Below are 57,671 nucleotides of genomic sequence, written 5' to 3'. Positions count from 1 at the left end.
TTCGAACACGTCGAACAGTCTGATGCTCTCGAGAAGGTCACCCGCACCTGCGCGCAGCGCAGCTTCGACATCGGCCGACGGGACCGATCGCTCGACGACCACGGCGACATCCTGAAGAACCGCAGGGAACGGCGACACGATCGGAGCCGGAAGAGACTCGACGATCGGGAGAGCATCGAGATTCAACTCGACAGCACACGTGCGCGCCGGCAGGTCCGCTCGTTCGAGCACCGCCGGATGCAACTCACCCGCATGCCCCACCACAACGCCGTCGACCAGTAGTTCAGCACAGCGACCGGGATGCCACGGAAGGTGCTGCGCCGCACGGAACTCCAACTGCACACCGGCGGCCGCCGCGACCGTCCGAGCCGCCGCGAACGCGTCGGACGCATCGGCTGCGCGCCCCGGTCCCCACGGACCCGAAGGATCGCGCTGGCCGGTCAGCACAGCACCGACGAACACAGGCTGGTCCGGAAGCGACCCGCGCAAGTGAGCGATCTCCTCGTCGCTCGGACGCGCGTGCACCGCTAGCGCATCGACCGGAACCGTGTGATCACCGGGGCGAACGACCTGAGCGATGCCGAACAACGCCAGATCCCGCTGCCCACGGTTGACGTTGCGCGCCAATATCTCCAACAAGCCGGGCAACACCGTCGTCGCGAGCTCGGGACGGTCCGCTTCCAGCGGGTTCAGAACCGAGGTGGTCCGGCGACGAACATCGTCGGCGGGCAGTCCCCACGTGTCGAACACCCCGGTCGGCAGGAAGACCGTCGGCAGCACCTCGACGAAGCCGGCGAACGCGAGCGACTTGCCGACAGCGCGTTTGCGCTTCTGAGTGGCCGTCAGACCGCGCCCGGCCGGAGCCGTCGGGAGCACCGACGGGATCTGCTCCAGCCCCTCCAGACGCAGGACCTCCTCGACGAGATCGGCAGGTTGCTGCAGGTCCGGACGCCACGTCGGCGGAGTCACGACCAGCTCGCCGTGGCCCGACGCGCTGACACCGACCTCGACATCGCACCCGATCTGGGTCAGACGTCGAGCGGCCGTGCCGTTCGGGTACGCGACCCCGGCGACACGATCAGGTAGATCGAGATCCATACGAACGGCGTCGAACGTGTGCGGCTCCCCGATATCGGTCAACACCGACTCGACGCGACCTCCGGCGATCTCGACGAGCAACTGCGCCGCACGATCCAACGCAGCCACGGGCAGCGCCGAGTCGACAGTGCGCTCGAAGCGCTTGCTCGCTTCACTGGACAGTTTGTGCCTGCGACCTGTACGGAACACCGCGAGAGGATCGAACGTCGCTGCCTCGAGAATCACGTCGACAGTGTTGTCGTCGACCTCTGTGGACGCACCACCCATGACACCTGCAAGAGAAATCGCACCTGAATCGTCGGCGATCACGACGTCCTCGGCGTCGAGAGTGCGCTTCACGTCGTCGAGCGTGGTCAGCTTCTCCCCTGCCTCGGCCCGCCGGACGACGATTCCGCCGCTCAGCTTGTTCGCGTCGAACGCATGCAGCGGCTGACCCAACTCGTGCAGCACGTAGTTGGTGACGTCCACCGCAGCCGAGATCGGCCTGATGCCCGCCAGCAGCAGCCTGCGCTGCAACCACCACGGAGTCGTCGCGCTCGGATCGATGCCGCTGACCTTGCGCAGCGCGAATCGGGTCGCCCCGGAATCGGCCTCGACCGTAGTGGGCCACGTATCGGCCTCGTTGTTCTGTACCGGCCCAGCTGCTGGATCCGCGAACTCCAGATCGAAGCTGCTCGCGAGCTCCCGAGCCAGCCCTCGGACGGAGAATGCGTATCCGCGGTCGGGTGTCACGTTCAACTCGATCACCGCGTCGTCGAGCCCCAGCACGGCCTTGGCGTCGTCACCGGGAGCTGCGGTGCCTTCCGGCAACACCAGGATTCCCGACGAGTCACGCCCCAACCCGAGTTCCGCCGTCGAACAGATCATGCCGTTGGACGTCTTGCCGTACGTCTTACGGGCCGCGATCGCGAATCCTCCGGGCAGCACACTTCCCGGCAGGGCTGCGACGATAAGGTCGCCTTCGGCGAAGTTCCGTGCACCGCAGACGATTTCCTGCAGTTCCTCGGCGCCGACGTCGACATGACAGAACCGAATCGGCTTCTTGAACTCCGTCAACTCCTCGATCGACGAGACACGACCGACCACGAGTGGACCGGTGACGTTGTCCAGCGATTCCAACTCCTCGACCTCGAAGCCGACGCGAACGAAGCCTTCGTCGAGTTCTTCGGGGGTCACCTTCCACTGCGGCGCGGTGCGCTGCAGAACCTCGGTCAGCCAGGATTGTGGAACTCGCACGTCTGCTCAGCTCTTTCTACGGATCGAAACTCGGTAAGGGCAGTTCTCGAGATCAGGCGTCGACGCCGAAGGGGATGGTGAAACGAATGTCACCCTCGACGATGTCCCGCATGTCGGGAATGTCGTTGCGGAACTGCAGCGTTCGCTCCAGACCCATACCGAAGGCGAAGCCCGAGTACACCTCCGGGTCGATACCGCTGGCCCGCAGCACCTTCGGGTTGACCATTCCGCAGCCGCCCCACTCGACCCAGCCCGGCCCGCCCTTCTTCTTCGGGAACCAGACATCGACCTCGGCGGACGGCTCGGTGAACGGAAAGTAGTTGGGCCGCATACGAGTACGAGTCTCCTCGCCGAACAGCGCCCGAGCGAAAGCATCGAGCGTGCCGCGTAGGTTCGCCATCGTCAGACCCTTGTCGATTGCGAGGCCCTCGACCTGATGGAACACCGGGGTATGCGTTGTGTCCAGTTCGTCGGTGCGGAACGTCCGCCCAGGGCAGACGACGTAGATGGGCACCTCACGCGACAACATCGACCGCACCTGCACCGGCGACGTATGCGTACGAAGAACCTGGCGCGACCCCTCCGGTGCGATGTGGAACGTGTCCTGCATCGTTCGAGCAGGATGGTCCGGCAAGAAGTTCAAGGCGTCGAAATTGAAATGCTCGGTCTCGACCTCCGGGCCTTCCTCGACCTCCCACCCCATCGCAACGAACACGTCGGCAACTTGATCGGCAATGATCGTGATCGGGTGCCGAGCACCGACCGGACGACGCGTCGACGGCAGGGTCACGTCGATGGTCTCGGCGACGAGGATCGCGGCATCGCGCTCGGCGAGCAGAACCTCGCGGCGAGCATCGAAAGCCTTCTGTACGCGATCGCGCGCGACCTTCACTCGCTTACCGGCATCGGCCTTCCGATCACCCGGGATCGATCCCAGAGCACGCTGCGCCAACGCGAGCGGCGCCCGGTTGCCGATGTGCTCGATCTTCACCTGCGTCAACTCGTCCAGATCACGAGCAGCGGCAAAAGCCTTCTCGGCCCCGTCGGCGGCGGCATCGAGCGCAGCCGGCTCGAGCACGCTCGGATCTACCGGCTGGGCGTTGTCGGCTTCTTTCTTCGCCACGAGTGCTGCAACTCCTTGATGGTGTGGATTGATGTCCCTGAAGGACGATTCTAGGCGAGCGACAAAGTCATTTATGCCAGGACCTGCGCTGAGCTCGCGCGCTGGCGTAGAGGCAGATCGCCGCCGCCGTCGCCAGATTCAGGCTTTCGGCTCGGCCGTGAATCGGAATTCTGACGCGATGGTCCGCAGCCGCTGCAACCGCGGGTGCCAACCCGTGCGCTTCGTTGCCGAACAACCACGCCGTCGGTCGGCTCAGGAGCTCGTCCGCATCGTCGAGGTCCACATCACCGTCGGCTGCCGTCGCGAGAATCGTGACGCCGGCCGCACGCAGCGCATCGAGCCCGACGTTCACCGACCGCTCGCGAGCGATCGGGAGATGGAACACACTGCCCGCCGACGCACGAACGCACTTGCCGTTGTGCGGATCGACGGCATCTCCGAGCAGAATCACCGAGTCCGCACCCACTGCGTCGGCGACCCGTATGACAGTTCCGGCGTTGCCCGGTTCGGACACCTCCACAGGAACAGCCACCAGCTGCGGGGTTCCGGCGAGAGCCACCCGGACATCCACATCGACGGTGCGGCACACCGCAACCACCCCAGGCGGAGTCACCGTGTCCGACAGGCTCTTGGCGGCGCGTTCGGTGATCGCGTGGACCGGAACGCCCGTCGTACGCGCGAGGTCGAGCACGACACCGTTGCGGTCCGCCGAGTCCTCGCGAAAGAACACCTCGCGCGCGACGCCGGCGTGCAACGCCTCCGCGACGGAGTTGGTGCCCTCGGCGAGGAAAAGACCCGTCTTCTTTCGCTCGGAGGCGCGAAGGAGCTTCACAGCCGAAACGACCCGTGGCGTTCGCTCGGTGAGCGTGTCCACGGGTCGTTTCGGATCGAGATCGTCGTGCGTCAACCTACTCAGGCTGCTTCTCCGGCAGGAGCGTTGACGTCGGCAGGCAGTGCAGCCTTGGCGATCTCCACCAAGGAAGCGAATGCAGCAGCGTCCGAGACTGCGAGCTCGGCGAGGATCTTGCGATCGACCTCGACGCCTGCGGCCTTCAGACCCTGAACGAAGCGGTTGTACGTGATGTCGTTGGCGCGAGCTGCGGCGTTGATACGCGTGATCCACAGCTTGCGGAAGTCACCCTTGCGAGCCTTGCGGTCGCGGTATGCGTAGGTGAGCGAGTGGAGCTGCTGCTCCTTGGCCTTGGTGTACAGACGTGAGCGCTGTCCGCGGTAGCCCTTGGACGCTTCGAGAATCGAACGGCGCTTCTTCTGGGCGTTGACCGCCCTTTTTACGCGTGCCACTGGTAAATCCTGTCGATCTGGGGGCTAGTCACACAACCCCGAATGGTATGGGATGACGCCGGCGAAGTGCGCCGACTACGAAGTCCAGATCAGATGCCGAGCAGGCGCTTGATCCGCGGCTCGTCAGCCTTCGTGACGACTGCAACGCCGTCGAGACGGCGGGTCACCTTGGTGGCCTTGTGCTCCAGCAGGTGGCGACGGCCGGCCTTCTGACGCAGGATCTTGCCGCTGCCGGACACCTTGAATCGCTTCTTGGCGCCACTGTGGGTCTTCTGCTTGGGCATGGAGTCCTCAGTTCTGTGTTGCTCTTCGGTCTTGCTCGGCACGATCCGTGCCGGTGATCACCGGCACGGATCGTCTTACTGGTCGTGCTTGGTTCAGGAGCTCGGCGGCGTCGCCGCAGCCGGAGCATCTCCCGCTGCAGGCTCGGCAGGTGCGGGCTCGGCGGCCGGAGCCGGAGCTGCCGCACGCTGAGCCGGCGGAGCTGCCGCGCTCTCCTGCGCCTTGACGCGAGTCTTGGCACCCTTGTGAGGGGCAAGGACCATCGTCATGTTGCGTCCGTCCTGCTTCGCGGACGTTTCCACGAAGCCGAGATCAGCTACATCCGCTCCCAAACGCTGGAGCAGGCGGAAGCCGAGCTCGGGACGCGACTGCTCGCGTCCGCGGAACATGATGGTGACCTTGACCTTCGAGCCGGCTTCGAGGAAGCGAACGACGTTTCGCTTCTTGGTCTCGTAGTCGTGTGCGTCGATCTTCGGGCGGAGCTTCTGCTCCTTGATCACCGTCAGAGTCTGGTTCTTGCGCGATTCACGCGCCTTCTGTGCTGCCTCGTACTTGAACTTCCCGTAGTCCATGATCTTGCAGACCGGCGGACGAGCGTCGGGAGCCACTTCTACGAGATCGAGATCGGCTTCGAGAGCCAAGCGGAGTGCATCTTCAACACGCACGATGCCAACCTGTTCACCGCCCGGTCCGACTAGACGAACCTCGCGAACACGGATGTTGTCGTTAATGCGAGTCTCAGTGCTGATGGGGCCTCCTAGGTAGTGCGATGTGGGGTCGAGCCGACCGCCTGGCACAGCCCGCCTGCCCGCTTGTCCTACGACGACGGCGCCGCCGGGACGTCCATGCCTTGCGGCACTGACCCGTACAACACAAAAACCCTGCTCAGCATTTCCGCTGAAGCAGGGCCCGAAGTCGACCGGCCGGACGAACACCGCACGCGATGCACATCCCCTCTCGCGAGGAAGCTCGGCACTGCGCCTCTACGGCGCCTGTCCGAGTGACCGGACCGGAATCAACCTGAGCTGAAAGCCGGTGGGAGTCGGGCTCCACTTGCTGCCTTCGAGTAACAATCCCCAGCTGGAGAACGCGTCGAAGACGGTCGTTGAAGAACTGTACCAGCCGACCAGGCTGTTCGCCGAATCGGCGCTGGCGGACGCTGCTCACCATCGCCGTGACATCCTCGTAGACATGAGCAACCCCGAACATGCCGACGAGCCGGACGTCCGCGAACTCGCCGACGTCCCCGCCGTCGAGGTGATCAGCCGCGCCGCCGTGATGCTGATGAGCTCCGCAGCCGAAAAACTCGGACTGTCCGAAGCCGACCCCTCCTCGAGCCCCCACCTCGACCTCGACGAAGCCCGACGAGTCATCACCGCCCTCGCAGGACTCGTCACCTCCTCGGTCGAATACCTCGGACCCCACGCAGGCCCCATCCGCGAAGGACTCCAGGCACTGCAGAAAGCCTTCCGCGAAAACTCCGCCTACCCCGACGAGCCCGGCAAGGGTCCCGGCGAGAAATACACGGGGCCGGTGTACTGATCACCCGCTCCCTGTCGGACCGAACGTGCCGTCTGGTCACTTGAAGGGACTGAACGTGCCGTCTGGTCACTTGGAGGGACCGAATGTGCCGTTCGGTCACTTGAAGTGACTGAACGGCACATTCGCTCCGGAAAGAGCGGGAAGAACCGGAGCGAATGTGACGTTCGGTGCAGAGACGGTCGGGGAGGTCAGACGGCTGCGGCTTTGCGGGGACGCCGCTTCTTGACCGGTGCCTTCTTGGTTTCCTTCACAGGCTCGCGGGTGAGAGCCTCCTGCAGGAACTTGCCGGTGTAGCTCTCCGGCACTGCAGCGACCTCCTCGGGGTTGCCCTGGGCCACGACGGTGCCTCCGCCGGAACCGCCTTCCGGACCCATGTCGATGATCCAGTCCGACACCTTGATGACGTCGAGATTGTGCTCGATGACGATGACGGTGTTGCCTTTGTCCACCAGTCCGTTGACGACGCCGAGCAGTTTGCGGATGTCCTCGAAATGCAGGCCGGTCGTCGGTTCGTCGAGAATGTAGACGGTCCGACCGGTGGAGCGTTTCTGCAGCTCGGACGCCAGCTTCACTCGCTGCGCTTCACCACCGGACAGCGTGGTCGCCGGCTGACCGAGCCGGACGTAACCGAGGCCGACCTCGACCAAGGTCTTGAGGTAACGGTGGATGGACGTGATGGGCTCGAAGAACTCGGCTGCCTCTTCGATCGGCATGTCCAGTACTTCGGAGATGGTCTTTCCCTTGTAGTGCACTTCGAGTGTCTCGCGGTTGTAGCGAGCTCCGTTGCACACCTCGCACGGGACGTACACGTCGGGAAGGAAGTTCATTTCGATCTTCAGCGTCCCGTCGCCCGAGCATGCCTCGCACCGACCGCCCTTGACGTTGAACGAGAATCTGCCTGGTTGGTACCCGCGCACCTTCGCCTCGGTAGTGGCCGCGAACAACGTTCGGATCTTGTCGAACACACCGGTGTACGTGGCCGCATTGGAGCGGGGCGTGCGCCCGATGGGCGACTGGTCGACTCGCACCAGCTTGTCCAGCTGGTCGAGTCCGTTGATTCGCGTGTGCCGTCCGGGGACCTGTCGAGCACCGTTGAGCTTGTTCGCCATGACCGTCGCGAGAATGTCGTTCACGAGCGTCGACTTTCCCGATCCCGATACGCCGGTGACCGAGGTGAGCACACCGAGCGGGAAACTGACGTCGATGCCCTTGAGGTTGTGCTCGCGAGCACCGACGACGGTGACCTGACGCTTCTTGTCCACCACACGCCGGAGGTCGGGCAGCGGGATCTCGAGGCGACCCGCGAGGTAGGCACCCGTCAGGGACTCCTCGTTCTTCAGCAGGTCCTGGTAGGACCCGCTGTGTACGACGCGTCCGCCGTGCTCGCCCGCCTGCGGTCCGATGTCGACGACCCAGTCGGACGTACGGATGGTGTCCTCGTCGTGCTCGACGACGATCAGGGTGTTCCCGAGATCTCGTAGTCGTGTGAGGGTGTCGATGAGTCGACGGTTGTCCCGTTGGTGCAGGCCGATGGACGGCTCGTCGAGGACGTACAGGACGCCGACGAGACCGGATCCGATCTGCGTGGCGAGCCTGATGCGTTGAGCCTCTCCGCCGGAGAGGGAACCGGCTGCGCGGGACAGCGAGAGGTATTCGAGGCCGACGTCGAGCAGGAACCCGAGCCTGGCCTGGACCTCCCGAAGGACCTGACCTGCAATGGCCTCTTCCTTGGCCCCGAGGGTGAGGCTGTTCAGGAAGTCGGCGGTGTCGGAAATGGACAGACGGCAGACGTCGGCGATGGACTTCGCCCCGAATCCCCCGGCCTCGATGGTGACCGAGAGGATTTCCGGCCGAAGACGATCGCCACCGCACGCCGGGCACGGGACGTCACGCATGTACCCGTCGTAGCGTTCCTTCATCTGCTCGGATTCTGTCTGTTCCAGCCGGCGATGCAGGAAGGGCATGACGCCCTCGAACTCCGCGTAGTAAGAACGGGTACGCCCGTACCGGTTCTTGTACTTGACGTGCACTTGGTGCTCGCTGCCCTCCAGGACAGCGCGCTTCACCTTCGCGGGCAGCTTGTTCCAGGGCGCGTCCAGGTCGAAGCCCATTGCGTCCGACAACCCGGACAGCAGCCGACCGAAGTACTCCGATGTCTGGCCCATCGACCACGGCGCAATGGCACCGTCGGCCAAGGACAGATCCGGGTCCGGTACCACCAGATCCGGGTCGACCTCCTTGCGCACACCGAGCCCGAGGCACTCCGAACACGCGCCGTAGGGCGAGTTGAACGAGAACGACCGGGGCTCGAGATCGTCGATCGACAGCGGATGCGCGTTGGGGCAGGCCAACTTCTCGGAGAAGCGACGCTCGCGATCGGGCGAGTTCTCGTCGATGTCGACGAAATCCAGGACGACGATCCCGTCGGCGAGGCGTAGCGCCGTCTCGACCGAGTCCGTCAACCGCTGCTTCGAACTGGCTTTCACCGTGAGGCGGTCGACCACGACCTCGATGTCGTGCTTTTCCTGCTTCTTGAGCTTGGGGGGATCGGTCAACTGGTGCACCACGCCGTCGACGCGGACTCGCGAGTAGCCCTGGGTGTTCAGCGACTCGAACAGGTCGACGAATTCGCCCTTGCGGGTACGGACAACCGGAGCGAGCACCTGGAACTTGATGCCCTCCTCCATCGCGAGCACCTGGTCCACGATTTGCTGAGGTGTCTGCTTGGCGATCTTCTCCCCACACACCGGGCAGTGAGCCGTGCCGGCGCGCGCGAAGAGCAGACGTAGATAGTCGTACACCTCGGTGATGGTGCCGACGGTCGAGCGCGGGTTGCGGTTGGTCGACTTCTGATCGATGGACACCGCGGGCGACAGACCCTCGATGAAATCGACGTCCGGCTTGTCCATCTGACCGAGGAACTGACGGGCATAGGCAGACAGCGATTCGACGTAGCGTCGCTGACCTTCCGCGAAAATGGTGTCGAACGCCAGCGACGACTTACCCGAACCCGAGAGCCCGGTGAAGACCACGAGACTGTTGCGCGGCAGGTCGATATCGACCCCCCGCAGGTTGTGTTCCCGCGCACCTCGAACGACCAGGCGATCCGCCACAATTTTCCCTTCTTTTCGGAAGTCTTCGAACATCGGACGCCGATACCGACGACTCTCGGGTACCACCGACCGAACCGATCCAACCGATGCTGTTGTGATGCACACGTGAAGATCCAGTTCACGCACGAGCAATGCTAGGCCGACCCACCGACACGTTTGCTCGGCGCCGCAGCACTCGGTGGCTACGCAAGGCCCAGGACTTACACAGGGTCGAACAGGCAACGTGCTCGCGCCGACGGTAGCCTCCTCGCAATGGACGAGCACCTCATGGTCATCGACGACCAGTACACCGGCGCGGTTTCCCCGGGATCGACGCCTCAGCGACGGCAGATCTCCGGCGGCACGATCACGAAGATGTCGGTCGGCCCGATGGACAACAACTCCTACCTCGTCGTTTGTTCCACCAGCGGCGAGTCGCTTCTCATCGACGCCGCCAACGAGGCCGAGCGCCTGTCACAGCTCATCGACGAGAACGCGCCGACCCTGAGCTTGATCGTCACGACTCACCAGCATGCGGATCACTGGCAGGCGCTCGAGGACATCGCAGGCGGAACGGCGTCGCCCACGGCTGCACACACCTTGGATGCGGAACCGCTGCCGGTCACCCCGGACCGCCTGTTGGCCGACGGCGACACCATCGAGGTGGGCAGCCTCACACTGAAAGCGATTCACCTGCGTGGTCACACACCCGGGTCCATCGCGCTCGCTCTCACGGACGGCAAGTCCGGTGTCACGCATCTCTTCACCGGCGACTCGTTGTTCCCCGGCGGTGTCGGAAAGACCTCCACACCCGAGGATTTCACGCAGTTGCTCGACGACGTCTCGTCGAAACTGTTCGACGAGTACGGGGACGACACCGTCGTCTATCCAGGGCACGGCAAGGACACCACGCTCGGCGCCGAGCGTGGATCGCTGGACGAGTGGCGCTCGCGCGGCTGGTGATCTTCTCGGCGCGCTTGAGATGCCCGAACCCCGGGTATGGATACGGTGGAGCGGCGCAGGCACCTGTCCTCGGAGGGGTGTCCGCGTCGAACATCGACGTTCATCGACCCATCCAGGAGGCTGTCAATGCTGGTCCGCCGTATCGCTCGTCCGCTGATGTCGACCATCTTCATCGCCGGAGGGATCGACGCGCTGCGTAACCCCGCCGGGAAGGCGAAGGTTGCGGCACCCCTGATCGAGCAGGGGCAGGACACACTTCCTGACAGCGTCACATCGAACGTGCCGAGCGATCCCGAGACCCTCGTCCGCATCAACGGCGCGATTCAGGTCGGCGGTGGAATCCTCCTGGCGACGGGCAAGGCCCCGCGGATCGCGTCGCTCGCTCTGGCAGGCAGCCTCGTGCCCACCACTGTCGCGGGCCACGCCTTTTGGAACGAGACCGATCCCGCCGCGAAGGCCGCACAGCGCACCCAGTTCTTCAAGAACGTCAGCTTGCTCGGTGGTCTTCTGATCGCCGCCGTCGACACCGAGGGCAAGCCGTCCCTCGCATGGCGTGGACGTAGGGCTGCACGCAAGGCGCAGGAATCCGTCGTCTCGGCATTGCCGGGGACTCACGACACCGCCGACCACCTCGGTGCCGCCACCGGCCGCATCCGCGAGATCGCGTCGGTGGCTGCGAGCCGTAGCGCGGACCTCGCCGAGGCAGCACAGCCGGTCGTCTCGAAGTGGGCCGACGTCGCTGCCGAGAAGAGTTCCGATCTCGCCGAGGCAGCACAGCCCGTCGTGTCGCACTGGGCCGACGTCGCGGCGGACAAGGGATCCGACTTCGCCGACGCCGCCCAGCCGGTCATCTCACGATGGGCGCACAAGGCCGCAGATCGGGGCCACGACCTCGCCGAGGTCGCGCAGAAGCGCGGCTCGAAGCTCGCCGAGGAAGCAGCCGATCGTGGACAGGATCTTGCGAAGGTCGCGCAGAAGCGCGGTTCCAAGTGGGCCGAGACGGCCGCCGATCGCAGCGAGGAACTGACCGAACTCGCTCAGAAGCGAGGCTCGAAACTCGCGAAGAAGGCACAGAAGCGTGGTTCGCAGCTGGCCGAGGAAGCAGCGGACCGCGGCGCAGAACTGGCCGAGCTCGCCCAGAAGCGCGGCTCGAAGTGGGCCGAGACCGCCGCCGATCGCGGTGCAGACCTCGTTGATGCTGCCCAGGACCGAAGCGGAAAATGGGCCGACGTGGCGTCGGCGCGTGCGGCGGAGTTCGCCGACGTCGCTCAGGAACGCGGAAGCAAACTGGCGGAGCTGGCTGCGGACCGCACGGAGACCCTGAGCAACCGCGCACGCAAGCGCGCGGAGAAGCAGAGCCGTGAGTTCGACAAGGCAACCGAGAAGGCTCGCGCGAAGCTGGACAAGAAGGTCGAGAAGGCGCGCAAGGAGCTCGACAAGCGCGTGCAGAAGTACTCCAAGTAGGTCGAACCGACCCGAGAGCCCCATCCGCGAGCAGCAGTTCTGCGGTGGGGCTCTCGTTCGTCGTAGACTACTTGGGCGATTTTCGCGCATCTATTCGCCGAACTCCCGAGGAGAACCTTTGCCGGACGACGGCCTTTCGGTCACCAGCGATCAGCACGTGACCGACCAGGATCGCGAGCAGTCCTACGTCACAATGCTCTACGACCAACTCGACGCCCTACGGAAGTACGCGCAGAATCGGCTCAGCACCGTCTTGCTCGAAACCGGGGGCACACCGCAGGCGCGAAGTGAACGGGAATCGTTCACGCATCTCTACACCGACGACATCGCGAAGTACGACGCCGCCGAGAACGGCCTGTGCTTCGGACGGATCGACCTGTCCACCGACGGTGACGACTCGCCGGTCCGCTACGTCGGCCGTGTCGGGATTCTCGACGAGGCCAACGACTACGAAACCCTGCTGCTCGACTGGCGTGCGCCCATGGCCCGCCCGTTCTACCTCGCCACGCCTGCTGCGCCGGAGAACGTGCTTCGTCGGCGCCACATCCGTACGAGGAGTCGTCGGGTCACGTCTTTGGCCGACGAGTACCTCGATCTCGCCGCCGCGCAGGAAGTCGGCCTGAGTTCCGATTCCACCGGTGTCGCCGGCGAGAGCGCGTTGTTGTCGGCTCTGGACGCGGCCCGCACGGGGCAGATGAACGACATCGTCGAGACGATTCAGAGCGAACAGGACGCCATCATTCGCTCCGAGCACCGCAGTGTGCTGGTGGTGCAGGGAGGGCCCGGTACCGGTAAGACCGCCGTGGCACTTCACCGTGCCGCGTACTTGCTCTACACCTATCGTCAGCAGCTCGCCAAGAGCGGTGTGCTGATCATCGGGCCGAACGCCACATTCTTGGACTACATCGGCCAAGTACTCCCCTCGCTCGGCGAGACCGGAGTGCTGCTCTCCACCATCGGCAACCTCTACCCGGGGGTGCGGGCGACGCTCGAGGACTCCACACTCGCTGCACAGGTCAAGGGATCGACGTCGATGGTCGCGGTGCTCACCAAGGCGGTACGCGATCGCCAAGAGGTGCCGTCGGAACCGAAGCGACTGCGTTTCGACACCTACGACATCACCCTCGACCGCAAGATCGTCACCCGTGCTCGGGGCCGGGCCAGATCGTCGCGGCGGCCCCACAACCTGGCGCGGCCGCTGTTCGTGGCGTCCGTCGTGGACGGGCTCGCACAACAACTGGCGGCGAAGTTGGGTGAGAACGTGGTCGACGGTGGCAGCCTTCTCAGCCGGGACGACATCGCCGACATGCGGGACGAGATGAAGGAAGACGCCGACGTCATGGCGGCGATCGACGAGCTGTGGCCGGATCTCACTCCCCAGCAAGTACTCCGAGACCTGTTCGCTTCCCCGGACCGGATCGCGTCGGCTGCGCCGGACCTCACCCCCGCGGAGCGTGACGCATTGGTCCGACGCGGACGCGGATTCTCGTCCGCCGACGCACCGTTGCTGGACGAACTCGCCGAATTGCTCGGCATCGACGACAACGCGGAACGCGAACAAGCAAATCGTCAGTGGCGCAACCAAATCGCCGACGCGCAGGGAGCACTGGACATCCTCACGGGGTCCGCACCGCAGGATCTCGAAGACGAGCTCGACCCCGAAATTCTGATGGCATACGACCTGATCGACGCGAGTCAGCTCGCCAGCCGACAGGACTCCGGGGCACGTCTCACCACGGCCGAACGCGCCGCCGGTGACCGCACCTGGACGTACGGGCACGTCATCGTCGACGAGGCTCAGGAACTGTCCGACATGGCGTGGCGAATGGTCATGCGGCGCATACCGAATCGGTGGATGACCCTCGTCGGAGACGTAGCTCAGACCGGCGACCCCGCCGGTACCACGTCGTGGGCTCGAGTACTGGAACCGTATGTCGCACAGCGGTGGAAGAAGACGGAGCTGACGGTCAACTACCGAACGCCGTCGGAAATCATGACCGTCGCCCGTGACGTTCTCGCGGTCATCGACCCGGTTCAGTCGGTGCCACGATCGGTACGAGATTCCGGCAATGTGCCGTGGGCGCAGGAAGTCGCCGAGACCTCGTTGCCGCGCACCGTCGAACAGCGTCTTGCCGAGCACCCACGCCCAGGCATCAGCGTCGTGCTGGCACCCCACGACAGAGTCGACACGTTCGCGCATCTGAGATCGGACACCGTGACGGTGTCGACGGTCAAGGACGCGAAGGGACTGGAATTCGACTCGGTTCTCATCGTCGAGCCCTCGGACATCGTCGACGAATCCCCCATGGGCATGAGTGATCTCTACGTCGCTCTGACGCGCGCGACGCAGCGTCTGGGTGTCGTGCACAGCCGTCCGCTGCCCGTCGAACTCCGCTCGCTCGCACCGTTCGAGGCCCTCGTCCACTGACCCACGCAGTGCCTGACCGCACGACTGTGGCCCGGCGGACAGTCCGCCGGGCCACAGTGATCTCGTCTACCTGACGGTGTGAACGATGAGGACGTCGCTGGTGGACTTCCTCGCTGCGTCGGACGGGACGGAACCCAGCAACCGACCGGTCAGCGAATTGAGTCCGCGGTTTCCGACGACGAGCAGATCCCCCTTCACATCGTCGACCAGCTGAAGCAAGGACTCGACGGGGGCGCCGACGATCGCACGCTCGTCGATGTTCTTCGCGCCTGCCTTGACCGCATGCTCACGCGCGGTCCGGAGGATTTCGTGCGTCGGAGCGGAACCGGTGATCTGGTACGCATCCTCGCGCAACGCATCGGCTGCCTTGCCTGTGTCCTTGGGATCGGCCGGATAGTAAGCGCAGGCGATCACCAGCGTCGCGTCCGCGTCGCCGGCGATCGACGCAGCCTTCTCCACTGCGCGCAATGACGACTCGGACCCATCGGTTCCGACGACGACGGTGCGATAGGCACTCATTCATTCCTCCAGTTGTAGGTGTTCTGTCACACATTCGACGATGCTTCTACGGGTGCGGTCGTGGTCGATCACAAGCCGATCTGCCCGTCCCCGTACCCGTTTCGATGACCCTATCTGCATCCGCCGGATGTGAGGCGGAGTTCGCCGACAACACGACTCTCGAGCCTCACATACATTGGTTCACATGCACATCCCCCGGCCGCTTCGGTCGCCCGGAACCGCCGCGTTCGCCGTACTTCTCGTTGCGATCGTTCTGGCTGTCTCGATCTTCTTCGTATTCCGCTCCCCTGCCTCCCAGGATGCGGCGTCCCCCCTCGACACGAGGATCACCGTACCGGAGGCCCCGGGCAGTGCCGAGACGATCGATCTGGATGCCCGCCTGTACGTGCCCGAGGTGACGCCCGCGCCTGCCGTGCTGCTGGCCCACGGATTCGGCGGCGACAAACTGTCGGTCGACGGCCAAGCTCGCTCGCTTGCCGCTGACGGTTTTCTCGTGCTCACCTACAGTGCACGCGGCTTCGGTGACAGCGGAGGAGCAATTTCCCTCAACGACCCGGACGGTGAAGTCGCGGACGGCCGCGCATTGATCGACTGGCTCGCCGAGCGGCCCGAAACTCTCCTCGATGGCCCCGGCGATCCACGTGTCGGTGTCGCGGGAGGTTCGTACGGTGGCGCGCTCGCCCTGAGTGTCGCCGGAACCGATCCACGCATCGACGCGGTCGCCGCAGCCATCACGTGGAACGACCTCGGCCAGGCCCTGTTCCCCAACTACGGCGTCACCAGCGACGAAGCACGCGCCTCACTGGCCGCGATCGACTCACCCGCCGGATCCGTGTACGGAGGACCCGGTGTCCTCAAACGAGGATGGGCGGGCGTGTTCTTCGGCGCCGGAAGCACGCCGCCGCCGGACACCAGCGGCGGCGCCGACGCGACCTCGACGGGCTGCGGCCGTTTCGCGCCCGAATTCTGTGCCGCGTACGCGCAGTCTGCGGTGACCGGAGAGCCGACACCCGAACTACTCGCTCTCCTCAGCGCGCACTCACCCGCAGCCGTCGCGTCGAACATCACAGCCCCGACGCTTCTCGTGCAGGGTCTGCAGGACACGCTGTTCGGACTCGACCAGGCCGACACGACCGCCCGCCAGATCTCGGAGGCCGGCGGTGACGTGGAGGTCCGGTGGTTCGGCGGTGGGCACGACGGGGGCGGAACCAACGGCGGCTCCGACAACGCGATGAAGGACTTCCTCGACGCGAAGCTCCGCGGCACGGACGCCGCCGAGAGCAGCGAACAACCGTTCAACTATGCCGTACAAGGATCCGCCGTCGAACAGGAACGAGCGCGGAACCGCCGGATGACCGCCCCGGACTACCCAGGCCTCGCGGGCGACCCGAAGCCGTCGTCGGCACAATTCGTCGATGTCGATCTGTCCCCGAAATCCGCGGCCACCGCGGACGGCGCGGACGGCGCGCAAGAGGATCCTTCGGCGCAGGCCCCTCCTCCGGCCGAGCAGACCATCGTGAGGCCACCGGGCGCATCCCCGTCGGCGATCTCGTCCGTCCCCGGTCTCGGTTCGGCTCTGTCCGCCCTGACCGCTACTCCGGCGGGTGCTGCGCTGTCGGCCGACATTCCCGGTCAGTCGGCCACGTTCGAGGGCACGCCACTCGCCGAACCACTCAACATCACAGGCTCGTCGCGTGTGAATCTCCGCATCGGTGCATTCGCTCAGCCCCAGGAAGCAGTTGTCTTCGTCAAGCTCTACGACGTCGCGCCCGACGGTCGCCGCACGCTTCCCGGTGGCGGCGTCGCTGCCGTGAGACTGCCGAGTACCGCCACGGAAGGGTCGATCCCCGTCACCGTCACGCTGCCGGGCATCAGCTATGCAGTTCCACAGGGCCACCACATCGAGATCTCCGTGTCGACGACCGATCAGGCCTACGCGGTCCCGCTCGAGCCGGCCCAATTCGTCGTGTCCCTCGACGACCCGACCCTGTCGGTCCCGTCCGTCGAAGGCACGTCGACGAGCAGCAGTTCCGTGCCGACGGCTCCGCTCGTCGGTATCGGTGTGATCGCACTCGCGGTGGCCGCGCTGATCGGCGTCAACGTCGTTCGGGGACGCCGCAGGATCGTCGCCGAGGTCGACGAGTCACTCGTCGAGACACCTCTTGTCATCACCGGACTCGAGAAGACCTACTCCAACGGGTTCAAAGCCGTGAACGGCGTGGGCTTCGAGGTGAAGAAGGGCCAGGTGCTGGGTCTCCTCGGTCCGAACGGGGCAGGCAAGACGACGACACTGCGCATGCTCATGGGTCTCATTACTCCGACCGCGGGTGAAATCCGGGTGTTCGGACACAAGGTGTCACCAGGATCGCCGGTGTTGTCCCGCCTCGGATCCTTCGTCGAAGGATCCGGCTTCCTCCCACACCTCAGCGGCAAGGAGAACCTGCGGCTGTACTGGCAGGCGACCGGTAGACCGCCCGAGGACGCCCACCTGGAGGAGGCGTTGGAGATCGCCGATCTCGGCGCCGCCATCGAACGCAAGGTGAAGTCCTACAGCCAAGGCATGCGGCAACGTCTGGCCATCGCGCAAGCGATGCTGGGACTACCGGACCTGATGGTCCTCGACGAACCCACCAACGGTCTCGATCCGCCCCAGATCCGCACGATGCGTGACGTCCTGATCAACTACGCGAAGACAGGACGTACCGTGCTGGTTTCGAGCCACCTGCTGGCCGAGGTCGAACAGACATGCACCCACGTCGTGGTCATGAACCGCGGCTCGGTCATCAGCTCCGGCACCGTCCGCGAACTGACCGAAGCCAAAGGCCAGACCGAAGTGCGCGTCGACGACGCAGAGCGCGCCGCGCGCGTTCTCGAACGGCTCGACCTGCACCCAGCCGTCGTCGACGACACGACACTCCGAGTCGACCTCGGCGCGCTCGACCCTGCACGGGTCACCCGGGCGCTGTTCGACGACGGGCTGCAGCTTCGCGGCCTCTCGCAGTCGACGCGACTCGAAGACGTGTTCCTCGACCTCGTCCACAACGACGCCCTGCCCGCGGCGTCGACGAAGGAGACCCCATGAGCGCGGCGTCGACCAAGGAGACCCCATGAGCGCGCATTCGGATGGACGAGTGGACGGCTACGCGGCTGGAAAGACGCTCCCGTTCCGGACCGAACTGCGACGCCAGTTCGGGCGACGTCGGACACAGCTCTCGATCGGATTTCTCGCCCTGCTCCCGGTGATCCTGGCGATCGCGTTCGCGGTGGGCAGCAACTCGGCGGACTCCGATGCAGGCGGCCTCATCGAGCTCGGCACGCGCGGAGGCGTCAACTTCACCGTGTTCGCACTGTTCATGTCCGTCGGATTTCTGCTCATCGTCGTCGTCGCGCTGTTCTTCGGCGATTCGGTGGCCAGCGAGGCGTCCTGGTCGTCACTCCGATATCTGCTGGCGATCCCGGTTCCGCGCACACGCCTGCTGATGCAGAAAGCGTTGGTGTCCGCAACGCTGTCCATCGCGGCGATCGTCACGCTGGTAGTGGTGTCCCTAGCCCTCGGCACGGTGCTGTACGGCGCCGAACCACTGGTGACACCGTTCGGCGACGGCTTGTCCTACACCGAGGCTCTGGGCCGCTTGGCGATTGCCGTGCTCTACATCTGCATCAACCTGTTGTGGGTCGCGGGCCTGGCGATGTTGCTCTCGGTCCTGACCGATGCACCGCTCGGAGCCGTCGGCGGCGCGGTGATGACCTCCATCCTGATGCAGATCCTCGACCAGATCACCGCCCTCGGCTCGCTGCGCAATTACCTGCCGGGTCATTACGCGAACACGTGGATCGACGCATTGTCGCCCACGATCGAATGGAACGACATGGTCGTCGGATCCTTCTCGGCCCTTGCCTACGCGGCGGTCTTCGGAGTTGCGGCCTGGCAGCGATTCTCGACGAAGGACATCACCAGCTGACCGACACCTGGCCTACTTCTTGTTGAACACACCGTTCGGGAACACGCCCTGATCGATGACCGTGTCCCGCCACGGTGTCGCGAGCTCTACGAGGCGCGCTGCGCCCTCCTCACCGAGAGCAGCCCAGGGCGCGAGGGCCAAGTCGTTGGTGATGTCCTCCACCAGCTCGCGGAGGTCGTTGCCGTGTTCGGTGAGCGCACCGTCCGCGTCTACGATCTCACGGTCCCGAAGAGAGTCCAGGCCGTCGTTCCACTGTTCGGTCGACCACCCGCGACGCTTCCGAGCGAATTCCTTCTCGAACCCCTTGCCCGTTGCAGTGTGCGTGATGAGCGCCTGAATTCCGCTCAACTCGGCTGTCTGCAATGCCGCGATATGCCCGTCGCCCCGGTGCTCACGGAGAAGCGTCAACGCGTGCCAGAAACGAAGGTGGGGCACCTCGGGCCAGTCGAGCTCGGCGTACGCGGCGTACAGGGGACGTCCGTCGTCGCCGGGAATGTGGCTCGCCGCGATCGATGCCAACTCGGCGGCCTCGGCCATGGCATGTGACGACACCACGTCTTGCCTCAACAGACGGGTGTAGGCGTCACCGACAGCTCGGTAACGGATCTCGACGACTCGTTCCGGCGACACCGCTTTCCACGCCGCGGGTACCAACGGCTCGATCAGTTCACGATTGAAGTTGTAGAACGTTGCGGCCACCACGCCCGCACCGACTGCCCCCAGCGGAGCCGCACGACCGGCGAAGTACGGCGCACGCCCCTCCAGGCCGGCACCCGACAAGGCGTCCTGGGTCTCCCGGACGAAATAGCTCAACGAGTGCAGAAGTTCGAGTGCGCGGGCACACCGGCCGGCAGTGGAAGCATCCATGGGTTGAACCGTAGCGAAAGCCGGTTACTTCAACCCGGCCGCGTCCATTCCGCGCAGCTCCTTCTTCAGGTCCTGGATCTCGTCGCGCAGTCGTCCGGCAAGCTCGAACTGCAACTCGCGGGCGGCGTTCATCATCTGATCGGTGAGATTCTGGACCAAGGCCGCAAGCTCTGCACGCGGCATCGACTTGACGTCCTGGCCCTCGTAGACACCCGAGCTGACGGCCCTGCCCTTCTCCCCCTGCGCACGGCGCCCACGACTCGCGTTGCGCCCGGAGCCGCCGATCTCGACCGACTCCTCGGTGTCCTCGGCTTCCTCGTACACCTGATCCAGGATGTCGGCGATCTTCTTGCGCAGTGGCTGAGGATCGACACCCTTCTCGAGGTTGTACGCGATCTGCTTCTCACGTCGCCGCTCGGTCTCCTCGATGGCATACGTCATCGAGTCCGTCATCTTGTCCGCGTACATGTGGACTTCGCCCGAGACGTTACGTGCCGCACGGCCGATGGTCTGGACCAAGCTGGTGCCGCTCCGCAGGAACCCTTCCTTGTCCGCGTCGAGAATCGCGACCAAGGACACCTCGGGAAGGTCGAGTCCCTCACGAAGCAAGTTGATTCCGATCAGAACGTCGTACTCGCCCAGGCGGAGCTGACGGAGAAGCTCGACGCGCCGGAGGGTGTCGATGTCCGAGTGGAGGTACCGGACGCGGATGCCGAGCTCGAGCAGATAATCCGTCAGGTCCTCGGCCATCTTCTTGGTCAACGTGGTGACGAGGATGCGCTCGTCCTTGTCCGCGCGCTCGCGGATCTCGTGAACCAAGTCGTCGATCTGCCCCTTGGTGGGCTTGACCACGACCTTGGGATCGACGAGACCGGTGGGCCTGATGACCTGCTCGACGAACTCTCCGCCCGTCTGCCCCAACTCGTATTTGCCGGGCGTCGCCGACAGATACACCGTCTGACCGATACGCTGCGTGAACTCTTCCCAGGTCAACGGTCGATTGTCCGTTGCCGAGGGAAGCCGGAACCCGAACTCCACCAAGTTGCGCTTCCTCGACATGTCGCCCTCGTACATCGCGCCGATCTGCGGCACCGTCACGTGGGACTCGTCGATGACGAGAAGAAAATCCTCCGGGAAGTAATCGATCAACGTCGCCGGAGCGGTACCCGGTCCGCGGCCGTCGATGTGACGCGAGTAGTTCTCGATGCCCGAACAGAACCCGACCTGCTTGATCATCTCCAGGTCGTACTGCGTGCGCATGCGAAGTCGCTGGGCCTCGAGCAATTTGCCCTTGTTCTCCAACTCGGCGAGGCGCTCCTCCAACTCCAATTCGATGTTCGCGACCGCCTTCTCCATCCGCTCCGGACCGGCAACGTAGTGCGTCGCCGGGAAAATACGGACGGAATCGACCTGGCGGACGGTGTCACCGGTCAACGGATGCAAGTAGTACAGCGCCTCGATCTCGTCCCCGAAGAACTCGATGCGAACCGCCAGCTCCTCGTAGGACGGGATGATCTCGACCGTATCGCCGCGCACCCGGAACGATCCGCGTGTGAACGCCATGTCGTTGCGCGTGTACTGAACATCCACGAGGAGCCTCAGCAGTGCGTCCCGGGGCACCTCGACGCCGACCTGCAGTTCGATGGAGCGATCCACGTACGACTGCGGGGTACCGAGGCCGTAGATGCAGGACACCGACGCGACCACGACGACGTCCCGCCTGGACAACAGGTTTGCCGTCGCGGAATGCCGCAGCCGCTCGACGTCGTCGTTGATCGACGAGTCCTTCTCGATGTAGGTGTCCGTCTGAGCGATGTACGCCTCGGGTTGGTAGTAGTCGTAGTAGGAGACGAAGTACTCGACCGCATTGTTCGGCAGCATGTCGCGAAGCTCGTTGGCCAGCTGCGCCGCCAACGTCTTGTTGGGCGCCATCACCAACGTCGGCCGCTGCAGCTTCTCGATCAACCACGCCGTGGTCGCCGACTTACCCGTTCCGGTGGCACCGAGGAGGACCACGTCCTTCTCGTCGGCCTTGATCCTGCGTTCCAGCTCGGCGATAGCCGTCGGCTGGTCACCGGCAGGCTTGTGCTCACTGACAACCTCGAACGCCGGACCCGTCCGTTCGATCTCTCCGACCGGACGGTGTTCGGAATGAGCCACCACGGGATGTTCGGATGCAAACGCCATGAAACCAGGGTAGACGCGACCACCGACAGGTTCCTTTCGAGCCGCGTCCAGGTAATTTGTTCACCCATGGACGCACCCGCCGCGGCACCACACGTACACGTCCACCCACCGAAGGTCGAGTACTTCGACGTCGTCGGTCTCACCAACACCGACCCGAAGGGATTCGTGCGCCCGGTGGACGAGTACCGCGTCGAACCGTGGGGCCTCTACATGGCGCGGCCGTCCGACCACCCACAATTCGACTACCTGCAGTCCTGGCTACTGCCCAGCCTCGGGCTGCGCGCCTCGATCTTCCACTACACCCCAGGAAGCGAACGCGACCAGGACTACTACATCGACATCGGCGAGTTCACACCCGGCGTCGACGCCTGGACCTCCGTCGACCACTACCTCGACCTCAGCGTCCGCACCGGACGAGGATTCGACTACCTCGACGCCGACGAACTCCTCGAAGCCAGAGTCGAGGGCCACCTCGACACCGCTACCGCCGACCTCGCAGTCAACCGCTCCGTCCTCGCCGTCGCCGGCCTCGCCTCCCACGACTACGACCTCGACGCCTGGCTCGACTCCCTGGGCATGCCCACGACCTGGCGTCCACGCAACACTTGAGGTCTTGCAGAAGTCGAGGTCTCACGTACGAGGGTTCGGTCCCCTACCGCTCGAACGGATCATCCACACGACTGGAGTGCTTCGGAGGTTCGCTCCAGCGCGGGACGCCATCGCTTGAAAGTTCCATTCATACGGTCTGCCGGCTTGCATGGTCCATTCATGCGGCAGCGGGGAACGAGCTCACTCTCAGGCCTTCCAACCCGTGCGCTCCGCCCATTCCCAGGCGCGCACGTAGGCTCGGTCGAACCAGGGCTCCTTCACGCCGACGTAAGCCTCGATCGCGGACTGGTAATCGGACCGATCCTTGGCCGCGAAATCAGCGGCGCGCTTGATTTCCAGATACTCGGCGGTCGCGTCGACATCGGCGATCAGCCAGTCACGGAAGACGAGCGCGAACTGCTGCCCTGGCCACCCGTCGACGCGGATGTGGATGTTGGCCGTCCGGCCCGGGTCCGCCGAACCGTGGAAACGCTTGGTCCACAACGCAGGATCAGCCTCACCGCCGATTCCGTAGGCGGGCTTGGGGTTGTCCGCGGTGATGTTGGCGTTGCGGGGAAACCCTATCCGACGCAACGGTTCCGCGAGTGCATCCGCGTCGTCGAGACTCGCGACGGTGACCTGGATGTCGATGACGTCCTTGGCGTCGAGACCGGGCACCGCCGTCGAGCCGATGTGATCGATTCTCACAGCTGAACTTCCAGCCGCAACTGCGATGCGCGCCTTGATGCGCTCGGCCTGAGCTGCCCACCGAGGATCTGCCGGAACGAGTTCAGGATGTGTTCTGACGATCACGCCGTCTCTGATGTTCCTCTCGAACGGCACCAGGCGCTCGGTCCACAGATCACGCACCACGTCGTCGAGATCATCCGGAGCGCCGCTGTTGTCGATCCAGATATCCGCCGCCGCGCGGCGTTGTTCGTCCGTTGCCTGAGCAGCAATCCTGGCCCGCGCATCCGTCTCCGGCATCTTCCGCTGGCCTACAAGTCGTTCCACCCGCTCCTCGGCATCGGCGAACACGACAGCGACGAGTTGGAACAGCGCACCCATCTTGCCTTCCACCAGAAGTGGGATGTCCTGAATCACGACGGCATCGTCCGCGGCGCCCTCGATGATTTCGGCAGTACGCTTCCCGACGAGCGGATGGACGATCGAGTTCAACGTCGCGCGAGAGGCATCGTCACCGAATGCCTTGGCCGCCAACGCCGGCCGATCGAGCGAGCCATCGGCAGCCAGAATGTCGTCGCCGAACGCCTCCACCAACTCCTGCAGACCCACAGTCCCGGGCTCGACGACTTCCCGAGCGATCACGTCGGCGTCGACGAGCACCCCGCCCAACTCCGCCAGCCTCTTCGACACGGTCGACTTCCCTGCTCCGATGCCTCCGGTGAGGCCGAGTCTCAACATGTCCCCAGTCTCTCACCGAAACACGCCGAAGCACACCAGCCTCAAATGCACCAGGTTCGGCTCCGTGTCCGTTATCTTCGTCGTGCGAGATAAGTATTTGCCGACCCACTGCTAGCGAAAAGGACTTTCGATGCGAAGCAATCAGATCCAACCGGGTCGGCACCGTCTCGGCATGGAATCGGGAGTTCACGTCATTCTGATCCCCGAGGTTGCCCTGGCGTTGGCCGACCATCGGCGCAACTGGTTCACCAACCTGCTCAGCCCGGCTCGTCACAGCTTCGCGTCCATGCGCAAGCGGACAGGCGCCGTCGCTCAGTGGAGTCCCGCCGTCGCAGGCTGAGCCACCCCGTCGAAACGACGATGGACCCGTATTCCCTCGCGGAATCGGGTCCATTCTTGTTTTCCCGGATGCACCACCTCCCGCCCCTTCGGTGACCGAACGGAACATTCGGTCACTTCAAGTGACCGAACGGCACATTCGGTCTCGAAGGAGGTGGGGCGAACGACGAAGCCCCGGCCCTCGAAGGGAGGGCCGGGGCTGTGGTCACACCCCCAGGGGTGGACAGTGTCTATCAGGCGTTGCCCGACAGCTTCTCACGCAGTGCAGCGAGCTGTGCGTCGCTGGCGAGTGATCCGCCGGTCGATGCCGGAGCGGATGCTGCGGGAGCATCACCTTCGGCGTCGGCAACCTGACCCGACTCGGAGGAGTAGTTGGTGTTGGCGGCTTCGGCAGCTTCGTCCTTGGCCGTCTTCTCCATCTGAGCGGTGTGCATCTTGTGGCGACGCTCTGCCTCGGCGTAGCGGCCTTCCCACTCTTCACGCTGCTTTTCGTAGCCTTCGAGCCATTCGTTGGTCTCGGAGTCGAAGCCCTCGGGGAAGATGTAGTTGCCCTGCTCGTCGTACGAGTCGGCCATTCCGTACTTGGACGGGTCGAACTCTTCTGCGTAGTCCTCGTTGGCCTGCTTGAGGCTCAGCGAGATACGACGACGCTCGAGATCGATGTCGATGACCTTGACGAGTGCATCGTCGCCGACGCCGACGACCTGGTCCGGGACCTCCACGTGGCGCTCGGCCAGCTCGGAGATGTGCACGAGGCCCTCGATGCCCTCTTCGACGCGAACGAATGCGCCGAACGGAACGAGCTTGGTGACCTTGCCGGGCACGATCTGGCCGATCGCGTGGGTGCGAGCGAACTGGCGCCACGGATCTTCCTGCGTTGCCTTGAGCGACAGTGACACGCGCTCGCGGTCCAGGTCGACGTCGAGAACCTCGACGGTGACCTCGGTGCCGACCTCGACAACCTCGGAGGGGTGATCGATGTGCTTCCAGGACAGTTCGGAGACGTGCACGAGTCCGTCGACGCCACCCAGGTCCACGAAGGCACCGAAGTTGACGATGGAGGACACGACGCCCTTGCGGACCTGGCCCTTCTGGAGCTGGTGCAGGAACTCGCTGCGAACCTCGGACTGGGTCTGCTCGAGCCATGCGCGGCGCGACAGGACCACGTTGTTGCGGTTCTTGTCGAGCTCGATGATCTTGGCCTCGATCTCCTTGCCGACGTACGGCTGGAGGTCGCGGACGCGACGCATCTCGACGAGCGAGGCGGGAAGGAAGCCACGGAGACCGATGTCGAGGATGAGTCCACCCTTGACGACCTCGATGACGGTGCCCTTGACGGCCTCGTCCTTCTCCTTGAGCTCTTCGATCGTGCCCCAGGCGCGCTCGTACTGCGCACGCTTCTTGGACAGGATCAGGCGGCCCTCCTTGTCCTCCTTGGTGAGGACGAGAGCTTCGACCTCATCGCCCACGGAGACGACCTCGTTGGGGTCGACGTCGTGCTTGATGGAGAGCTCACGGGAAGGGATGACGCCTTCGGTCTTGTAACCGATGTCGAGCAGAACCTCGTCGCGGTCGACCTTGACGATGGTGCCTTCGACGATGTCACCATCGTTGAAGTACTTGATCGTGGCGTCGATAGCGGCGAGAAAATCCTCTGCGGAGCCGATGTCGTTGACGGCTACCTGCGGTGAGGTTGTGGTTGAGGGCATGTGTTGAGTTGCTCCGGACGGGTTGGGTATCGGTTGATGGATGTTCGGTCGGACTGTAGAACGTAGTTCTGAACAGAACGAGAACCGTATGCGTCGAAAGACACCTACTGCTCGTGATGCAAGAACAGATCGAGAACGAAAATGTTCCCGCGCACCCTCGAACCTCGACGGATCAGGGGCAGCGTGAACACACTCGCGTCAGTAAGGGTACTCGACCAGGTCACAGGTGGGCAAACGCGACAGCACCACGCTCGAGCAATCCAGCTAACGTGTTTCCGGTGACCGACACCCCGCAGTCTCCCGCCGTCCCGGGCCGTGCGCGTATCGACTCCGAGGCAAGCGACCGAGCCAGCCGATCGTGGTGGGATTCCGACGCCGACGAGTACCACCGCACTCACGGGGAGTTTCTGGGTGTCGAGTCCGAACGTGGAGAGTTCGTCTGGTGCCCCGAAGGTCTTCACGAGGGCGACGTGCACCTGCTCGGCGACGTGTCCGGACGAGATGTCCTCGAAGTGGGCTGCGGGTCCGCGCCGTGTGCTCGGTGGCTCGGCGCCCAGGGGGCCCGCGCCGTCGGCCTGGATATTTCGGCAGGGATGCTGCGCACCGGCGTCGATGCCATGGCCGCCGCGGGCGATCACGTTCCGCTGGTGCAGGCGAGCGCCGAGGCGCTTCCGTTCCTCGATTCGAGTTTCGACATCGCATGCTCGGCTTTCGGTGCCGTGCCGTTCGTGGCGAACTCCGCCGGGGTGATGAAGGAAGTCGCGCGCGTACTTCGTCCCGGCGGAATCTGGGTGTTCGCGGTGAACCACCCGATGAGGTGGATCTTCCCCGACGATCCGGGACCGGTCGGACTGACAGCGACGATCCCCTACTTCGACCGAACTCCGTACGTCGAGTTCGATGCCGACGGCGTGCCGACGTACGTCGAGCACCATCGCACGATCGGAGACCGGGTCCGCGAGATCGTCGGCGCCGGACTCGAGGTCGTGGACATCGTCGAACCGGACTGGCCGGAGTGGCTGGACCGCGAGTGGGGTCAGTGGAGCCCACTCCGCGGTCAGCTCTTCCCCGGAACCGCGATCTTCAGCGCTCGGAAACCGAGCTAGAGCAGCTTCGACAGGAACGCCTGCGTCCGCTCGTGCTGCGGGTTGGACAGAACAGATCTCGGGTCGCCCGATTCGACGACGACGCCGCCGTCCATGAACACCAGTTGGTCCGCAACTTCACGGGCGAAGCCCATCTCGTGCGTCACCACGACCATGGTCATTCCGTCGCGCGCGAGTTCTTTCATGACTCCCAGGACTTCGCCGACCAGCTCGGGGTCGAGTGCGGACGTCGGCTCGTCGAACAACATGAGCTTGGGGTCCATCGCCAGTGCCCGCGCTATCGCTACCCGCTGTTGCTGGCCGCCGGACAGCTGGGCCGGGTAGGCGTCGGCCTTGTCCGCGAGACCCACCCGGTCGAGAAGTTCCTTCGCTCGGGCCGTCGCATCCTTTTTCTTGATGCCCTTGACCTGCGTCGGCGCCTCGACGATGTTGTCCAAAGCCGTTCGGTGCGGGAAAAGGTTGAAGTGCTGGAAGACCATTCCGATGTCACGGCGCTGCTGTGCGGCCCTCTTCGGGTGCAGTTCGTAGAGCTTGCCGTTCTTCTCCTCGTACCCGACGAGCTCGTCGTCGACGTACAACCGGCCGGCATTGACCTGCTCGAGGTGATTGATGCACCGCAGGAACGTCGACTTGCCCGATCCCGACGGTCCGACCATGCACAGGACCTGGCCCTTGTCGACCTCGAGGGTGATCCCCTTGAGAACCTGCAGCGCGCCGAAGTTCTTGCACACCTGCTGCGCTTTGACCATCGGACTCACGACGGGCCGCCTTCGCTGGAGCGCTGCACGGGCAACGGCTTGCCACCCTGCGCATCGGCGAGGGCCTGCAACTGGCGACCGGTCAACTTACGAGACACACCTTTCGAGTAATAGCGTTCGAGGTAGAACTGCCCGACCATCAGGATGCTCGTCATCACCAGGTACCACGTGGACGCCACGAGCAGCAGCGGCACAGGCTCGAAGTTCACTCCCGAGATATCACGGGCGCGCCCGTACAGCTCACCCGTGAACGGCACAGCGATGACCAGCGAGGTGGTCTTCAGCATGCTGATCACTTCGTTGCCGGTGGGAGGAATGATCACCCTCATCGCCTGCGGCAACACCGTCCGACGCATCGTCTGGGACCAGGACATGCCGAGTGCCGTCGACGCCTCGACCTGACCTTCACCGACCGAGTTGATGCCGGCGCGCACGATCTCGGCCATGTAGGCGGCCTCGTTGAGGGCCAGCCCGATCACCGCGAACCAGAACGCCGAGTACAGCGACTGCAGATCGAACGTCGCCAGCTGAACGGTGAACGGGATTCCGAGCGCCACCTCGCGGTAGATGACCGGAACCAGTCCCCAGAACGTGAGCTGGACGTAGATCGGGGTCCCGCGAAAGATCCAGAGGTAGATCCACGCGGCACTGCGCAGCACCGGGTTGGGAGACAATCGCATGACCGCGACGACGACGCCCAACACGATCGCGATGACCATCGAGTAGACCAACAGTTGCACGGTGATCCAGACACCGTTGCCGATCCGGCTGTCGAACAGGTAGCGCCCGTACGTGCCCCAACCATAGGCAGGGTTGGTTGCAGCCCCGTACACGAACAGCCCGAACAACACGATGACGATGACCGCGGTGATCCAGCGTCCCGGGTGGCGCAGCGGAATCGCCTTGATCGGCGCCGGATCCGTGCTCGAACCGTCCGAGGATCCGGAACGGCCGGCGCCGGGCGAAGCCGAGGAGGTCACACTAAGTCCTTTCGACGAGTGAGTGCAGCAGACCGCGGATCAGTTGACCGCACCGTTGATCTGCGACTCCTCGATGACGCCCGCCTCGACGCCCCAGTTCTCCGCGATGGTCTGGTACTGACCGTTGTCGATCAGGTGCTGCACTGCCTGCTGCAGGGTTGCCGCCAACGGCGATCCCTTGGCGACCGGGTAACCGTACGGAGCGGAGTCGAACACGTCACCGGCCGCCTCCAGCTTGTCGCCGGTCTGCTTGATGGCGTACGCGGTGACCGGTGAATCGGCGGACATCGCGTCGACACGCCCGAGTACGAGTGCGTTGACGGCATCGTCCTGGCTGTCGTACTTCTCGATCTGGATGGCGGGCTTGCCTGCGGCGACACACGCTTCGCTCTTCGCAGGAACTTCCTCCTGATCCTGGATCGTGGTGGTCTGCACGGCGACCTTCAGCCCGCAGGCGTCCGTCGGGTCGACGCTTCCGCCCGTCTGCTGCGCCCACTGCGTACCCGCGTTGAAGTACGTGGCGAAGTCGACGGTCTGCTCACGCTCCCTGGTGTCGGTGAACGACGACATCCCGACGTCGTACGTACCGCCCTGGATCGACGGAATGATCCGATCGAAGTCGGCTTCCTCGTACTGTGCCGTCACGCCCAACACGCCTGCCACTGCATTCATCAGGTCCACGTCGAAACCGACGATCTTGCCCGAGGAATCCTTGAACTCGTTGGGCGAGTAAGGCACGTTGACACCGACGACGAGAGTCCCTGACGACAGGTTCTTCTCCGGCAGGGTCGCCGCGATCTCGTCGACCTTGGTCACCTCGACAGCTGTCGTCTCGTCGGTTGCGGGTGAAGCACCTTCTTCGGTGTTCTGGGCGCAGCCCGAGAGCAACAGCGCCCCGGCGCCGCCCACTGCCAACAACATCCGAGCGGTCTTCGAGTACGAGCGATCAAACACGAGAAATCCTCCGAAATCCAAACACGATCCAACGCGACAGTCCTGCACGGCCGCACCACGTCGAGCGGTGAGCCGGACCTACGAACCCTAGGCGACGTTCGTCGCCCGTGCTGTCCGGGTAATCGAACAGTAACGCGGGCGCGTCGAACCTCAGGGCATTTTCGTACCTTCGGCGGCCTCGGCACGCGGGGCGCAGTCAGATCCGCAGCGCTCTCGCGAGAACGGTCTCGGTGAACTCACCGGTCGACGCGGTGCCGCCGAGGTCGGCTGTGGCCACTCCGGATTCGAGGGCACCGTCGACGGCGTGCCGGATCCGCCCGGCAGCGTGCGCCAGCCGCGTGTCGCCGTGTCGGGTCGCCAGGCATTCGAGAAGCATTGCGGCAGAGAGGAACAACGCCGTCGGATTGGCTCTGTTCGTTCCGGCGATATCCGGTGCGGATCCGTGCGCTGCCTGCGCCATCACCTTGTTCTCGGACGTGTTCACCGACGGTGCCATTCCCAGCGATCCGGACAGCTCACCTGCGAGGTCGGACAGAATGTCGCCGAACATGTTCTCCGCGACGATGACGTCGAAATCCTCTCCCCGCCGAACGAGGTGGGCAGTCAGAGCGTCGATGTGGTGCTCGTCCACGCTCACATCGGGAAAGCTCGCGGCCACGCCGCGACAGACGTCGCGAAACAACCCCGTGGTCAACGACAGGACGTTGGTCTTGTGCACGATGGTGACGTGCCGCGACCGCGTTCGTGCCAGCACGAATGCTTCTCGGGCGATCCGTTCGCACGCGGCCCGGGTGAACACGCCGACTGCCAGAGCGACGTCCGGCGTCGGCATGAATTCCCCGCTGCCGACGAACATGTTGCGGTCTGCGTAGAACCCTTCCGTGTTCTCGCGGACCACGACGAGGTCCATCCCGTTCGACACCGCCCGGACACCGGGATGAGCCTTGGCAGGGCGGATGTTCGCGTACAGATCGAATCGCTTGCGAATCACACCACCCGGCGTCAACTGAGACCTGAAAGGCTCCGGATACGAAGCGCTGTCGTGCGGGCCGAGTACCCAGGCATCGAGCGCATCGAGTTCCGCGAGCGTGGACTCCGGAACCGGCGTTCCGTGCGACTCGATCGCCGAGTGCCCCAGCGGCAACTCGACCCACTCCACGGCCAGGGCGTGCTCCGCCCCCACAGCGGCGTCGACGACGCGCTGGGTCGCCGGAACGATCTCGTGCCCGATGCCGTCGCCGAGCATCGAGCCGATTCTCACCTTCGTGACTCCGTCGTGTGCCATATCGGCAATCATGACTGACTATGGTTCAGTCTCTCGAATTGCTTCTCGACGAATCCCTCGATGCCGCGGTCCGGCGCGAGTGGCAGATCCTGCTCGACGCCGACCTGCCCAGCCAGGCGCGACACACCGGCGAGTCCAACAGGCCACATGTGACCCTGGCGGTCGCCGACGAAATGGAGGGGTTGGACGCGCGCATCGCGGACGAGTACTTCGCTGTGGAGTTCCAGATTCGGCTCGGGGCTTACGTGCTGTTCCGGGGCAAGCACATCACCCTCGCGCGTGCAGTCGTCCCCTCGAGGAAGCTGCTCGACCTGCACTCTCGAGCGGCAACGATTCTGGGGGACGCCGACGGCAACAGATCCCACACTCAGCCCGGTAAGTGGTCACCACACGTCACGCTTGCACGACGGATGACGCGGGTCGAGCTGGCCGAAGCGCTCGTGCGCCTGGACTCGGCACAACCGGACCTCGTCGGACACACGGTGGCACTGCGTCGATGGGACGGTGACGGCAAGCGTGAGTGGCTCGCGACGCGGCCCGGTCATCAGAACTTGTAGTCACCGAACTGAGTCACCTCGGCATGGGTGTCGGGGGCGTAACCGAGCATCGTCGCGAGGTACACCAGGCTGATCGTGGCCAGGAAAATCAGTGCGATGGTCATGGATGCAAGCCTGCTAGCAGGGGTTCCACACCAACAGTGGCAGATACGACACAGTTCCACGTTTTTCTGCCATACTTGCCGACATGTTGAAACGCGTCGTCGTTCCACTGCTGCCACTGACCGAGCAATTCGAGATGGGTGTCGCCTGCGAGGTGTTCGGCTTCGACAGGTCCGACGAGGGACTGCCCACCTACGACTTCTCTCTGATCGCAGGCGTGGCGGAACCCATCAGATCCCGGTTCGGCTACACCATAGACGTTCCGTACGACCTGTCCCAGCTGGACGACGCCGATCTCATCGTGATTCCGGCGGGAGGTACCCACCTGGCCTCCGACGGCTCCGCGCTGTGCAACTCGGAACTCGACGACACACTGGAACCCCTGCTCGGCAAGTTACGCGCCGCTGTTGCTCGGGGCGCCAAGGTCGCGAGCCTGTGCAACGGCGCTTTTCTTCTCGGCAAAGCAGGATTGCTCGACGGACGGCGATGCACGACGCACTGGCGACACTCGGACCGACTGGCCGCGGAATATCCTCTCGCCGAGGTCGACCGCAACGTGCTCTACGTCGACGACGGAAATGTCCTGACCAGCGCGGGAACGGCTGCCGGCATCGATCTGTGTCTTCATATCGTCCGCAAGGAGCAGGGAAGCGTCGTGGCGAACGGTATCGCGCGACGGATGGTCGTACCGCCGCATCGGGACGGCGGCCAGGCCCAGTTCGTCACCACGCCCCTCCCCGCCGTCGAGGTCGATACCCTTGCGCCACTGCTGGATTGGATGACGGAAAACCTGCATACCGAACTGTCGGTCCAGACATTATCCGCGAGGGTCAACATGTCCGCACGCACGTTCGCGCGCCGGTTCCAGGCCGAAACCGGGACCACGCCCGCCCGCTGGTTGAACGACCAGCGGGTACTGGCGGCGCAACAGCTACTGGAGAACTCGGACCTGTCGATGGATGTCATCGCCGAACGCGTGGGCTTCGGAAATGCCGCTGTGCTGCGGCAACACTTCGTCCGGCTGCGCTGTACGACGCCGAACTCGTACCGACGTACGTTCCGGGCGGCGCCGCAACCTGCATGACCCGGGATGATTTCGAGCCCGGGGCGCGTTGAGGGATCCAGAGAAGCAAACATCGACGAAAGGGCAGGCGTGGCAACACAGACTTTGACTCAGCAGAACTTCGACGAGATCGTCGGCGGCAACGACGTGGTGCTCGTGGACTTCTGGGCGTCGTGGTGTGGACCGTGCCGCCAGTTCGCGCCCACGTTCGAGAAGTCCTCGGAATCCCACCCGGATGTTGTGCACGCCAAGGTCGACACCGAGGCGGAGCAGGGATTGGCGGCCGCTGCCAACATCCAGTCGATCCCCACGATCATGGCGTTCCGTGAGGGCGTCCTGGTCTTCGCGCAGCCCGGCGCACTCCCCGCCGCGGCACTCGAGGATCTGGTGGGACAGGTCAAGGCACTCGACATGGACGAGGTGCGCAAGCAGATCGCCGAGCAGCCAGCCGCCGCTGACAGCGAATAATTCGGACGGCATTGCCGCGTTCAGGGCCGGTCGCAACTGCGACCGGCCCTGAACTGTGTGGTCGAGCGGTGTCCTTGTCGGACGGGGCCGGATAGCGCCTAGTGCGCGGCCTTGTCCCAACTACGCCCCGTACCTACCGACACTTCGAGCGGCACCGACAACGAAATGGCCGACGCCATCTTGTCGCGAACCAGTGCCTCGACCTCGTCGCGCTCGGATTCGACCACCTCGAGCACCAACTCGTCGTGAACCTGAAGCAGCATGCGCGACTTCAGATTCGACGCGCTCAACGACTTGTGCACGTCGATCATCGCAACCTTGATGATGTCCGCAGCCGTGCCTTGGATGGGAGCGTTCAACGCGGCACGCTCGGCAACCTCACGCCGCTGACGGTTGTCGCTGTTGAGGTCCGGCAAGTAGCGGCGACGGCCGTACAACGTGGATGTGTATCCGACCTTCCTGGACTCCTCCACCGCGTTCCGCAGGTAATCACGCACGCCGCCGAAGCGAGCGAAGTACGCCTCCATCTGCTGCTTGGCTTCGTCCGTGGAGATCTTGAGTTGCGCAGCCAACCCGAAGGCGCTGAGCCCGTAGGCGAGCCCGTACGACATGGCCTTGACCCGACGACGCAGCTCCGGGGTGACCTCTTCGATGGGAACACCGAAGGCTCGCGCTCCGACGAAACTGTGCAGATCCTCGCCGGTGTTGAACGCCTCGATCAGACCTTCGTCGCCGGACAGGTGGGCCATGATGCGCATCTCGATCTGGCTGTAGTCGGCCGTCAGCAGCATGTCGTAGCCTTCGCCGACGACGAACCCGTCGCGGATGTGGCGCCCGGCCTCGTTACGAACCGGAATGTTCTGCAGGTTCGGCTCCGTCGAGGACAGGCGGCCCGTCGCTGCGACCGTCTGATTGAACGTCGTGTGGATACGCCCGTCGTCGGAGATGGACTTGAGCAACCCGTCGACGGTCACTTTCATGCGCGTCGCATCACGGTGGTCCAGCAGGAACTTCAGGAACGGATGCTCGGTCTTCTCGAACAAGCCCTGCAGTGCGTCTGCATCGGTGGTGTAACCGGTCTTGGTCTTCTTCGTCTTCGGCATGTCGAGTTCTTCGAACAGCACGACCTGCAGCTGCTTCGGCGAACCCAGGTTGATCTGCTTGCCGATCACCTCGTAGGCGGCATTGGCGGCGTCGGACACCTGCCCGGCGAAGCGGCTCTGGAGTTCCTCGAGGTGGGTGCGATCGACGGCGATGCCCGTCGCTTCGATGTCCGCGAGAACTCCGAGGAGCGGTAGCTCCATCTCGGACAGCAACGACGTCGATTCGATGTCGGTCAGTTCCGAGTCCAGTGCAGCCGCCAGATCGAGTATGGCCTGCGCTCGCAGGATCTCGCCCTCGGCCACCGCGGCTTCGGCGACGTCCTCGGTGTCCAGTAGGGACATCTGCCCTTCGACGGAGTCCTCGGCCCGAAGCTCACGCTTGAGGTAGCGCAGGCACAGATCGTCCAGGTTGAAGCTTCGCTGCCCCGGACGAACGAGGTATGCAGCGAGTGCGGTGTCGCTCGTCAACCCGCCCAGAGTCCATCCCCGACCGCGGAGTGCATGGATGGCCCACTTGGCCTCGTGAAGGGCTTTGGGCTGAGTTTCGTCGGCCAACCATGCCGCGAGCGCTGTCTCGTCCGACGGATCGAGTGAGCTCGTCGTGACGAATCCGCCCTCACCGTCGGACGCGGCGATCGCGATGGACACGGCATCACTGTCGAACGGGCGACGAGGACCGACGACCGACAGTCCGTGGCGCTCACCCGTCGACGCGTGAGCGGCAAGCCACGAGGCGAGCTCTCCGACGGGGACGGCGCCACCCTTGACGTCGAAGCCCTCCTCCGCCTCCGGTTCGGCCGAGGACAACGTGTCGAAAAGGCGGTCACGGAGAACCCTGAACTCCAGGTCGTCGAACAAGCCGTGGATCTTCTCGCGATCCCACGGTGCCAGTTCGAGTTGGTCCGGGGTGTACGGCAACGGCACGTCGCGCACCATTTCGGTGAGCTCGCGGTTGAGGACGACCGAGGACAGGTTGGCGCGCAGTGCGTCACCGACCTTGCCCTTCACCTTGTCGACGTTGTTGACCAGTTCTTCCAGAGAGCCGTACTGCACGATCCACTTGGTCGCCGTCTTCTCGCCGACGCCGGGGATTCCGGGCAGGTTGTCGCTCGGGTCGCCTCGCAGCGCCGCGAAGTCGGGGTACTGGGACGGCGACAACCCGTACTTCGTGGTCACTTCCTCCGGGGTGAACCGGGTGAGCTCCGAAACCCCCTTCTTGGGGTAGAGCACGGTCACGTTGTCGGTGACGAGCTGCAGCGAGTCGCGGTCACCGGTCACGACGAGCACGCGGTAGCCGAGCGCTTCGGCCTGAGTGACCAACGTGGCGATGATGTCGTCGGCCTCGAAACCCGGCTCGGCCATGACCGGGATACCCATTGCGCCCAGGACGTCCTTCGTGATGTCCACCTGGCCGGCGAACTCGTCGGGAGTCTTGCTGCGGTTGGCCTTGTAGTCCGGGAATCGCTCGGCGCGAAACGTCTGCCGAGAGACGTCGAAGGCTGCGGCGATGTGCGTCGGCTTCTCGTCCCGGAGGAGGTTGATCAGCATGGAGGTGAACCCGTAGACCGCGTTGGTCGACTGGCCGCTCGTGGTCTTGAAGTTCTCCACGGGCAGGGCGAAGAACGCGCGGAACGCGATCGAGTGACCGTCGATGAGCAACAGCGTCGGTTGCTGACCGTCGGCTGATTTGCCGGTCGAGGGTGCGGATGCGGCACTGGCGTCGGTTACGGGGCTCACGGTTGCCCAGTCTAGGTAGAGGGTCCGACAGCGGCGGGCGCGGATGGGAATGTGCTGCGATTTCGCCTGTTCACGTAGTTCGAAACACAAATGATACTTATCGGAAATTCGAGACGCCGATTTCGTGCGGTTCCAACGGTTAGAGTCCGACAATTGCAAGCAGCCGAGCCCGATCCTGGGCTCACCCCGACAACCGTCCGGAGGACGTGCGTGGCTCCAAATGTTCGATGGACCCGAAGGAAGATCCGAATTCGGTACACAGACCGACGTTCGTTCCGCCTTTTGAGACAGATCCTCATGTTGGCGATACTCGGATCCATAGCAGCAGTGACGTTCGGTGGCACTGCCGCAGCTCAAGAACCGACCCCTACTCCCCCGCCCACCGCGATCTCGGACGCACCGCCCGCCGACGCGGTCGCCGTGAGCGGAAGCCTCAACAACGGCGGTGAACGCCTTGCCGACGTCGATGTGAAGGCACTGGACTCCTCCGGTGACGAGGTGGTTCGCACCACCTCTCAGGACGGAGGCCGCTGGACACTCCAGTTGTCGCCCGGCACATACACATTCGAAGTCGACTCCGAAACCCTTCCGGACGGAGTCAGCGTCCAGGGCTCGGTGGAACGCGACGTGCAGGCCGGACGCGCCAACACCGTCATCTTCTCCTTCGGTGAAGCCAGAACCGCCACGGAAGTGCCGTTCTACGAGAAATTCATCAGGACCACCGTCGACGGCCTTCGCTTCGGTCTGGTCATCGCACTGGCAGCCGTCGGTCTCAGCCTGATCTTCGGCACCACGGGCCTGACCAACTTCGCGCACGGCGAGTTGGTGACGCTCGGCGCCGTGGCCGCGTGGGTCTTCAACGTCAGCATGGGCATACAGCTGATCTGGGCGACGATCCTGGCGATCATCGTCGGCATCGCGATCGGCTGGCTGAACAACACAGTGATCTGGCGACCGTTGCGAAAACGGAAGACCGGCTTGATCGCTCAACTCGTGGTGTCGATCGGCTTGGCCATCGCACTGCGATACCTCATCCTGATCTTCTTCTCCGATCGCGCCGAACCGTTCGCCGACTACCAGGCGCAGACCCAGAACGAATGGGGACCGCTGGCGATCACCAATGTCAACCTCGCCTGCATCGTCATCAGCATCGTCGTCCTCGTCGGCGTCGCGGTGATGCTGCAGCGCACCCGAATCGGCAAGGCGATGCGCGCCGTTGCCGACAATCGTGACCTCGCCGCCTCGTCGGGAATCAATGTCGAGCGCGTCGTCACCTTCGTCTGGTGCATGGGTGGTGGCCTCGCCGCCCTGGGCGGCGTCCTGTTCGGGCTCTCCGAGCTCGGTGGCCGCGTTCAGTGGGAGATGGGCTTCAAGCTGCTGCTCCTGATGTTCGCAGGAATCACACTGGGCGGCTTGGGAACTGCGTACGGAGCCCTCCTCGGCTGCGTCATCGTCGGACTGCTGGTCCAGTGGTCGACGATGATCATCAATCCCGATCTCAAATACATCGGAGGACTGCTCGTCTTGATTCTCATCCTCGTCGTCAGACCCCAGGGCATACTCGGCTCGCGGCAAAGGATCGGGTGACAACGTGGATATCCTCGGAGCACTCCAGGTCTCGCTCGCCCAACTGGTCGGGCCGTCGGCAATTTTCTACGCACTGCTCGCAATCGGCTTGAATCTCCACTTCGGCTACGCCGGGCTGCTCAACTTCGGTCAGATCGGCTTCGCGCTGCTCGGCGGCTACGGCGTCGGCATCATGACGATCACCTACCAGCAGCCTCTGTGGCTGGGCATACTCGTCGGCCTCGGCGCCGCAGGCTTGCTGGCACTCGTCCTCGGCATCCCGACGCTACGGCTGCGCGCCGACTATCTCGCGATCGTCACGATCGCCGCATCGGAGATCCTCAGACTCGTCTTCAGATCGACGGCGTCCGATCCGATCACCAAGTCCACCAACGGTATTTTCGGCTTCGCCGATCCGTTCACCTCTCTCAGCCCGTTCGACTCCGGTAAGCAGTACGCGTTCCTCGGCGTGAAGTTCTACGGTGACGACCTGTGGGCCATGGTGGTCGGATGGTCGCTCGTACTGATCCTCTGCGGATTCATCTATCTGCTCACGCACAGCCCATGGGGCCGCGTTCTCAAGGCCGTCCGCGAGGACGAGGATGCAGCGCGATCGCTCGGCAAGAACGTCTTCGTCTACAAGATGCAGGCTCTGGTCCTCGGCGGCGTCATCGGAGGCATGGGCGGCGTGTTCAACGCCCTGCAGACCAAGTCCATCAACCCGGACTTCTACTCCACCGCGCAGACGTTCTTCGCCTTCGGTGCGTTGATTCTCGGCGGTGCCGCAACAGTGTTCGGCCCGGTACTGGGCGCCATGCTGTTCTGGTTCCTTCTCTCCATCCCCGACGCCATCCTGCGGCAAGCCATCTCGGGTCCCGATCCCCTGCTCAACCTGACCGAACAGCAGGTCGGCGCCACTCGATTCGTACTCCTCGGCATTCTGATCGCCGTGATGATGGTGTTCAGGCCGCAAGGCATTCTCGGCAACAAGCGAGAGGTACAGCTCAATGCCTGACAAGACAACAGCGGACGCACGGCGGCCACTGAGCGCTCAGGAGAGGTCATCGCTGTTCGCCGGAGTCCCCCAGACTCCCGGTGCGGCAAAACCGGATCCGACGCTCGTCGTCGACGGAGTGTCCCGAACCTTCGGCGGCCTTAAAGCAGTCGACGTCGCACACCTCGAGATCCAGCGAGGCTGCATCACCGGCCTCATCGGCCCCAACGGTGCCGGTAAAACCACCTTGTTCAACCTGCTCACCGGATTCGACCGCCCCGACACGGGAACCTGGTCGATGGACGGACAGTCACTGGGCCGGATGCACCCACACCAAGTCGCGCGCAAGGGCGTCGTACGCACGTTCCAGTTGACCAAAGCATTGTCCAAACTCACTGTGCTGGACAACGTTCGTCTCGGCGCCACCGGCCAGCGCGGCGAACGGATCGTCAACACACTGATGCCCTGGACGTGGAAGAAGCAGGAGAAGGAGATCACCGACCGGGCCTACCAACTGCTCGAGCGATTCAAGCTCGACGCGAAGGCCGACGACCTCGCCGGCTCCATGTCCGGCGGGCAACGCAAACTACTCGAAATGGCGCGCGCCCTCATGACCGATCCGGCCGTGGTCATGCTCGACGAACCCATGGCAGGCGTCAATCCCGCACTGACACAGAGCCTCCTGGGTCACATCAAGTCGCTGCGCGACGACGGGATGACGGTGGTGTTCGTCGAACACGACATGGACGTCATTCGCGACATCAGCGACTGGGTCGTCGTGATGGCGCAGGGCAGCGTCATTGCCGAATCCACCCCGGAAGACCTGTCCAACAACGGTGCTGTCGTCGACGCCTACCTCGGAAGCCATCACGACCAGGCCCTCGAATTCGACGAGAACGGCAATCCCGTCGGCGCCACAGCCGAACTGGCCGAAGCGCTGGAACAGGCCGAAGCCGAAGAGCTCGAAGCAGGCGGCGACTTGTCCGAGCCCGAGTTCGTCGCGTCTGCCGACGTCGCAACCGGCAAGCACGCCAAGGAAGAAGACGGCAAATGAGCGAACCGAACACCGACAAACTGACACCCGCCGAATTCGCCGCAACACCGGAAGAACACGCCCGGCTCGCCGAGGGGGCTCTCGTCCGCGCCGACAACCTCGTCGCCGGATACATCCCTGGCGTCAACATCCTCGAAGAGTGCAACTTCTTCCTGAAAGACGGCGAGATCGTCGGCATCATCGGCCCCAACGGCGCAGGAAAATCGACCCTGCTCAAAACACTGTTCGGGCTCATCCCCGTCCGCAAGGGCTCGGTCAGACTCCGCGGAGACAACATCACCTCCGCCGAAGCCCACGTACTGGTCACCAAAGGCGTCGGATACGTGCCGCAGACACAGAACGTCTTCCCGTCACTCACCATCGAGGAAAACCTCGAAATGGGAATCTATCTGCGGCCGAAGAAATTCGCGGAACGCTTCGACTTCGTCAGCGAACTCTTCCCACTCCTCGGCGAACGCAAGAAAGTCAAAGCAGGCGCACTCTCCGGCGGCGAACGACAAATGGTCGCTATGGGCCGTGCCCTGATGATGGAACCATCGGTCCTGCTGCTCGACGAACCGTCCGCAGGCCTCTCCCCCATGTTCCAGGACGAAGTCTTCATCCGCTGCAAGAAGATCAACGCAACAGGCGTCTCCATCATCATGGTGGAACAGAACGCACGCCGCTGCCTCCAGATCTGTGACCGCGGATACGTCCTCGACCAGGGCCGAAACGCCTACACCGACACCGGCACCAACCTCATGAACGATCCCAAGGTCATCGAGCTCTACCTCGGCACCCTGGCGGGAAGCAAAGAGAAGAAATAACTTCCGCACTCCGACAAGACCCGGGCTCACCCCACGAGCCCGGGTCTTGCTGCATTCCCAGGGGCCGTCCTCGTGCTCCCCAGAGCAGACGGGCTCGGGCACGCCCCGTTGCCCAAGGCGGAGCGAACGTGGCGTTCGGTCACTTGGAGTGACCGAACGGTTCATTCGGTCCCAACGGATAACCGCACGGCATGGCCACCGACAGCACGGAACCCCGGTCCAGGTGGACCGGGGTTCCGTGTGTTCTGAGTCAGTACCGAGGACCGATCACTCTCCGACGACGATGTATCCGTCCGTCTTCAGGGTGTTGTCCGGGCCGAAGACCAGGTTGCCGTAGGAACCTGTGGCCGGCTCACCTGCGTCGCTGAAGTTCAGCGCACCGGTGACACCGTCGTAGTCGATGTCGGTTCCAGCCTGGACGAGGGGAAGGCACTGTGCGTAGGTGGTGCACTTCTCGCCGTCCTTGGTGACGCTGTTGATGTTGGCCGCAATGTCCGTGCCCGCCGTCGATTTTGCTTGCTCTGCTGCGAGGGCCGAGATAATGACTGCGTCGTAGGACTCGCCGGCGTAGTTGAAGTCCACCAGCGCGGGGTCGACGGTCTTGAGTCGATCCTGGAAGGCGGTGCCGACGTCGGTGAGCGGGGTGGTTCCGCGCATCGTGTCGAGCAGGCCCGGTGCGACGGATTCGCCGAGGGCGTTGCCCATGTTGCCGTCGACTCCGTAGACGAGAGTGCCGTCCGACGGTCCGATGCCGACCTCGTGCATACGCGTGATGATCTTCGCGGACTCCTCGAAGCCGACGATTGCGACGGCGTCGGGCGCGAAGTTGTTCACGTCGTCGACCTCGGCGTTGAACGACTGTGCGTTGGGGTCGTAGATGATCGACTGGATCTGATCCGACGGAATGCCCGCTGCTTCGAGGTTCTCCACGGTGTTGGCGGCGAGGCCGGTGCCGTAGGGGTCGTTGAGCGCCAGGATGGATACACGCTGCGCACCGTCCTCCGCGATGAGCTGCGAAAGCGCTTGAGCCTGAAGTACATCGGTGGGTGCGGTACGGAAGTACTGGCCCTTGTCCGCGTAGCAGACGAACTGGTCCGAAGTGTTGGCCGGGGAGAACTGTACGACGCCGGCGCTGGCGATCTTGTCGATGACCTTCAGTGACACCGAGGACGATGCCGCACCGACGATGACGTCCGCTCCACCCGCGAGCAGACGGTCGACCGTGGTGTTCGCGGTGTCCGTCGTCGTGTCACCCGAGTCGCCGGGGATGAGCTGAACAGGCTGTCCGAGAACGCCGCCCGCAGCGTTGACCTCGTCGACCGCGAGGCGGACACCCGCGACCTCCGGCGGGCCGAGGAATGCGAGGCTGCCGGTTTCGGGAAGCAGCGTACCGACGACCAGTGGGGTCGTGACGGGGGTCGCCCCTGCCGTTGCCTGATCCGGCGTGCAGTCGGTCGACACCGTTGTCTCTTCTGCCGCCGAACTTCCACCGCTGGCAGAGCTGGAACTGTCTCCCGAGCTGGAATCGTCGCTCGAGGAACAGCCGAACAGTGCCAGTGAAGCAGCACCCAGCACCGCAGCCGTGCGGACATAGGTCCGTTTTGCCATCTAGGGTCTCCTTGGTCGATCCAAAAACGAAGCGCACGTGAGTCATGCGCCGCGTGTGTGGATCAGACGCTAGCTGTCCCCATCGGTTCGCGATGGGCGAGAAGACGGCTCGTGACCTGACTGTGACCTGAGGAGCCGAAGATTTACATCGCCGTAGCGTGCGGGCCCGGAATCAGGCCTCGGGCGGGGCGTCGAGCGTCTCGATGATGACGTCGGCGACGGCCTTCATCGTCGTCCGTCGATCCATCGCGGCGCGCTGAATCCACTTGAACGCCTGTGGCTCCGTGAGCGACTGGGATTCCATCAGCTTGCCCTTCGCCCGCTCGATGAGCTTGCGCGTCTCCAGCCGTTCCTGGAGATCCGCGATTTCGCTCTCGAGCGACGAGATCTCCGTGTACCGACTTGCCGCGAGTTCCACGGCAGGCATCAGGTCGGCTTTGGAGAACGGTTTGACCAGATACGCCATCGCTCCCGCGTCCCGCGCCTTCTCCACGAGTTCACGCTGACTGAACGCCGTCAGGATGACGACGGGAGCTATACGCTTCTCGGCGATTTCCGACGCTGCGTCGATTCCGTCCCGTCGTGGCATCTTGACGTCCATGATCACCAGATCGGGGCGAAGTTCCACGGCGAGGTCGACGGCCTGCTGACCGTCGGCCGCCTCACCGACCACCTCGTAGCCCTCTTCACGCAGCATCTCCACCAGATCGAGGCGGATGAGCGATTCGTCCTCGGCGACCACGACCCGTAGAGCGGGCTTTGCGCTCTCTTGCTGGGCAGGAGCATTCATCGTTTACCAGTCTCCTTAGACACGTCATCGACCAGCAGAAATCCTCGCATGCCCGGCACTGTGCCGCAGACCTCACCTGGTTCCACGAACCCTTCGAGGGTACCGGTGTACGGGGCCTGAAGCGCATCTTCTAAAGTAGTGAACCGCACGAAGACGCCAGCCCTCGTATCCCAATTGGCAGAGGAAACGGATTCAAAACCCGTCCAGTGTGAGTTCGAGTCTCACCGAGGGCACCACCCCCCAGCGTCACTGGTACACCGACCCGCACCGCTGGTCACACGGTGAAGCCGCTAGGCATACAGTGAAGCGATGTACATACCCAGCAATCTCCGATGCCACGACACCGGCGCCGGCACTTTGTGCGCTCAGCGTGTCAATCACCGGTTCGGAGATGCTGCGGACCGGTCGGAACCGAAGTGGGTGTACTTCCAGTGCAGTGCCGACAGCACCCATGTGACCGGATACGTCGATCGACCGGTGACCGCCTGAATTCATGTTCGTAGAGCGCGCATTCGTCGATCCGGTCGATCACGTCGACGACTGGCCCTTCACCGTTCCTGCCGTGGCGGACCTCGTCGGAGACGGACTCGAGTTCCATGCGCCCGTGACGATGCTCGTCGGTGACAACGGCTCGGGTAAGTCGACCATCGTCGAGGCTGTCGCGGAGGGTTTCGATCTCGATTCGCGTGGCGGCCGGGCGTCGAGACTGCCGCGCACGGACACCGTTCGGACCCCGCTGGGTGACGTCATCGAACTCGAGACGACGCCGCGAGGCGCACGGATGCTTCGCGGACCGCGGTTGCAGAAGAAAGGCTTCTTTCTCCGTGCCGAGACGGCTGTCGAACTGACCGAACGTTACTCGGGCGTGCCGGGTTACTGGGACGAGGACACCACCGAATTGAGCCATGGTGAGGGCTTTCTCGCGGTGTTTCGCGCAATGTTCCAGGACCCGGGCTTCTACGTGCTGGACGAACCGGAGTCGGCACTGTCCTTCACGGCCTGCCTTCGACTGGTGGCGTTGATGTCCGAACTCGCCGACGCCGGGGCCCAGGTCGTCTGCGCGACGCACTCGCCTGTGTTGGCGTCGGTGCCCGGAGCCGACATCGTCGAAGTCGGTGACCACGGTCTACGCAGAACCAGTTGGGAGGAACTGGAACTCGTCGCGCATTGGCGTCGGTACCTCGCCGATCCGTCGATGTATCTGCGTCACCTTCTGGACTAGTGTCAGGGCACCGGTAGCTCTCGGCGACGGACGCTTCCCGGTGACTGCCCGACGAGCCTTTTGAATGCTCTCCCGAAGGCTGCTTCGGACCCGTAGCCGCTTCGACGTGCCAGTTCGGCGACAGTGCGGTCACCGGATTTCAGTGCGTCGTGAGCGCACTGCATCCTCCACCGAGCGAGGTAGCGCATGGGTGCTTCACCGACGAGTGTGGCGAAGCGTGCGGAGAAGGCCGACCTCGACATCGAGACTTCGGCGGCGAGGGTCGCCACGGTCCACGGCTTGTCCGGCGAGCGGTGAATCACCGCCAGCGCTGGGCCGATCCCTCGATCCTGCAGTGCACCGAGCCAACCGGATCCGGCCGCGGGATCGTTCTCGATCCACCACCGCAGCGCCTGGATGACGAGGATGTCCGACAACCGCGTGATCACGGCTTCCCCGCCGGGTCGGACTCGCTGGGCCTCGTCGGCGACGAGGCCGAGTGTGCTGTGCATCCACGACAGCTGCGGTGTCGGTGCCGACTCGACGACGATCAGCGACGGCAGGCAGTCGAGCAGCTTTCCGACCGACGGGTGATCGAGCCGCACGGCTCCACAGATCATGGTCGTCGGGGATCCGGTGCCTCCGTGGCGGACGACGGCGTATCGATCGCTGATGTAGTCGTGGTGCAACTCGTGCACGAGGGGCGCGGAGTCGGCGAGGGAGGCGTCGCTGGACAGGACATGTCCGGAACCGTCCGGCACCAGCGCGAATTCGCCCGGGGCGAGCCACCGAGGCTCGGCGCCGTCGACCTCGAGGAGGCCTCGTCCGGCGACCACGACGTGAAACCACAGGCAGTCCTCCATGGGGGGCATCGCGAGTCCCCAGGGCTCGGCCAGCTCGGACCGACAGTAGAACGCACCGGTCATTCGGACGAAATGCAGGGCTTCGCCGAGCGGGTCGGATGTTCTCCATGGATCGTGGCCGCGCATCGACCGATCGTACGACGTCGTGGACGAACGAGCATGAAGTAGCGACGAACGAGCATGGATCGTCCAGCCACTCGGAGGCATGCTGGACGAACCGACAGAAGGGACACCGTCGTGCTCGAGAAGGTTGCATCCATCGCCACCACGACCTCTGCCGTCGGGTGCGGGCTGACAGCGGGGGTGCTGCTGGCGTTCTCGGTCGGCGTCATGCCCGCGCTGAGAACGCGACCCGCCGCCGACGCCGCTGCCACGATGCAGCAGATCAACAACGTGATCGTCTCACCTGTGTTCCTGACGGTCTTCCTCGGCGCCGCTGCTGCTGCAGTGGCCGCGGCCGTCACGAGCCTTGCGTCGGGCGGAGATTCGGGGACGCTCGTCGTTGCCGGCGCCGTGGTGTACGTGGTCGGGTGCGTAGCGGTGACGGTCGCAATCAACGTGCCGCTCAACGATTCTCTGGCCTCGGTCGACCCGTCCAGCAGCCACGGTGCTTCGGTGTGGGCGGACTACCTCACCCGCTGGACGCGGTGGAACCATGCCAGGACTGCGGCGGCCACTCTGGCGTGTGCTGTGTTGACCGCGGCGGCGCGGATCTAATCTGCTTGCGGTTGCTCGTGACGATGACGGATCTCGGCTTCGAACTTCTCGATCAGAGCATCCGCCTCGGCGAGCTCGGCGCCTTGCGCACCCTCGTCCATCGATTGGTCGCGGCCGCGCTTGAGCACAGCGAGTTCTGCGTCGAGTTCATGATTGTCGAGTACTCGTGGATCCAACATAGCTCCATTGTCGTCGACGACGCCGGTGCCCGCACGCGATTGGGCCTGACATGCTGGTGGGATGACCACGGTGCACAGCTTTCCGCCGATAGTCGACCGTTCGTCGCACACGTTGATCCTCGGCTCCATGCCCGGAGTGGCGTCACTGAGAGCGGCGCAGTACTACGCGCATCCTCGTAACGCGTTCTGGCCGATCATGGGTGCGTTGTTCGGTGCGGGCCCGGAGAAGGCCTACGACGAGCGAACAGCGATTCTGCTCGCGCGTGGAATCGCGGTGTGGGATGTGGTGAAGCTATGCACGCGGCGCGGGAGCCTCGACTCCGCGATCGTCGATTCGACTGTCGTGACGAACGACTTCGACTCCCTGCTCGGCGAATTTCCTTCCATCCGGCGCATCGTCTTCAACGGAGCCAAGGCGGAGACGAGTTTCGTTCGTCACGTCGCCCCGTCCGTACGCGATGTCGCTGTACGTCGGCTTCCGTCGACCAGTCCCGCTCACGCCTCTCTGTCCTTCGACCGAAAGCTCGACGCGTGGCGAACGATCGCGCAGCCTCGGCCGGCGATATCTGGGTCCTACGGTCGAGACGAGGGCCACCAGGAGAACGACGACGAACACGATCGGGTAGACCGACGTAACCGGAATCCACGCCCATGACGGGACGCCGAGCATGAATGTGCCGATGACGGCAGTGCCGCTGGGCGCCGTCCAGTACCAGGCGACGAACGGGGCCACGACGAGGGCCGGCACCGCCCAGCTCCAGGACCGAGCGGATCTCGCGGCCCAGTCCAGTACCACCACGACCAACGGCACGCACCACACCCAGTGATGCCCCCACGAGAACGGGGACACCATGGGTGTTGTCAGGCCGCAGATCGTCAACGACAACAATCGAGCGCCTCGTCGCTCGGCCGCCACCGCGCACCACAGTCCGATCGCGCCGACGACGAGAACACAGCCGAGCCACAGCACCATCGGCGGGGACCCGTCGGACCAGAGTCGAGCGAGCACACCGTGCACCGACTGATTCGCCGGCGACGGTAGCCACCCGATCCGATCGGACTGGAAGATCGCGCTGGTCCAGAAGGTGCGTGCGTCGTCGAACAACAGAATCGATCCCGCGAGGACGGTGGCGACGAACGTCGCGACGGCCACCGCCGCAGTCCGGAACTGTTTGATGGCAAGCGCGTACACGACGAAGAATGCCGGCGTCAGTTTCAACCCCGCGGCGAGGCCGACGCCGATTCCTCGTAGGCGACTGCCGTCGGGACGGCCGAGGTCCCACAGCACGAGGATCAGCAGTAGAAGGTTGATCTGCCCGAGCCACAGCGTCATTCGAACTGGTTCGAGCCAGGTGAACGCAATCGCCGACCCCAGGGAGACGACATGAGTGGGCGCTCCGCGATATCCGAGAATCCGCCAACTCGACAGCACCGCGAGATAGAGAAGCAGGATGTTGACGATGCCCACGACCGCCGTCGTGGCCGAGATCGGTAGCACGGCAAGCGCAACGAACACCACAGCAGCGAACGGCGGGTAGGTGAACGGGAGCGCTGTGTCGAACAGCGAGAACGAATACAGGCCCTCACCGGTCAGCAACGTCCCGCCGCCGTGCCGGTACACGATGGCGTCGACCCCGTTTCCGAACAGTCCGTACAAGCCGGCGAATCCCAACGTCCACGCGTGTGCGACGAGCGCGACGGCTGCGGCGACAACTGCACACGTGACCCATCGCCCGTCGTGTCGTCGAAACGTGTCTGTTCCCGGCATGAATCGGAGAATATTGCGAATCCGCGAAATGTCACGGACGACACGGGTGAACTTTGTCGTTTCGACGCTGGATCGTTAGCAGAGGCCACGCCGATCCATGCCACCATCGATTGATGCGGATGTGGCAGAAGTTACTGATGTTGCGTTCCGTCGTCGTGATCGCGCTCGCTGCGAGTGTCCTCGCGATCGCCGGTCCCGCGTACGCCGGTCCCGCCGAAGCCGCCCGTGTGGTCGATGTGCGCGCCGTGTCCGCAACTCACTCGGTAGTCGACGTGTACTCGCCGTCCATGGACAAGGTGATCTCGAACGACGTCCTGCGGCCTTCCCACGGCGGCACTCTTCCCACCCTGTATCTCCTGAACGGTGCACTCGGGAACGAGGACGGCGTGGGATGGCTCGGAAACTCTTCGGTAGCGGAGTTCTTCGCCGACAAGAACGTCACCGTCGTCATGCCGGTCGGTGGGAGGTTCAGCTTCTACACCGACTGGCAGAACCCCGACCCGGTGCTCGGAAACTACAAGTGGCAGACGTATCTCACCCGCGAACTGCCCCAGGCGATCGACGGCCACTTCGGCTCGACCGGGAAGAACGGCATCGCCGGCCTGTCCATGAGCGGAGGCCCCGCGCTCGATCTTGCCATTCAGGCACCGGACGTGTTCGATGCCGCGGCGTCGTTCAGCGGCTGCCCTGCACCCTCGAATCCGTTTGCGATGGCGGGAATCTCGACGATGATCGCGGGTGGCCTGAACAATCCGTTCAACATGTGGGGATTGCCCGGCAACCCTGCGTGGCGCGAACACGACCCGGCCGTGAACGTCGAAAGACTGCGCGGCACATCGGTGTACGTCAGCGCATCGGAGGGGCAACCGGGGCCGGTGGACCGTATCCCTGTCGGCGCTTTCCCACCCGTCGGCGGAATCGTCGTCGAAGCGCTCGTCAACTACTGCACGTCACTGTTCGTCGACGCTCTGCACCGAACTGGAGTTCCGGCAACGATTTCCATGCGTGAGCGGGGCGCCCACACCTGGCCGCTCTTCGAAGACCAGCTACGCGAAGCCTGGACCACGACGATCGCACCTGCCCTGGCCTGAGCGTCGAGCCCCCGAGTCAGGCCTTCCGTGGGAAGTGCCTGATCAGACCTTCCTGCACCACGGTCGCGAGAAGCAAGCCGTCCATCGAGAAGAACCTACCCGTGGCCAGGCCTCTGGACCCCGCCGCGACGGGAGACTCCGTCGCGTACAGCGCCCAGTCGTCGAACCGGAACGGTCGATGGAACCAGATGGAATGGTTCACCGTCGCCGCGACAATACGGTCGAACCCCCAGGACAGACCGTGAGTGGTGATGATCGAGTCGAGCACCGTCGTGTCCGACGCGTATCCCATCGTGGCGGCGTGGAAGATCGGGTCGTCGGGAAGGTCGCCGTCGGCTTTCATCCACACGCGGTTGTGGTTGAGTTTCTCCCCGGTCCCCTGCAGAATCCACGCCGGATCGTTCGCGTAGCGCATGTCGATCGGTTTGAGGGCGTCGACGAACATCTGCAGCCTGTCCTCGTACCCGACGAAGTGGTCGCCGAGCGGCGGCAATGCGTCCGGGTACGGAACATCGGGCAGTTCGACACTGTGCTCGAGCCCGGTGCCGAAATCCTGGAACGCGGCGAGCATCACGAAAATCTCGTTGCCGTCCTGATAGGCCGTGACCTGCCTGTTCGCGAATGCTCGACCGTCGCGGTGTCGATCGACGTGATACTCGATCGGCTTCTTCACATCACCGCCACGGATGAAGTGCGCGTTGATCGCGTGTACATCGCGGGTCGTTCCCGTGACCGTTCGGCCCGCCGCGATGAGCGCTTGCGCCACCAGCTGACCACCGAACGTGCGACTCCCGACCTGGCGAGGATGCACTCCCCGAAATTTGTCCTCGCCGAACTCCTCGAGCTGAAGCAGCTCGAGGAGTGTGTCCAGGTCGCTCGTCACATCACGATCACTGCTGGGCGCAGTAGCTGCGCCGGTTCCCCCCGCGTCGGTCACTTACCGGTCCTCTTCCCCAATTCGATGCACGTGGATCAAGTTGGTCGAGCCTACTGTGCCGGGAGGCGCTCCGGCGACGATCACGACCTGATCGCCCCTGTTGTAGCGGCCGAGCTCCAGGAGTGCCTTGTCCACTTCGAGAACCATCGCGTCGGTGGTCGCGACCTCGGGGACCAGGAACGTCTCGGTTCCCCAGCTCAGCGCCAGCTGCGAGCGCACCTCGGGAATCGAGGTGAACGCCAGCAGTGGAAGCGACGTGTGCAGGCGCGCCAACCGTCGAACGGTGTCTCCGGACTGAGTGAACGCGACGAGCGCCTTGGCGTCGAGACGTTCGCCGATGTCCCGCGCAGCGTAGGAGATGACGCCTCGCTTGGTACGCGGAACGTGAGTCAGAGGAGGAACGGGATCGCCCTCGCTCTCGACCGTTTCGACGATGCGGGCCATGGTGCGGACGGTCTCCATCACGTACTTGCCGACGGAGGTCTCACCGGACAACATGACCGCGTCGGTGCCGTCGAGCACGGCGTTCGCGACGTCGGACGCCTCGGCCCTGGTAGGACGGGAGTTCTCGATCATCGACTCGAGCATCTGGGTGGCGACGATGACGGGCTTGGCGTTGGCGCGGGCGATCTGAATCGCGCGCTTCTGCACCAGGGGAACCTGCTCGAGAGGGAGCTCGACGCCGAGGTCGCCGCGGGCGACCATGACCGCGTCGAACGCGAGCACGATGGCTTCGAGGTTGTCCACGGCTTCGGGCTTCTCGAGCTTCGCGATGACCGGCACTCGGCGACCGACGCGATCCATGATCGCGTGCACGAGCTCGACGTCCGCGGGGGAACGAACGAACGACAGTGCGATGAAGTCGACTCCGAGCGACAAGGCGAACTCGAGATCGGCAATGTCCTTCTCGGACAACGCCGGAACGGACACGTCCATGCCGGGCAGGGACACACCCTTGTTGTTGCTGACCGGTCCGCCTTCGGTGACGCGGCACAGCACGTCGTTGCCTTCGACTCCGGTGACGACCAAGCCGACCTTGCCGTCGTCGACGAGGAGCCTGTCACCTTCCTTGGCGTCCTGCGCCAATTCCTTGTACGTGGTCGACACGCGATCGTGCGTGCCGTCGCACTCGTCGACGGTGATGCGTACCAATTCACCGGCGGCCCAGGTGGTCTTGCCTTCCGTGAACCGTCCGAGACGGATCTTGGGTCCCTGTAGGTCGGCAAGGATGCCGACGGCTTTGCCGGTGGCATTCGAGGCCGCTCGGACCCACTCGTAGTTGGCCTGATGATCGGGGTGATCACCATGGCTGAAATTCAACCGAGCGACATCCATTCCACTCTCGACGAGTTCGCGGATTCGCTCAGCGCTGGCGGTTGCAGGTCCAAGGGTGCAAACGATCTTCGTACGTCGGCTCACGACCACGAGCGTAGTCGGTGCCCCTCACCTTCTCTACGGCAGAGGTAGCCGACGCAACACTACTGGCCGGTAGTAGTGAGTTGCCACAGGTGAACAGACCTGGATCGGTACAGACTACGACTTCACAACGGTGCTGATCACACCACTGCGAGAGGCAGAGCCGTCGGATGAACGGGCGACGGAAGGTCGGAGCGACCGGTCAGGAACGCGTCGACGCCATGCGCCGCGGACCGTCCCTCTGCAATGGCCCAGACCACCAAAGACGCGCCGCGATGAGCGTCGCCGCAGACGAACACGCCGGGAGCGGTGGTCTGCCAGTCGGGCCCACAGGAAAGCGAACCGCGACGAGTGAGCGACAGGCCGTAGTCGTCGAGAAGAGGACTGTGCTCGACACCGTCGAATCCGATCGCGAAGAGCGCGAGATCGCAGGGAAGCTCGACTTCCTCACCGATGGGGGTGATGATCCGTCGGCCGTCTGCGTCGCGCTGTACCTCGACCTCGGCGAGGACCATCGCTCGAACGCGGCCGTTCTCGTCGCCCAGAAAACGTTGGACGGCAACCTGATGCCGCACGACACCACCCTCGGCGTGGGCCGGTGAGGTGCGCAGAACGAGGGGCCACGACGGCCACGGCGACTTGGAGTCGTCCCGAGCATCCGGAAGCGCCTGGTTGTAATCCAGCTGCGTCACCGACGCGGCGCCCTGACGGTGCGCCGTGCCGAGACAGTCGGCTCCGGTGTCTCCGCCGCCGATGATGACGACGTGCTTGTCCTTGGCCGAGATGGACGTGGGGCCGTCGCCCTCGCATTCCTTGTTCGACGGCACCAAATGCTCCATGGCGAGGTGGATACCGCTCAGACCACGACCCTCGACCTCGGTGTTGTCCCGCGCCCGCAATGCACCGACAGCAAGAACCACAGCGTCGAACTTCGCCCGCAACTGTTCGACGGTGAAGTCGATTCCGACCTCGCAGTCGGTGACGAAATGGGTACCCTCCGCACGCATCTGCATGAGGCGCTGATCCAGAACCGACTTCTCCAATTTGAACTCGGGGATGCCGTACCGAAGCAGACCTCCGAGCCTGTCGTCCCGTTCGTACACGGTGACGTCGTGACCCGCGCGGGTCAGCTGCTGCGCGGCGGCGAGGCCGGCCGGGCCGGAGCCGACCACCGCGACGGTCTTACCCGTGCTGATCGTCGGCGGCTGCGGTACGACGCTGCCTTCGTCCCACGCAAGGTCCGCGATGGTCTGCTCGACGCGCTTGATCGTCACGCTTCCACCGGTCTCGCTCTCCGAGATCGAGAGCACGCACGCAGCTTCGCAGGGTGCAGGACACACACGGCCGGTGAACTCCGGGAAGTTGTTCGTCGCGTGCAGGCGATCGCTCGCAGCGTCCCAGCGGTCTCGACGCACCAGGTCGTTCCACTCCGGAATCAGGTTGCCGAGGGGGCAGCCCGCAGTTCCGGAGTGGCAGAACGGAATTCCACAATCCATGCACCGGCGTGCCTGATCGGAGACCTCGGCTGCTCGCTCGTCGGCAGGCTGGTGCGAGTAGACCTCTTTCCAGTCCTTGACCCGCTCACCGATCGGCCGCTTCGCTGCTTCCTGCTTGACGATGTTCAGAAATCCTCGTGGGTCAGCCACGTGCAGCCTCCATGATTGCTGAGTCGACGTCGCGCCCCTCGGCGCGCGCCATCGAGGTCGCCTCCAGCACACGCTGATAGTCGACGGGCATGATCTTGGTGAACAGAGCGGAACGGCGCGGCCAATCCGCGAGCAGCGACGACGCCACCGCGGATCCCGTCCACTTCCGGTGGTTCTCGACGGTGTCCCGCAGCCATGCGAGATCGTCGGGATCGGGCGTCTGCAGAGACACCATGGCCATGTTGACGTTGCTCTCGTCCAGCCCGAGGACGAAGGCGATACCTCCGGACATACCGGCGGCCATGTTGCGTCCGGTCGGTCCGAGGACAACGACACGGCCACCTGTCATGTACTCGAACGCGTGGTCGCCGACGCCTTCGTTGACCGCAGTCGCGCCGGAATTCCTGACCGCGAACCGCTCCCCCACCCGTCCGCGCAGGAAGACCTCACCCGCAGTGGCGCCGTAGAGAATGGTGTTGCCGGCGATGACGTTGTCCTCCGCGACGAAGGTGGCGTCGGATGACGGCCGGACGACGACGCGGCCGCCCGAAAGCCCCTTTCCGACATAGTCGTTGGCGTCACCGATCAGATCGAGGGTGATCCCGGTGGGGAGGAATGCACCGAGCGACTGACCTGCGGACCCTGTCAGTTCGACGCGCACCGTGTCGTCGGGAAGCCCCGCACCGCCGTACCGGCGTGTGACCTCCGCACCCAACAGAGTGCCGACGGTTCGGTTGACGTTGCGCACCGGCAGTTCCAGTTTCACGGGATGCGCATCCTCGAGTGCACCCTCGGCCAACTGGATCAGGGTTCGGTCGAGCGCGAGATCGAGTCCGTGGTCCTGACCGCGGAGGCGTCGACGCTGCGTCATCGGTGCGCCGTGCTGATCCTTCGGCATGGCGAAGATCGGCGTCAGGTCCAAGCCCTTGCTCTTCCAGTGCGCCACACCGGCGGCCGTCTCCAGAGCATCTGCGTGCCCGACGGCTTCGTCGATGCTGCGGAAACCGAGCTGCGCCAGATACTTGCGCACGTCCTCGGCCACGAACCGGAAGAAGTCCTCCAGGAACTCGGGCTTTCCGGTGAACCGTTTGCGTAGTTCCGGGTTCTGGGTCGCCACGCCCACCGGGCACGTGTCGAGATGACACACACGCATCATGATGCATCCCGACACGATGAGCGGAGCCGTCGAGAATCCGAACTCCTCGGCACCGAGCAGCGCCGCCACGATGACGTCCCTGCCGGTGCGGAGCCCACCGTCGCACTGCACCGTGATTCGGTCGCGGAGTCCGTTGAGTACCAGAGTCTGCTGAGCGTCGGCGAGACCGATCTCCCACGGAGCGCCCGCGTGCTTGAGCGACGTCAACGGCGCCGCACCCGTGCCGCCGTCGTAACCCGAGATCAGGACGACGTCGGCGTGCGCTTTGCTCACACCCGTTGCCACGGTGCCCACTCCGACCGAGCTGACGAGTTTGACGTGGACGCGTGCATTCTCGTTGGCGTTCTTGAGATCGTGGATCAGCTGCGCCAGGTCCTCGATGGAGTAGATGTCGTGATGCGGGGGCGGCGAGATGAGACCGACACCCGGCGTCGAGTGACGGGTCTTGGCGACCCACGGATACACCTTGTAGCCGGGCAGTTGACCACCCTCACCAGGTTTCGCGCCCTGCGCCATCTTGATCTGAATGTCGCTGGCATTGACCAGATAGTCGCTCGTGACCCCGAAGCGGCCGCTCGCCACCTGCTTGACCGCGCTGCGACGAGACTTGTCGTACAACCGATCCGTGTCCTCGCCGCCCTCACCGGAATTGGAGCGACCGCCGAGGTTGTTCATGGCGACGGCCATGGTCTCGTGCGCTTCGGCAGAGATCGACCCGTAGCTCATCGCACCGGTGTTGAACCTGGTGACGATCGACTCGGCCGACTCGACCTCGTCCAGCGGAACAGGGGCGCGCAGGCCTTCCTTGAACTCGAACAAACCGCGGAGCGCACCACCTTCCCGCGCCAGCCGGTCCACCTCGCTGCTGTACTTCTGGAACACGTCGTAACGCCCGGTGCGGGTCGCGTGCTGAAGCAGGAAGACGGTTTCCGGAGTGAACAGATGCAGCTCGCCCTCGCGACGGAACTGATATTCACCACCGATGTCGAGACGACGGTGGACCCGGTCGGTGGGGTTCTCCGGGTAGGCGCGACGATGCCGCAGCTTGACTTCCTCGGCGAGAACGTCCAGGCCGACACCGCCGAGGGTGCTGACCGTCCCCTTGAAGTACTCGCGGACGACCTCCTTGTCGAGACCGACGGCCTCGAAGACCTGCGCACCGGTGTAGGAGCCGACCGTGGAGATGCCCATCTTCGACATCACCTTGAGCACGCCCTTGCCCAGTCCGTACAGGTAGTTGCGGACCGCGACCGTGGACTCGACACCGGTGAGTTCACCCTCAGCGACGAGATCCTCGATGGACTCCATCGCCAGATACGGATTGACCGCCGCTGCACCGAAACCGATCAGCAGGGCGAGGTGGTGGACCTCGCGTGCGTCACCGGACTCGACGACGAGAGCGACCTTGGTGCGTTCCTTGGTGCGCACCAGGTGATGGTGGACTGCAGCCGTGGCCAACAGCGACGGAATCGGCGCGTACGTGTGGTCGGAGTCCCGATCGGAGATGATGAGCGTTCGGTATCCGGCGGCGATCGCATCACTGGCACGACGACGCAGATCCTCGAGGGCTTCGGCGAGCCCCTCGCCGCCGCGCTCGACCTCGTACAGTGCCCGCAGCACAGTGGCCGACAAGCCAGGGTGATCGCCGTCGAAGTTAGTGTGAATGATCTTGTTCAGTTCGTCGTTGTCCAACACCGGCCACGGCAGAACGATCTGACGGCACGACGCAGCGGACGGTTCGAGCAAGTTCTGCTCCGGGCCCATCACTCGCGTCAGCGACGTGACGATCTCCTCGCGAATGGAATCGAGCGGCGGGTTGGTGACCTGGGCGAACAGTTCGATGAAGTAGTCGTACAGCTGCTTCGACCGCTGCGAGAGCACAGCGGGTGGCGTGTCGGTTCCCATCGATCCCAACGGCTCACCGCCCGACGCGGCCATCGGCGTCAGCACGACGCGCAGGTCTTCCTCGGTGTACCCGAACGCAACCTGCCGACGAACCACCGAGTCGTGGTTGTACTGGATGTGCGCACGATCGGGCAGGCTCTTGATCTCGAGCAGGCCTGCATGCAGCCATTCCTGATAGGGGTGCTCCGACGCGAGCTGCAGTTTGATCTCCTCGTCGGGAACGAGACGGCCTGCCTCCGTGTCGATCAGGAACATCTTGCCGGGCTCGAGCCGTCCCTTGGCCACCACCTCGGACTGCGGCACGTCCAGCACACCGGCCTCACTGGCGAGAATGACCCGACCGTCCTCGGTCTGCCACCACCTGCCCGGACGAAGACCGTTCCGGTCCAGCACGGCCCCGACGTACGCACCATCGGTGAACGTGACGCAGGCGGGACCGTCCCACGCCTCCATGACCGACGCATGGAACTGGTAGAACGCCCGCACCGCCGGATCCATGGTGCGGTGGTTCTCCCACGGCTCGGGGACCATCATCATGACCACGTGCGGCACGCTGCGCCCGCCGAGATGCAGAAGTTCGAGGACCTCGTCGAGAGACACCGAATCCGAACCGTCCGGATTGCAGATCGGGTACAGACGCTCCAGATCACCGGGAATGAGACTCGACGCCAGCATCGCCTCACGGGCGCGCATACGGTTTCGGTTGCCCTTGACGGTGTTGATCTCACCGTTGTGCGCGACGTACCGATGCGGGTGCGCCAACGGCCACGACGGAAACGTATTGGTGGAGAATCGACTGTGCACAATGGCAATTGCGCTCATGCACAACGGGTCACGAAGATCCGGGAAGAACAGCGGCAACTGCATCGTCGTCAGCATGCCCTTGTAGACCATCGTCCGCGAGGACAGCGACGGGAAGAACAGCCCGGTGCCGGCAGCTTCGATCTCCGGTGTCACCCGCTCGGCCCGCTTCCTCAAGCCGTAGACCAAACGATCCAGTACCACGCCCGACGGCCTGACGCCGTTCACCTCGGGAGCCGTCACGAACAGATACGTCATGTGCGGCATACAGCCCAGTGCCGTCACACCGATATCGGCCTTGTCCGGATCGACCTCGACCTCGCTCCACCCGAGAATTGACAGACCCTCCTCGGCGGCAATCGCTTCGACCCGAGCCACGGCGGCAGCCCGCTCACGTACTCCTTGCGGCAGAAAGCACATACCGGCGGCAAACGTGTTCGCGCCGTCGGCGGCGGCGTCGGGCAACGGGAAGTCCGCGAGGGAGGCCAACAGTTCGACCGGAAGCTGAATCAGAATGCCTGCGCCGTCACCACTGTTCGGCTCGGCGCCCGCAGCACCCCGATGCTCCAGATTCTCCAGGGCGAGAACGCCGTCGGCGACGATGCTGTGAGAGCGGCGACCCGCGATGTCCGCGATCATCGCGACGCCGCAGGAATCCTTTTCGCGAGACGGGTCGTACAGCCCCTGCTCCGCCGGCAACTGTGAGAACAGCAAATCCGCCACCTCCCTCTCGGCCAGGGAGGCACCGCAGAGCGAACGGCACTCGAAACATCACGGCGCCGTCTCGTTCTCCTCGGCAACTCCGCTAGCGATCAGCTCCGACACGATTCTAGGCTCGTGGGAGCTCTTGTTTCACTGAACGGGTCTACCGGGACAACTCTGGCCCGCGAAGGAATTCGGCCGTCTCAGCACCGAATGACTGGAGCTTACCGTA

At 64.3% G+C, this 57,671-nt stretch carries 45 protein-coding genes, 1 tRNA gene and 1 pseudogene (1 of these 47 cut by a window edge); 21 read left to right on the top strand and 26 right to left on the bottom strand.

Annotation, left to right across the window (positions count from 1 at the left end):
* The 6 genes from pheT to infC form a co-directional block, all read right to left on the bottom strand.
* Positions 1 to 2,334, bottom strand: the 5' portion of a protein-coding gene (gene pheT, locus CH292_RS20840; protein WP_094655598.1) for a phenylalanine--tRNA ligase subunit beta. It extends 153 nt beyond the left edge of the window; only the first 2,334 of its 2,487 coding nucleotides appear in the window; its start codon is at positions 2,332 to 2,334; its stop codon lies beyond the left edge, outside the window.
* A 52-nt stretch (positions 2,335 to 2,386) separates the two neighbouring features.
* Positions 2,387 to 3,457 (bottom strand): phenylalanine--tRNA ligase subunit alpha, encoded by a 1,071-nt coding sequence (gene pheS, locus CH292_RS20835; RefSeq protein WP_020112048.1) that lies wholly within the window; start codon positions 3,455 to 3,457, stop codon positions 2,387 to 2,389.
* 67 nt (positions 3,458 to 3,524) lie between these two features.
* Positions 3,525 to 4,331, bottom strand: a complete 807-nt coding sequence (locus CH292_RS20830) for an RNA methyltransferase (RefSeq protein WP_179278029.1) — start codon at positions 4,329 to 4,331, stop codon at positions 3,525 to 3,527.
* Positions 4,332 to 4,369: 38 nt separating this feature from the next.
* On the bottom strand, positions 4,370 to 4,759 hold the full coding sequence (rplT, locus tag CH292_RS20825; protein ID WP_019665808.1) for a 50S ribosomal protein L20: 390 nt from the start codon (positions 4,757 to 4,759) through the stop codon (positions 4,370 to 4,372).
* An 89-nt stretch (positions 4,760 to 4,848) separates the two neighbouring features.
* Positions 4,849 to 5,043, bottom strand: a complete 195-nt coding sequence (gene rpmI, locus CH292_RS20820; protein WP_019665809.1) for a 50S ribosomal protein L35 — start codon at positions 5,041 to 5,043, stop codon at positions 4,849 to 4,851.
* A 93-nt stretch (positions 5,044 to 5,136) separates the two neighbouring features.
* Complete coding sequence (gene infC, locus CH292_RS20815; RefSeq protein WP_020112045.1) at positions 5,137 to 5,838, bottom strand: translation initiation factor IF-3; 702 nt, start codon at positions 5,836 to 5,838, stop codon at positions 5,137 to 5,139.
* Between the two features lie 394 nt (positions 5,839 to 6,232).
* Between infC and CH292_RS20810 the strand changes: the two genes are divergently transcribed.
* Positions 6,233 to 6,583, top strand: coding sequence for a DUF1844 domain-containing protein (locus CH292_RS20810; protein ID WP_026347894.1), 351 nt, complete (start codon positions 6,233 to 6,235; stop codon positions 6,581 to 6,583).
* A 188-nt stretch (positions 6,584 to 6,771) separates the two neighbouring features.
* On the opposite strand, the gene uvrA is transcribed toward CH292_RS20810, so the two are convergent.
* Positions 6,772 to 9,696: an excinuclease ABC subunit UvrA gene (gene uvrA / locus CH292_RS20805; protein ID WP_019665812.1), complete on the bottom strand. Its 2,925-nt coding sequence runs from the start codon at positions 9,694 to 9,696 to the stop codon at positions 6,772 to 6,774.
* 252 nt (positions 9,697 to 9,948) lie between these two features.
* Between uvrA and CH292_RS20800 the strand changes: the two genes are divergently transcribed.
* The 3 genes from CH292_RS20800 (at position 9,949) to CH292_RS20790 (ending at position 14,530) form a co-directional block, all read left to right on the top strand.
* Positions 9,949 to 10,638: an MBL fold metallo-hydrolase gene (locus CH292_RS20800; protein WP_033188601.1), complete on the top strand. Its 690-nt coding sequence runs from the start codon at positions 9,949 to 9,951 to the stop codon at positions 10,636 to 10,638.
* A gap of 126 nt (positions 10,639 to 10,764) precedes the next feature.
* On the top strand, positions 10,765 to 12,102 hold the full coding sequence (locus CH292_RS20795; RefSeq protein ID WP_019665814.1) for a DoxX family protein: 1,338 nt from the start codon (positions 10,765 to 10,767) through the stop codon (positions 12,100 to 12,102).
* A gap of 118 nt (positions 12,103 to 12,220) precedes the next feature.
* Complete coding sequence (locus CH292_RS20790; RefSeq protein ID WP_094655596.1) at positions 12,221 to 14,530, top strand: ATP-binding domain-containing protein; 2,310 nt, start codon at positions 12,221 to 12,223, stop codon at positions 14,528 to 14,530.
* A 66-nt stretch (positions 14,531 to 14,596) separates the two neighbouring features.
* Here CH292_RS20790 and CH292_RS20785 read toward each other — a convergent pair whose 3' ends face one another.
* Positions 14,597 to 15,049, bottom strand: a complete 453-nt coding sequence (locus tag CH292_RS20785) for a universal stress protein (protein WP_094655595.1) — start codon at positions 15,047 to 15,049, stop codon at positions 14,597 to 14,599.
* 184 nt (positions 15,050 to 15,233) lie between these two features.
* On the opposite strand from CH292_RS20785, the gene CH292_RS20780 reads away from it, so the two are divergent.
* Together CH292_RS20780 and CH292_RS20775 are read left to right on the top strand one after the other, a co-directional pair.
* Entirely contained in the window at positions 15,234 to 18,131 is a 2,898-nt protein-coding gene (locus CH292_RS20780) for an alpha/beta fold hydrolase (RefSeq protein WP_094655594.1), read from the top strand.
* A gap of 25 nt (positions 18,132 to 18,156) precedes the next feature.
* Positions 18,157 to 19,011, top strand: a complete 855-nt coding sequence (locus CH292_RS20775) for an ABC transporter permease (protein WP_094655593.1) — start codon at positions 18,157 to 18,159, stop codon at positions 19,009 to 19,011.
* 12 nt (positions 19,012 to 19,023) lie between these two features.
* Here the strand turns inward: CH292_RS20775 and CH292_RS20770 are convergent, their stop codons facing one another.
* Positions 19,024 to 19,878 (bottom strand): hypothetical protein, encoded by an 855-nt coding sequence (locus tag CH292_RS20770; RefSeq protein ID WP_094655592.1) that lies wholly within the window; start codon positions 19,876 to 19,878, stop codon positions 19,024 to 19,026.
* Positions 19,879 to 19,902: 24 nt separating this feature from the next.
* Positions 19,903 to 22,065, bottom strand: coding sequence for an excinuclease ABC subunit UvrB (uvrB, locus tag CH292_RS20765; RefSeq protein WP_019665820.1), 2,163 nt, complete (start codon positions 22,063 to 22,065; stop codon positions 19,903 to 19,905).
* A gap of 66 nt (positions 22,066 to 22,131) precedes the next feature.
* Here uvrB and CH292_RS20760 point away from each other — a divergent pair, with 66 nt between their 5' ends.
* Positions 22,132 to 22,674, top strand: a complete 543-nt coding sequence (locus CH292_RS20760; RefSeq protein WP_020112038.1) for a DUF402 domain-containing protein — start codon at positions 22,132 to 22,134, stop codon at positions 22,672 to 22,674.
* Positions 22,675 to 22,860: 186 nt separating this feature from the next.
* Here the strand turns inward: CH292_RS20760 and coaE are convergent, their stop codons facing one another.
* Positions 22,861 to 24,078, bottom strand: a complete 1,218-nt coding sequence (gene coaE, locus CH292_RS20755; RefSeq protein ID WP_019665822.1) for a dephospho-CoA kinase — start codon at positions 24,076 to 24,078, stop codon at positions 22,861 to 22,863.
* 130 nt (positions 24,079 to 24,208) lie between these two features.
* Here coaE and CH292_RS20750 point away from each other — a divergent pair, with 130 nt between their 5' ends.
* Positions 24,209 to 24,418 carry a hypothetical protein gene (locus tag CH292_RS20750; RefSeq protein WP_019665823.1) on the top strand — a complete coding sequence of 70 codons (210 nt, stop codon included), beginning with the start codon at positions 24,209 to 24,211 and terminating at the stop codon, positions 24,416 to 24,418.
* Between the two features lie 232 nt (positions 24,419 to 24,650).
* On the opposite strand, the gene rpsA is transcribed toward CH292_RS20750, so the two are convergent.
* A complete protein-coding gene (rpsA, locus tag CH292_RS20745; protein ID WP_019665824.1) occupies positions 24,651 to 26,126 on the bottom strand; it encodes a 30S ribosomal protein S1 in 1,476 nt (491 codons plus the stop codon).
* A 269-nt stretch (positions 26,127 to 26,395) separates the two neighbouring features.
* Here rpsA and CH292_RS20740 point away from each other — a divergent pair, with 269 nt between their 5' ends.
* Positions 26,396 to 27,232 (top strand): class I SAM-dependent methyltransferase, encoded by an 837-nt coding sequence (locus CH292_RS20740; RefSeq protein ID WP_094628870.1) that lies wholly within the window; start codon positions 26,396 to 26,398, stop codon positions 27,230 to 27,232.
* Here CH292_RS20740 and CH292_RS20735 read toward each other — a convergent pair.
* From CH292_RS20735 to CH292_RS20720, 4 genes are all read right to left on the bottom strand, one after another.
* Complete coding sequence (locus CH292_RS20735; RefSeq protein WP_019665826.1) at positions 27,229 to 27,981, bottom strand: amino acid ABC transporter ATP-binding protein; 753 nt, start codon at positions 27,979 to 27,981, stop codon at positions 27,229 to 27,231. The two genes, CH292_RS20740 and CH292_RS20735, sit on opposite strands and share 4 nt — an antisense overlap.
* A gap of 5 nt (positions 27,982 to 27,986) precedes the next feature.
* Entirely contained in the window at positions 27,987 to 28,970 is a 984-nt protein-coding gene (locus CH292_RS20730) for an amino acid ABC transporter permease (protein WP_020112037.1), read from the bottom strand.
* Between the two features lie 39 nt (positions 28,971 to 29,009).
* On the bottom strand, positions 29,010 to 29,891 hold the full coding sequence (locus tag CH292_RS20725) for an ABC transporter substrate-binding protein (RefSeq protein ID WP_094655607.1): 882 nt from the start codon (positions 29,889 to 29,891) through the stop codon (positions 29,010 to 29,012).
* Positions 29,892 to 30,120: 229 nt separating this feature from the next.
* On the bottom strand, positions 30,121 to 31,209 hold the full coding sequence (locus CH292_RS20720; protein WP_037141962.1) for an isocitrate/isopropylmalate dehydrogenase family protein: 1,089 nt from the start codon (positions 31,207 to 31,209) through the stop codon (positions 30,121 to 30,123).
* 20 nt (positions 31,210 to 31,229) lie between these two features.
* On the opposite strand from CH292_RS20720, the gene CH292_RS20715 reads away from it, so the two are divergent.
* From CH292_RS20715 to trxA, 3 genes are all read left to right on the top strand, one after another.
* On the top strand, positions 31,230 to 31,766 hold the full coding sequence (locus CH292_RS20715; protein ID WP_094655591.1) for a 2'-5' RNA ligase family protein: 537 nt from the start codon (positions 31,230 to 31,232) through the stop codon (positions 31,764 to 31,766).
* Between the two features lie 187 nt (positions 31,767 to 31,953).
* The gene (locus CH292_RS20710; protein ID WP_019665832.1) at positions 31,954 to 32,952 is read left to right on the top strand and encodes a helix-turn-helix domain-containing protein; all 999 of its coding nucleotides are present in this window, start codon (positions 31,954 to 31,956) and stop codon (positions 32,950 to 32,952) included.
* Positions 32,953 to 33,021: 69 nt separating this feature from the next.
* Positions 33,022 to 33,399, top strand: coding sequence for a thioredoxin (gene trxA, locus CH292_RS20705; protein WP_019665833.1), 378 nt, complete (start codon positions 33,022 to 33,024; stop codon positions 33,397 to 33,399).
* Positions 33,400 to 33,497: 98 nt separating this feature from the next.
* Here the strand turns inward: trxA and polA are convergent, their stop codons facing one another.
* Complete coding sequence (gene polA / locus CH292_RS20700; RefSeq protein ID WP_020112031.1) at positions 33,498 to 36,239, bottom strand: DNA polymerase I; 2,742 nt, start codon at positions 36,237 to 36,239, stop codon at positions 33,498 to 33,500.
* A 297-nt stretch (positions 36,240 to 36,536) separates the two neighbouring features.
* Here polA and CH292_RS20695 point away from each other — a divergent pair, with 297 nt between their 5' ends.
* From CH292_RS20695 to CH292_RS20680, 4 genes are read left to right on the top strand one after another with little or no spacing between them, the layout of a single operon-like run.
* Positions 36,537 to 37,826 (top strand): branched-chain amino acid ABC transporter permease, encoded by a 1,290-nt coding sequence (locus CH292_RS20695; RefSeq protein WP_019665835.1) that lies wholly within the window; start codon positions 36,537 to 36,539, stop codon positions 37,824 to 37,826.
* A gap of 4 nt (positions 37,827 to 37,830) precedes the next feature.
* Complete coding sequence (locus CH292_RS20690) at positions 37,831 to 38,820, top strand: branched-chain amino acid ABC transporter permease (protein WP_019665836.1); 990 nt, start codon at positions 37,831 to 37,833, stop codon at positions 38,818 to 38,820.
* The gene (locus CH292_RS20685) at positions 38,813 to 39,853 is read left to right on the top strand and encodes an ABC transporter ATP-binding protein (RefSeq protein WP_020112030.1); all 1,041 of its coding nucleotides are present in this window, start codon (positions 38,813 to 38,815) and stop codon (positions 39,851 to 39,853) included. Before CH292_RS20690 ends, CH292_RS20685 begins: the two co-directional genes overlap by 8 nt.
* Positions 39,850 to 40,659, top strand: a complete 810-nt coding sequence (locus CH292_RS20680) for an ABC transporter ATP-binding protein (protein ID WP_019665838.1) — start codon at positions 39,850 to 39,852, stop codon at positions 40,657 to 40,659. Before CH292_RS20685 ends, CH292_RS20680 begins: the two co-directional genes overlap by 4 nt.
* Positions 40,660 to 40,926: 267 nt before the next feature.
* On the opposite strand, the gene CH292_RS20675 is transcribed toward CH292_RS20680, so the two are convergent.
* Both CH292_RS20675 and CH292_RS20670 read right to left on the bottom strand, forming a co-directional pair.
* Positions 40,927 to 42,267 carry an ABC transporter substrate-binding protein gene (locus CH292_RS20675; protein WP_020112029.1) on the bottom strand — a complete coding sequence of 447 codons (1,341 nt, stop codon included), beginning with the start codon at positions 42,265 to 42,267 and terminating at the stop codon, positions 40,927 to 40,929.
* Between the two features lie 172 nt (positions 42,268 to 42,439).
* Positions 42,440 to 43,057, bottom strand: a complete 618-nt coding sequence (locus CH292_RS20670) for an ANTAR domain-containing response regulator (RefSeq protein WP_019665841.1) — start codon at positions 43,055 to 43,057, stop codon at positions 42,440 to 42,442.
* A 159-nt stretch (positions 43,058 to 43,216) separates the two neighbouring features.
* On the opposite strand from CH292_RS20670, the gene CH292_RS20665 reads away from it, so the two are divergent.
* Positions 43,217 to 43,293: transfer RNA gene (locus CH292_RS20665), tRNA-Leu, on the top strand.
* Between the two features lie 257 nt (positions 43,294 to 43,550).
* Positions 43,551 to 44,279 carry an AAA family ATPase gene (locus CH292_RS20655; RefSeq protein ID WP_033188593.1) on the top strand — a complete coding sequence of 243 codons (729 nt, stop codon included), beginning with the start codon at positions 43,551 to 43,553 and terminating at the stop codon, positions 44,277 to 44,279.
* Between the two features lie 2 nt (positions 44,280 to 44,281).
* Here CH292_RS20655 and CH292_RS20650 read toward each other — a convergent pair whose 3' ends face one another.
* Complete coding sequence (locus tag CH292_RS20650; protein ID WP_094655606.1) at positions 44,282 to 45,247, bottom strand: AraC family transcriptional regulator; 966 nt, start codon at positions 45,245 to 45,247, stop codon at positions 44,282 to 44,284.
* Between the two features lie 111 nt (positions 45,248 to 45,358).
* Between CH292_RS20650 and CH292_RS20645 the strand changes: the two genes are divergently transcribed.
* Positions 45,359 to 45,838 carry a DUF1772 domain-containing protein gene (locus CH292_RS20645; protein WP_020112025.1) on the top strand — a complete coding sequence of 160 codons (480 nt, stop codon included), beginning with the start codon at positions 45,359 to 45,361 and terminating at the stop codon, positions 45,836 to 45,838.
* On the opposite strand, the gene CH292_RS28660 is transcribed toward CH292_RS20645, so the two are convergent.
* On the bottom strand, positions 45,835 to 46,017 hold the full coding sequence (locus CH292_RS28660) for a hypothetical protein (protein ID WP_019665846.1): 183 nt from the start codon (positions 46,015 to 46,017) through the stop codon (positions 45,835 to 45,837). The two genes, CH292_RS20645 and CH292_RS28660, sit on opposite strands and share 4 nt — an antisense overlap.
* 61 nt (positions 46,018 to 46,078) lie before the next feature.
* Between CH292_RS28660 and CH292_RS29430 the strand changes: the two genes are divergently transcribed.
* Positions 46,079 to 46,672 (top strand): DNA-deoxyinosine glycosylase, encoded by a 594-nt coding sequence (locus CH292_RS29430; protein ID WP_094655605.1) that lies wholly within the window; start codon positions 46,079 to 46,081, stop codon positions 46,670 to 46,672.
* A gap of 198 nt (positions 46,673 to 46,870) precedes the next feature.
* On the opposite strand, the pseudogene CH292_RS29425 reads toward CH292_RS29430, so the two are convergent.
* Positions 46,871 to 47,785: pseudogene (locus tag CH292_RS29425) on the bottom strand (glycosyltransferase 87 family protein); the annotation flags it as partial.
* Between the two features lie 119 nt (positions 47,786 to 47,904).
* Here CH292_RS29425 and CH292_RS20625 point away from each other — a divergent pair.
* On the top strand, positions 47,905 to 48,876 hold the full coding sequence (locus CH292_RS20625; protein ID WP_019665848.1) for an alpha/beta hydrolase-fold protein: 972 nt from the start codon (positions 47,905 to 47,907) through the stop codon (positions 48,874 to 48,876).
* Between the two features lie 16 nt (positions 48,877 to 48,892).
* Here the strand turns inward: CH292_RS20625 and CH292_RS20620 are convergent, their stop codons facing one another.
* The 4 genes from CH292_RS20620 to gltB all read right to left on the bottom strand — a co-directional run bounded on the left by CH292_RS20620 (position 48,893) and on the right by gltB (position 57,451).
* Positions 48,893 to 49,759, bottom strand: coding sequence for an acyl-CoA thioesterase (locus CH292_RS20620; protein WP_373454692.1), 867 nt, complete (start codon positions 49,757 to 49,759; stop codon positions 48,893 to 48,895).
* A 54-nt stretch (positions 49,760 to 49,813) separates the two neighbouring features.
* The gene (gene pyk, locus CH292_RS20615) at positions 49,814 to 51,232 is read right to left on the bottom strand and encodes a pyruvate kinase (RefSeq protein WP_080738273.1); all 1,419 of its coding nucleotides are present in this window, start codon (positions 51,230 to 51,232) and stop codon (positions 49,814 to 49,816) included.
* 137 nt (positions 51,233 to 51,369) lie between these two features.
* Positions 51,370 to 52,875 carry a glutamate synthase subunit beta gene (locus CH292_RS20610; RefSeq protein WP_019665851.1) on the bottom strand — a complete coding sequence of 502 codons (1,506 nt, stop codon included), beginning with the start codon at positions 52,873 to 52,875 and terminating at the stop codon, positions 51,370 to 51,372.
* Complete coding sequence (gene gltB / locus CH292_RS20605; RefSeq protein ID WP_094655604.1) at positions 52,868 to 57,451, bottom strand: glutamate synthase large subunit; 4,584 nt, start codon at positions 57,449 to 57,451, stop codon at positions 52,868 to 52,870. Before gltB ends, CH292_RS20610 begins: the two co-directional genes overlap by 8 nt.
* Positions 57,452 to 57,671 lie beyond the last annotated feature (220 nt).

The sequence above is a fragment of the Rhodococcus sp. 14-2470-1a genome, from assembly GCF_002259425.1.
In the GTDB taxonomy this organism is placed as follows: domain Bacteria; phylum Actinomycetota; class Actinomycetes; order Mycobacteriales; family Mycobacteriaceae; genus Rhodococcoides; species Rhodococcoides fascians_E.
This window is presented reverse-complemented; position numbering and strand designations above follow the sequence as displayed.

What these genes read in the sequence shown, in the direction of transcription:
- rpmI (WP_019665809.1), bottom strand. Translation starts at nt 5,043, where the DNA reads ATGCCCAAGCAGAAGACCCACAGTGGCGCCAAGAAGCGATTCAAGGTG.
- CH292_RS20810 (WP_026347894.1), top strand. Translation starts at nt 6,233, where the DNA reads ATGAGCAACCCCGAACATGCCGACGAGCCGGACGTCCGCGAACTCGCC.
- CH292_RS20800 (WP_033188601.1), top strand. Translation starts at nt 9,949, where the DNA reads ATGGACGAGCACCTCATGGTCATCGACGACCAGTACACCGGCGCGGTT.
- CH292_RS20795 (WP_019665814.1), top strand. Translation starts at nt 10,765, where the DNA reads ATGCTGGTCCGCCGTATCGCTCGTCCGCTGATGTCGACCATCTTCATC.
- CH292_RS20785 (WP_094655595.1), bottom strand. Translation starts at nt 15,049, where the DNA reads ATGAGTGCCTATCGCACCGTCGTCGTCGGAACCGATGGGTCCGAGTCG.
- CH292_RS20780 (WP_094655594.1), top strand. Translation starts at nt 15,234, where the DNA reads ATGCACATCCCCCGGCCGCTTCGGTCGCCCGGAACCGCCGCGTTCGCC.
- CH292_RS20775 (WP_094655593.1), top strand. Translation starts at nt 18,157, where the DNA reads ATGAGCGCGCATTCGGATGGACGAGTGGACGGCTACGCGGCTGGAAAG.
- CH292_RS20770 (WP_094655592.1), bottom strand. Translation starts at nt 19,878, where the DNA reads ATGGATGCTTCCACTGCCGGCCGGTGTGCCCGCGCACTCGAACTTCTG.
- uvrB (WP_019665820.1), bottom strand. Translation starts at nt 22,065, where the DNA reads ATGGCGTTTGCATCCGAACATCCCGTGGTGGCTCATTCCGAACACCGT.
- CH292_RS20760 (WP_020112038.1), top strand. Translation starts at nt 22,132, where the DNA reads ATGGACGCACCCGCCGCGGCACCACACGTACACGTCCACCCACCGAAG.
- coaE (WP_019665822.1), bottom strand. Translation starts at nt 24,078, where the DNA reads ATGTTGAGACTCGGCCTCACCGGAGGCATCGGAGCAGGGAAGTCGACC.
- CH292_RS20750 (WP_019665823.1), top strand. Translation starts at nt 24,209, where the DNA reads ATGCGAAGCAATCAGATCCAACCGGGTCGGCACCGTCTCGGCATGGAA.
- rpsA (WP_019665824.1), bottom strand. Translation starts at nt 26,126, where the DNA reads ATGCCCTCAACCACAACCTCACCGCAGGTAGCCGTCAACGACATCGGC.
- CH292_RS20735 (WP_019665826.1), bottom strand. Translation starts at nt 27,981, where the DNA reads ATGGTCAAAGCGCAGCAGGTGTGCAAGAACTTCGGCGCGCTGCAGGTT.
- CH292_RS20725 (WP_094655607.1), bottom strand. Translation starts at nt 29,891, where the DNA reads ATGTTGTTGGCAGTGGGCGGCGCCGGGGCGCTGTTGCTCTCGGGCTGC.
- CH292_RS20720 (WP_037141962.1), bottom strand. Translation starts at nt 31,209, where the DNA reads ATGGCACACGACGGAGTCACGAAGGTGAGAATCGGCTCGATGCTCGGC.
- CH292_RS20715 (WP_094655591.1), top strand. Translation starts at nt 31,230, where the DNA reads ATGGTTCAGTCTCTCGAATTGCTTCTCGACGAATCCCTCGATGCCGCG.
- CH292_RS20710 (WP_019665832.1), top strand. Translation starts at nt 31,954, where the DNA reads ATGTTGAAACGCGTCGTCGTTCCACTGCTGCCACTGACCGAGCAATTC.
- CH292_RS20695 (WP_019665835.1), top strand. Translation starts at nt 36,537, where the DNA reads ATGTTGGCGATACTCGGATCCATAGCAGCAGTGACGTTCGGTGGCACT.
- CH292_RS20685 (WP_020112030.1), top strand. Translation starts at nt 38,813, where the DNA reads ATGCCTGACAAGACAACAGCGGACGCACGGCGGCCACTGAGCGCTCAG.
- CH292_RS20680 (WP_019665838.1), top strand. Translation starts at nt 39,850, where the DNA reads ATGAGCGAACCGAACACCGACAAACTGACACCCGCCGAATTCGCCGCA.
- CH292_RS20675 (WP_020112029.1), bottom strand. Translation starts at nt 42,267, where the DNA reads ATGGCAAAACGGACCTATGTCCGCACGGCTGCGGTGCTGGGTGCTGCT.
- CH292_RS20670 (WP_019665841.1), bottom strand. Translation starts at nt 43,057, where the DNA reads ATGAATGCTCCTGCCCAGCAAGAGAGCGCAAAGCCCGCTCTACGGGTC.
- CH292_RS20655 (WP_033188593.1), top strand. Translation starts at nt 43,551, where the DNA reads ATGTTCGTAGAGCGCGCATTCGTCGATCCGGTCGATCACGTCGACGAC.
- CH292_RS20650 (WP_094655606.1), bottom strand. Translation starts at nt 45,247, where the DNA reads ATGCGCGGCCACGATCCATGGAGAACATCCGACCCGCTCGGCGAAGCC.
- CH292_RS28660 (WP_019665846.1), bottom strand. Translation starts at nt 46,017, where the DNA reads ATGTTGGATCCACGAGTACTCGACAATCATGAACTCGACGCAGAACTC.
- CH292_RS29430 (WP_094655605.1), top strand. Translation starts at nt 46,079, where the DNA reads ATGACCACGGTGCACAGCTTTCCGCCGATAGTCGACCGTTCGTCGCAC.
- CH292_RS20625 (WP_019665848.1), top strand. Translation starts at nt 47,905, where the DNA reads ATGTGGCAGAAGTTACTGATGTTGCGTTCCGTCGTCGTGATCGCGCTC.